The following is a 56,179-nucleotide window of genomic DNA, read 5'->3' as shown; positions in this document are numbered from 1 at the left end:
CCTCGGGCATGCGCCGCCTGCTGAAGGACGCGCGCCCCGACCGTTTCGAAGACCTGATCGCACTGGTGTCGCTGTACCGCCCCGGCCCGATGGACCTGATTCCTTCGTTCAACGCGCGTAAGCACGGCCAGGAAGAAATCATCTATCCCGACCCGCGCACCGAAGCCATCCTGAAGGACACCTACGGCATCATGGTGTACCAGGAGCAGGTGATGCAGATGGCGCAGATCGTCGGCGGCTACTCGCTGGGCGGCGCCGACCTGCTGCGCCGCGCGATGGGCAAGAAGGTGCCGGCCGAAATGGCCAAGCACCGCGAGATCTTCCGCGAAGGCGCGGCCAAGGACGGCGTGGACGAGGCCAAGGCCGACGCGATCTTCGACCTGATGGAGAAGTTCGCCGGCTACGGCTTCAACAAGTCGCACGCCGCCGCCTACGCGCTGGTCAGCTACCAGACCGCGTGGTTGAAGCGCCATTACCCGGCCGAGTTCATGGCGGCCACGCTGTCCTCGGACCTGGACAACACCGAGAAGGTGGTCGGCTTCCTGGATGAGGTGCGCAACCTCGGCCTGACCGTGCTGCCGCCCAAGGTGAACCACTCCGCCTTCATGTTCGAAGCGGTGACGCCGGACACCATCCAGTACGGCCTCGGTGCGATCAAGGGCGTTGGCCAGGGGGCCTGCGAGGCGGTGGTCGAAGAGCGGTTGAAGGGCGGCCCGTTCAAGGACCTGCTCGACTTCTGCACCCGCGTCGGCTCGGCCAAGCTCAACCGGCGCACGCTGGAAGCGATGATCAACTGTGGTGCGCTGGACGAGCTCGGCCGCAACCGTGCCTCGCTGATGCTGCAGCTGCCGGAGGTGATCAAGGCTACCGACCAGATGGCGCGCGAACGTGCGTCGGGCCAGAACTCGCTGTTCGGCGGCCCCGATCCGAGCACCGTTTCGATCCAGCTGGACCTGCCCGAAGCCGAGGAATGGCCGCTGCTGCAGCGCCTGAACGGCGAGCGCGACACACTGGGCTTCTACCTCAGCGGACACCCGTTCGATCCCTGGCGCGACGATGTGCGCGACCTGGTCGGCAACGACCTGGGCTCGGTGGAGAAGATCTGGAGCGCCAACAGCGGTGGCGGCGGTGGTGGTGGCGAGAAGCGCTGGCGCCCGGAAGTGCAGACCGTGCTGGCCGGCCAGGTGGTCGGCGTGCGCCGCAAGGGCGAGAGCCAGATCTTCATCCAGCTCGAGGACGGCCGTGGTCGCGTCGAGTGCAGCGCGTTTTCCGACGCGATGGCCGAGTTCGGCCACCTCATGACCAAGGACCGCATCCTGGTGGTCAAGGGTGGCCTGCGTGAGGACGAATTCAACGGCGGCTTCGCGCTGCGCATCCGCCAGTGCTGGGACTTCGACGAAGTCTGCGCCAACTACGCCACGCGCCTGTCGCTGCGCCTGGACCTGCGCCAGCAGCGCCCGGTCTGGGAGCGCATCGATGCCCTGCTTGACCGCCATCGCCCGGGGCGCACGCCGCTGCGCCTGGACCTGCTGCTGAAGGGTCCGCACGGCGGCGTCGCCGGCATGCTCGATGTGTCCGGGCAGAGCGCGGTGCGCATCGATTCCAAGCTGATGGAGGCACTGCGCGCCGATCCCGCCGTGCGCACACTGAAGGTGCGCTACAGCCCGCCGTGGGCCAGCTGAGGTCGGCTCCTCCGTATTCCTGTATTTCCCGTTCCAGTCATCAAGGACGATTGCCAATGAAGACCCTGCTGTTCCCGTTCGCCGCCGCGCTGGCCCTGGCCGCCTGCTCGCCCTCGAAGGTCGAGTTCCAGATCGACAACCCGACCGATGCGCCGCTGGCCCTGAGCATCGATGGCAAGGACCTGCCGGTCGCCGCACAGGGCTCGCGCCCGATCTCGCTGGCCGTGGGCGAGCATCGCCTGCACACCGACAAGCTCGGCGACGTGCGCTTCATCGTCTACGTGGACGGTCGTGGCGGCCTGATCAACCCGACCCTGAGCGAGTACGTGATCGCCCGCGAGATCTATGTCACCGACGAGAGCAAGCTGAAGAACTTCGGCACCGGCAAGGCCGGCATCGAGCTGGGCGGTGTCGACTTCGAAGGCCCGTTCGAGAAGAGCCACGAACTGTTCATCGACAAGACCTGGACCTACGGCGTGCGCGAACCCTTCCCGAAGGAAAAGGTGGTGGCCCACGTCGACGCCAGCGGTGGCCAGATCGTGGCCAAGGTGTTCACCGCGCCGGACTTCATCGCTTACGTGGAAGAAGGCATGGGCGAGCCCGGCGCGTTCAAGCGCGAGCAGCCGGCCGGCTACGTGGCCCCGGCGTTCAGCCTGGAACCGGCCCCGGCCAGCCTGCCGGCGCTGGTGCCGGCCTTCGAGGCGCATGCCGCGCCGCTGCGCGAGGTCTATGCGCGCTGGCTGAAGGCGACCACCGCCGATGAACAGAAGGCTCTGCGCAAGCAGGACTTCGCCGCGCAGATGGCCTTCACCTCGGCCACCGCCACCCTGGGCAGCGGGCTGGGACGTGAAGCCAACGAAGCCTACAACGACTTCGTTTCCCAGCGCAGCCAGCTGATGGGCCGCAGCGCGCTGGTGGTGCCCTGAGCTGACTGGCACGCCCCGCCCGGCTGCGCTACCGTCGCCTTCCAGACGAAGGCGTACGGGTGGTTTGCACGCATTCGGCTAGAATTCCCCTCTTCTTTACACGACGGCTTCCTATGAATCCGAACTACCTCGACTTCGAGCAACCCATCGCCGACCTGGAAGCCAAGATCCAGGAACTGCGCAACGCCAGTGCCGGGCCGGCGGTCAATGTCGAGGCGGAAGTGCACGCGCTGCAGGACAAGCTGCGCATGCGCACCGCGCAGATCTTCCGCAACCTGACCTCGTGGCAGGTGCTGCAGCTGGCCCGTCACCCGTCGCGTCCGTACACCGCCGACTACCTCCGCGTCATGTTCGATGAGTTCCAGGAGCTGGCCGGCGACCGTGCCTTCGCCGACGACAAGGCGATCATGGGTGGCCTGGCCCGCATCAACGGCCGTGCAGTGATGGTGATCGGCCACCAGAAGGGCCGCGACACCAAGGAAAAGATCAAGCGCAACTTCGGCATGCCCAAGCCGGAGGGCTACCGCAAGGCGCTGCGCCTGATGAAGATGGCCGAGCGCTTCGGCCTGCCGGTGCTGACCCTGATCGACACCGCCGGCGCCTGGCCGGGCATCGACGCCGAATCGCGCGGCCAGTCCGAAGCGATCGCGCGCAACCTGATCGAGATGGCCGAGCTGAAGGTGCCGATCATCTGCACCGTGATCGGTGAGGGCGGCTCCGGCGGCGCGTTGGCGCTGGGCGTGGGCGACCGCACCGTGATGCTGGAGTACTCGGTGTATTCGACCATCACCCCGGAAGGCTGCGCCTCGATCCTGTGGAAGGACGCCGGCAAGGCCAAGGACGCCGCCGAACAGCTGGGCCTGACCGCCCCGCGCCTGAAGAGCCTGGGCCTGGTCGACAAGGTCGTGCGCGAGCCGACCGGCGGCGCCCACCGCAACCCGACGCAGATGGCCAAGCGCCTGAAAGCGGTGCTGCTGAACGAACTGGACGCGCTGGACAAGCTGTCCACCGAACAGCTGCTGGAACAGCGCTATACCCGCCTGCGCAGCTACGGCACGTACGAAGCGGCCTGATTCATCGGCTTGTTACTTTCTTGCTCGTGCAAGAAAGTAACCAAAGAACACGCCGCCGAACGCGAGCCGGTGCCATGCACCGGTTCCCTGCGCTTCTCGGTGAATCAGGGGACGCGCCGAACTCGCTGCGCTCAGACATCGGCGCCTCTTCGCCCCTGTTTCACCTGCGATGCTCGGCTCGCTCATGGCGGACCTGAACATCAAAAGCCACAGCTGCCCCCAGTAGATCCTCGCCACGCGTGGATGCCTCTGCTTTGGCGAAGAATCACGCGAACCCGTAGAGCCAAGCATGGCTCTACGGATAGCGGGATCTCAGAACGGCTTGGCCAGCACCAGCCACACGATCGGAATGAAGGCCAGCAGCGGGATCTCGTTGATCCAGCGCAGCGCGCGCGACGACGGCAGCGCCCTGCCCTTGGCCACGCCCTTGAGCAGGCGGCCGATCCAGCCGAAGTACACCAACAGCAGCATCACCAGCCCCAGCTTGGCGTGCAGCCAGCCGGCGCCGCCGGGCGCGACCATGGTCGGGAAATCGGGGATGACCCTGTAGCCCAGCCACAGCACCAGACCGAGCAGGAATGCCAGCCCGAACATCGAGTGGCCGAAGCGGTACAGGCGCAGGCCCATCAGCTGCAGGCGCTCGGTCACCGCCGGCTGGCCTGCAGTCTCGGCCAGGTTCACCAGGATACGCGGCAGATAGAACACCGTGGCCATCCACGCCACCACGAACACGATGTGGAAGGTCTTGACCCAGTAGTAGCTCTGCATGCGCTCGCTCCGGCGGCTGGCGTAGGTTGGCGGCCATTCTCGCATGCCGTGGCGAAGCCGCTGCAGGCACGCACGCCGCGACACATCGACGCATGGCGCGTCGCAACACCGTACGATAGGCGCCGTTTTCCCGATCGCGCACCGCCCATGGACAAGACCTACGACGCCGCCTACTTCCAACGCTGGTACCGCCGTGCCGACATCGGCGGCAGCGCCCGCCTGGCGCGAAAGGTCGCCTTGGCCGTGGCCAGTGCCGAGTACTACCTGGAGCGGCCGATCCGCAGTGTGCTGGACATCGGCTGCGGTGAAGGCGCCTGGCGCGCGCCCCTGCTGAAGCTGCGTCCGAAGGTCGAATACCTCGGCTTCGACAGCAGCGAGTACGCTGTGCGCCGCTACGGCAGGACCCGCAACCTGCACATGGCCCGCTTCGGCGATTTCGCCTGGCTGCGGCCCTGTGCCCCGGTCGACCTGCTGATCTGCTCGGACGTGATGCACTACGTGCCCGACCGCGAGCTGCGTGCAGGACTGGCCGGCGTGGCCGAGCTGACCGGCGGCGTGGCCTTCCTGGAGACCTTCGCCGCCGAGGATGCGTTCGAGGGCGACCACGACGGCTTCCAGGCCCGCCCAGCGCGCTGGTACCGCCGCACGCTGGCCCGGCAGGGCCTGCAGCCGGTAGGGTCACACTGCTGGCTCGGCCCCGCTCTGGCAGGCGATACGGCGGCTCTGGAACGGATGTGAATCCGGATTCATTATTTTCAGCGAACTTAACCTGCGGGACACCCGGATGGGATATGCTGCGCGGCAACATATGACCATACATATTCGGTCGTCATGCTCTATCAACTGCACGAACTGACCCGCAACCTGCTCGCCCCCTGGGTGCACCAGGCCCAGGCCAACGCCAGGTTCTTCGCCAACCAGGGCCACTGGTGGTCGCAGATGCCCGGCGCTGATCGCCTGGCGGCGGTCAATGAACTCTTCCACCGCATCGGCAAGGATTACGAGAAGCCCGAGTGGGGCATCAACGAAATCGACGTCGATGGCGAACGCGTGCCGATCGTCGTGCACGAGGAAGTAAGCAAGCCGTTCTGCAAGCTGCTGCGCTTCAAGCGCCACAGCAATGAAGCCGACCAGCTGCACACCATGCTCAACCAGCCGTTCGTGCTGGTGGTGGCGCCGCTGTCCGGCCACCACGCCACGCTGCTGCGCGATACCGTGCGCACGCTGCTGCGCGACCACCGCGTGTACGTCACCGACTGGGTGGATGCGCGCATGGTGCCGGCCAGCGAAGGCGAATTCGGCCTGGACGACTACATCGCCTACATCCAGGAATTCATCCGCCACCTCGGCGTGGAGCGCCTGCACGTGGTAAGCGTGTGCCAGCCGACCGTACCGGTACTGGCTGCGGTTTCGCTGATGGCCAGCCGTGGCGAGCCGACGCCGCGCACGCTGGTGATGATGGGTGGCCCGATCGATGCGCGCTGCAGCCCGACCGCAGTGAACAACCTGGCCACGCAGAACCCGCTGTCGTGGTTCGAGAACAACGTCATCCACACTGTGCCGGCCAGCTATCCCGGCGCCGGCCGTCGCGTGTATCCGGGCTTCCTGCAGCACGCCGGCTTCCTGTCGATGAACCCCAGCCGCCACTTCAGCTCGCACTGGGATTTCTACACCGACCTGGTCAAGGGCGACCTGGAAGACGCCGACGCGCACCGTCGTTTCTACGACGAGTACAACGCGGTGCTGGACATGCCGGCCAAGTACTACCTGGATACGATTTCCGTGGTGTTCCAGGACTTCCTGCTGCCGCGTGGCGAGTGGGTGGTCAACGGCGAGAAGGTCGATCCGTCGGCGATCCGCGATACCGCGCTGCTCAGCATCGAAGGCGAGCTGGACGATATCGCCGGCCTCGGCCAGACCGAAGCCGCGCAGGCGCTGTGCACCGGCATCGACGCTGACCGCCGCGAGCATTTCATCGTCGAAGGCGCGGGCCACTACGGCATCTTCAGCGGCCGTCGCTGGCGCGAAGTGGTGTACCCGAAGGTGCGCGACTTCTTCGCCGCGCATGCCGAAGCACCGGCGGCGAAGGCCGCGAAGAAGAAGAGCAACGTCACCCCGTTGCGCCGAAAGGCGGGGTAACTCGCCTCTGGTGGGTGCCGACCTTGGTTGGCGCTCTACCATGAATCCCGGTATCTGATGGATGGTGCCAACCAAGGTTGGCACCTGCCAAAGCGAAGCCCACCAAAGCGTGGATTTCCGCTTACAACCGCACCAGCAGGTTCTTGGCGATCAGCCCATGCAGCTTGCCGATGCCGCGTGCCAGATGCATCGTCAGCAGCAGCAACAACGCGCCGACAGCAGCAACCACGATCGCCACCAGCGGCGAGGCCGCCATCGGCAGCACATTCACGTCGTTGATGTAGATGCCGGGGATGTCGCCACTGAAGATGGCCGCAACCGGTGCCCAGATCAGGCTCAGCGACAGCGACAGCAACGTCACCGCGAGGGTGAAGTAGATGACGCCCAGCGGCAGCATCAGCACGAAGTACAGCAGGGTCAGCCAGGTGCGGCCATCGGTGAACATGTCGCCGATGCGCTGCAGCCACGTGCGGCTGCGGTCGGTGTAACGCGGGCGGCGCGGCATGCGTTCACCCAGCAGCGCTTCCACCAGCCGTCCTTCCAGCAGCGCCAGCCCGCGCACCGAGCCGAAGAACAGCACGGTCAAGGGAATGCCGACGATCAGGATCAGCAGGCCCAGTGACAGCGACAGGCCGGTGACCACCCAGGTGAAGAAGAAGATGCCGGTGGCCAGCGACAGCAGCATGTAGAACAGCGCGCCATAGGTGTGCGGATCGGTCACCACGCCGAAGAAGCGCGCCAGCAGCGAGCGCTGCACCGGCACCGGCAGCGGTGCAGCTGGCTCGACGCCACTGGCTTCGGCCGCCGCACGCAGCACCGGTGCGGTATCCGCACGCGGCGTACGCAGCGCGCGGTTCACCGTCACTTCGGTCTCGCGGTAGATCTCGGCCACTTCGTCCGGCGCGCCATAGCTGCCGGCAACGTCGGCGATCACCTCGGCCTCGCTGCGGCCGGGCTGCGCCGCCAGCTCCGAACGCAGGTACTCCTCGGCGTCGTACAGCGCGTCCTGCACCATCGCCGGGTCGGCACCTTCCAGCGCCGCGCGCAGCTGCGCCAGGTACTGCGGGATGGTCGTGGGCAGGGCTCGGCCTGCCAGGCTCGGGTCGTTCATTGCGGTACCCCCTCCAACACGGAATCGACGGAATCGCGGGTGGCCTGCCAGGCCTGGCGCCACTGCGCCAGCACCTCGCGGCCACGTTCATTGATGCGGTAGTAGCGCCGCGGCGGCCCGCTGCTGGACGGCTCCACATGGCTTTCCAGCAGCCCAGCGCCCTCCAGGTTGCGCAGCACCGGGTACAGCGCGCTCTGCTTGCCGCTCAGCACGCCCTCGCCCACCCGCTCCAGCTCCTTGGCAATGAGGTAGCCGTACAGCGGCTCCCCGGCCCGGGCCAGCACCGCCAGCAGGGCCAGCGACACCGTTCCGGCGCTGAGCTCCTTCTGGAACTTCTTCAGGTGGACATCGTCCTCGGACATGACCGGCCCTCCACTACGTTGAAGTCCACAGTAGTGCGAAGTTCGGTATAGCGAATGTGTCGTTAGTCATCGTGCCGGTTGGCGAGACCAGGCCGCTCGCGCAGAATCGAAGCCTCGTTCATGTTCCGGGGTTCCCATGCCGCACCGTCGTCGCCTTGCCCTGACCGCCCTCGCCCTGGCCTGCCTGTTGCCCGCCATGGCCAGCGCGGCCTCGCCTTACCGCAGCCCGCAGCAGATCCTGGACGCTTCGGCCGCCAGCGACTGGCGCACCCCGGACCCGGCCACCCTGCTGTACATGGACCTGCCGGCGGGGCGGGTGATCATCGAGCTGGCGCCGCAGTTCGCCCCGCGCCATGTCGCCAACATCCAGACCTTCGCCCACGAGCACTTCTGGGACGGCACCAGCATCTACCGTTCGCAGGACAACTTCGTGGTGCAGTTCGGCGATGCCGACGCCGATGACGCAGCCAAGGCCAAGCCGTTCGGCAGTGCCGCGCGCAAGCTGCCGGCCGAGTTCGAACGTGCCAGCGCCGGCCTGAAGGTGAGCGTGCTGCCGGATCGCGACGGCTGGGCGGCACAGACCGGTTTCGTCGACGGCTTCCCGGTCGGCCAGGACCCGCAGGCCGGCAAGGCCTGGCTGGCGCACTGCTACGGCATGCTCGGCGCCGGCCGCAGCAACGAGGAAGACAGCAGCATCGGCGCCGAACTCTATGTGGTGACCGGCCAGTCACCGCGCCAGCTGGACCGCAACATCACCCTGGTCGGCCGCGTGCTGAAGGGCATGGAACTGCTCAGCGCGACGCCGCGCGGCCCGGCGCCGATGGGCTTCTACACCGACCCGAAGCTGCGTACGCCGATCGTGTCGATCCGCCGTGCCAGTGATGTGCCGGTGGCCGAGCGCACGCCGATCCAGGTACTGCGTACCGACTCGAAGACCTTTGCCGATACGGTGGAGGCACGTCGCAATCGCGTGGATGATTTCTACAAGCGCCCGGCGGGGCATATCGATCTCTGCAATATTCCGGTGCCGGTGCGGTGATGGTTTCCTGCGCGTGGCACGTGCTGAAGGCGCTTCATTGTTCATGGGCGTCACTTTTCTTTTCGCGCGAAAAGAAAAGTAACCAAAAGAAACGCGCCGCCAGGTCGCGAGCCGATGCTGCGCATCGGTGTCCTGTGCTCCCCGGCCCGTCGAGGGACGGTGTGCAGAAGGCAGCCGACTAACAGTCGGCTCTACAGGACATCGGCGCCTCTTCGCCCCTGATTCCCCTATGGTGCTCGGCTCGCTCAAGGCGGACTGGAAGGTCAAGATCAACAGCAAGAGCATCCACGCATGGTGTGGATCTACTGGGTGCAGCTGTGGCATTTGATCTGGGTCCGCCTTGAGCGAGCCGAGCACCGCAGGTCCGGCGAGGGCGAAGAGGCGCGGGTGTCTGAGCGCAGCGAGTTCCCGCGCCGTCCCTCGACGGGCCGAGGAGCGCAGGGTACCGGTGCGCAGCACCGGCTCGCGACCTGGCGGCGTGTTTCTTTGGTTACTTTCTTTGCACGAGCAAAGAAAGTGACGCCCATGAACAATGAAGCACCTTCAGCACGCGCCACGCGCAAAACGCCAACGCCTCAGCCCTTCTGACTCACCGCCACGCTACCCAGAATCAACGCACCGGCAATCAGCATCTGCAGCGTCACCGGCTCGCCCAGGAACAACCACGCGAACGCCGCGCCGAACAGCGGAATCAGGTACGTCACCGTCGACGCACGTGACGGGCCGATGCGGCCGATCAGGCGGTAGAACATCAGGAACGCCAACCCAGTGCAGGCCACGCCCAGGGCAATCGCCGCGCCCCACGCCTTGCCCGGAATCGCCGCCTGCGGCCAGTGACTCACCGCCATCGGCAGCATCCACAGCGAGGCACACGACAGCGTTGCCGCAGCCGCAGCCGCCGAGGGCAGGCCGGTCATGTGCCGCTTCACCAGGTTCACGCCCAGGCCGTACAGCAGCGAAGCCGCCGCACCAGCCAGCACCGCGGTGCCGATGCTCAGGCCGGAGACCTTGGCCGTGGCCAGCACCACCACGCCGGCAAAGCCGACCAGCAGCGCACCGGCTCGGCGCATGCCGATCTTTTCACCGAAGAACAGGAACGCGATCAGCGCGGCGAACAGCACGGTCATCGCATTGCAGATCGCACCGATCGCGGCCGGCGCCTGTTCGGCGGCATAAGCAAACAGCACGAACGGCAACGCCGAGTTGATCAGGCCGATCGGTGCCAGCCACAGCCAGCGCCGCGGCGGGAACTGCGCGCGGGCGCGCCACAGGAACGGCAGCAACACCAGCGCGCCCAGCACCAGTCGCACCTCGACCAGCGCGAACGGGCCGAACGACGGCACCGCCACCCGCATGAACAGGAACGAGCAGCCCCAGATGGCGCCCAGCAGGGTCAATTCCAGCGGTGTGCGCCAGTCGCGCTCGGCCGCCTGTGGGACCGCATTCATGCCTTGCCTCCGTACATCGTCAATTCCTCGCCAAGACGGATAGGATCAGGCGCAGACGCCCGCCGCACAAGCGCGTAGTATCGCTGCCAGCCACAAATATGGTTTGAGGCTCGACATGCTGCTACGCCCTTCCCTGCTACCCGCACTGGCCGTGTTCGCGGTCGCGGCGCGCCACCAGAATTTCGCCCAGGCCGCGCAGGAGCTGCACCTGACCGCCAGCGCGGTCAGCCACCATGTGCGCCGTCTGGAAGAAGTGCTGGAAGTTCGCCTGTTCCTGCGCCACGCCCGTGGCGTGCGCCTGACCGCCGAGGGCCGGCAGCTGGCCGATGCCGCCAGCGCTGCCTTCACCGATGTCGCGGCCGTCGCCCATCACCTGCAGCCTGATGCCGACAGCGTGCCGTTGCGGGTCACTACGCTACGCTCGCTCTCATACTGCTGGCTGCTGCCACGGCTGCCGCGCTTCACCCAGGCCTACCCGCACATCCGCATCGAGCTGCATACCGGCAGCGGGCTGGATCGCTATGACGACAACGGCCCGGAAGTGGGAATCCGCTATGGCCTGGGCCAATGGCCCGGCCTGCGTGCGCAGCACCTGATGGATGACTACCTGTTCCCGGTCGCCTCGCCGGCACTGGCCGGGGTCGAAACGCTGGTCGATCCGGCGCGCATCGCCGACCTGCCGCTGCTGACCGATCTGTCACCGCAGGGCTGGCGCGACTGGTTCCGCCACGCGGGCGTGCGCCCGCCGTCGCCGCTGCCACCGATGCACACCTTCGCCGACAGCACCGATGCGATGCGTGCAGCGGTGTATGGCATGGGCGCGGTGCTGGCGCGCACCCACATCGCCCAGCCCTATATGCAACGCTACGAAGTGGTGCGCCTGCCCGGCCCGGCGCTGAAGGCGCGCTATGCGTATCACGTGGTGCATGCCGAAGGACAACCGCCCAGCCCCGCCGCACGCCTGTTCATCGACTGGCTGCTGGAGCAGGCGCAGGACGAACGCACACCGATTCCCGCATTGCCGGACAGCCTGCTCGGGCGCCCGGCCACACGCGCCTGACTGCACCCTCACCCGTTCTTTGCCCGGCGCTGGCTAGGCTGAAGGCAACTCCACAACGTACCTACGCCATGGCCATGCTGCGACTGCGCATCACCGGAACTGAAGACGACGCCCGTGCCATCAGCGACCTGCTGCTCGGCCTGGAGGGCATCGAGCATGTCGAGGAAACCGACGACCTGATGCCGCACATGGACGACGACGATTCCAGCTCGGCTGGGCTGTCCGATGACATCGGCCCGGGCATCCATGAGCTGGAAGTGGAAGTGGGCAATGAAAGCACCGCGCAGAAGGTGCGCGACGCGGTGCAGGAACTCGCGCTGGAGTTGGACGTGTTCGTCGAGTACGAGACTGACGAGGGCTGATGCCGGCAGGCTACCGGCATCAGCCTTCACCTCAGAGGTTGGGCGGTAGCTTGCGACGGCGGCGACGCCACCACGCCCGCACACCCCAGGCCGCGAACAAGGCCAGCACCGCCACCGGCAGCAGCGCGGCAACCGCGCGGATCAGGAACGCCACGCTGGTGCTGAGGATGCTGCCCGACTCGCTCAGCGCCTCACCGATTTCGCTGCGGCTGCGTTGGCCCGAGGTGGTGTCGAAATGGATCGTCACCAGCTGGGTATCGATGCGTCGACGTTGCTGCGCTGAATCCTTGTTGGCCTGTTCGACGCCGGCTTCGATCTCGGACAGGCGCGTGGTGATCGCCATCAGGTCCTCGATCTTCAGGTCCTTGCGATCCTGGTAGGACAGCAGCCGCGCGTGCTCCTTCTCCAGCCGTGCCTTGGTCAGTGCCGTATCGGCCACCGCCTGAGCGAGGTCCTCGGCGCGCGTATTGCGTGACTGCAGCTTGCCCCCTTCACCGGCCAACGCGATCAACGGCTCGGTGCCCTTCGGTGCAATCCGCACCTTGACCTCGCCACTGGGCTGCTCGCCACTGCGCTGGTCGACCTGCAGCACCGCACAGTCACCGAACTTCGCGCTCTGGCAGGCCTGTGCCACCTGCTGGATGCGCGGTGCGATCTCTCCCGCTTCCAGCTGCACCTGCACGTCGTGTTCGTAGGCGAGGAATGCGCCTTCCGGTGAAGCAACAGCAGCTTCGGCGGCAGTGGCGCCCGCATCGGCCGCGCGCTCACCATTTTTTGCACAGGCTGCCAGCGCCAGCAGCAATACCGGCATCGCTGCCACGCGCGCCCACGTACGCACCGGCCTCACAGTGCGGCTCCGTCGTAGGAGGTCACTGCCAGCGTGGCCAGATTCACTGCAGGCACGCAGCGCACGTTCACCGCCACCATCGGCGTACCGCTGCGCGGATCCACCGCCTCGCTGTAGGGGGCAATGCCGCACTCGCGGCAATGGTGATGATTGATGTGCGCCTTGTTGAAGTGATAGGTCGCCACGTCCGCCGGGTCGGTGCTCAGCTGGAACGCCGCGCGCGGGGCGAACCACAGCAGGCCGCCCCGGCGGCGGCACATTGAGCAGTTGCAGTCGATGACGTCGCTGATCGGCGCCTCGGCCTGTACGGTGAATGCGATCCTGCCGCAATGGCAGCTTCCCTGGTATTGCATGTCCTGCGCTCCGCTGGAGGGTCCTTGTCTGCGCCCATGGTAATCCTATGGCACGGGGACAAAGCAGCCCCGGGGCCCTATGCTCGGGGTTTGACCCTGTACAGGAACGCCGATGCGCCCGCATCTTCTTGCCCTCGCCCTGGTCGCCGCCCTGGCCGGTTGCCAGCCGGCCGACGCCCCGACCAACGCTTCCACTCCGGCCGCCAGCCAGCAGGCCGGTGACGCGGCGGTCGATGCCGCCTTCGCCGATCTGTCCAAGCGCGCCCTGGACACCTGGATGCAGCTGTCGCCGGTCAGCGCCACCCAGATCGGTGACCACCGCTACGACAGCGAGCTGGACGACCTGAGTGCCGCCGGCCAGCAGAAGACCCTGGCCGCCTACAAGGCGCTGCTGGGAGAGCTGGACAAGATCGACGTGGCCAAGCTGGGCCGCGAGAACCAGGTGGACGCGGCGATCCTGCGCAACCAGCTGCAGTCGGAAATCTGGAATGCCGAAGTGCTGCAGTCCGGCAAGTGGGACCCGCAGCTGTACAACGGCATCGCCGGCAGCGCGATCTACGGCCTGATGGCGCGCGAGTTCGCGCCGCTGCCGGAGCGCCTGAAGTCGGCCACCGCGCGCATGGAAAAGCTGCCGGCGATCTTCGCCCAGGCCCGCGAGAACCTGGATCCGGCGCGCGTGCCGAAGGTCCATGCCGAGACCGTGGCCAAGCAGAACAAGGGCATCCTCAGCATCGTCGATACCTTCATCACCCCGCACATCGGCGAACTGCCGCAAGCTGACCAGCAGCGCCTGCAGGCCGCCATCGACGGCCTGAAGAAGGCCGTGGACGAGCAGCAGACCTGGCTGGACAAGACCCTGGTGCCGAATGCCAAGGGCGACTTCCGCATCGGTGCGGAAAAGTACGACCAGAAGCTGAAGTTCGCACTGAGTTCCTCGCTGTCGCGCCAGGAAATCGGTGAGCGTGCACGCGCCGAACTCAAGCGCGTGCGCGAAGACATGTACGGCATCGCGCAGACCGTGCTGAAGGACAAGCCGGGCGCGCCGGAGATGCCGGCACAGCCGACCGACGAGCAGCAGCAAAAGGCGATCGAGGCCGCACTGGAACTGGCCTACGCCGACAAGCCGGCACGCGACAAAGTGGTCGACGATGCCAAGGCCGCGCTGGAGCAGTCCACCGCGTTCGTGCGCGAGCACGACCTGATGACGCTGCCCGACGCACCGGTGGACATCATCCTGATGCCGGAATTCCAGCGCGGCGTGGCCGTGGCCTACTGCGATTCGCCGGGCCCGCTGGACAAGAACCTGAAGACCTTCTACGCCGTCTCGCCGATTCCGGACGACTGGAACGACAAGCAGGTCGACTCGTTCCTGCGTGAGTACAACTCGCGCATGATCCACCTGCTGAGCATCCACGAAGGCACCCCGGGCCACTACCTGGAAGGCTGGCACTCGGCCAAGTTCCCCTCCACCCTGCGTGCGGTACTGCGTTCGGGCCTGTTCGCCGAAGGCTGGGCGGTCTATACCGAACGCATGATGCAGGAGCAGGGCTACCTCAACAACGACCCGCTGTTCCACCTGGTGCAGCTGAAGTTCTACCTGCGCACGATCTCCAACGCGATCCTCGACCAGGGCGTGCACGTGGACAACTGGGATCGCGAGAAGGCGATGCACCTGATGACCCACGACGCATTCCAGCAGGAAAGCGAAGCCTCGGGCAAGTGGGTGCGCGCGCAGCTGACCTCGGCGCAGCTGCCGACCTACTTCGTCGGTGCGCAGGAGCACTTCGACACCCGCAAGGCGATGCAGGACAAGCTGGGCGACAAGTTCAACCTGAAGGCCTACCACGACCAGATGCTGTCCTACGGCGCGCCGCCGGTGCGCTTCGCACGCAGCTGATGCTGGACCAGCCGATCGAGTGATCGGGACGGTGTGAGATGAAGCGGAGCGGCCCGGGGAAACCCGGGCCGCTTTTTTTTGTTCGCCCTGCTTGGGCTGCTGCCGGGTCAGAGCAGATGGATGTACATTTTCTTTAAGCTCAGCCGCAGATCTACGAAGTACTCGGCACCACAGCCACGACAGGCGGCAGGACAATCCTCATCACTGCCACGCTCGTTTTCCAATGAGCCAGCCACTACCGGGTATCCGCACTCGAAACAGTTGAAAGCCACATGGTTACCATGCGGATCAGCAGGGATCTCGTCACCCTCGCCGTCCATCACGAGAAAATCCGTGATTCTCATCGCCACTCCATCCCGCTGAATTGATGACGACAGACTAGCCAACTCTTGAGCTTCAGGCGCCGCTCCGGCCCTGAATACTTGCAAACCGGGCCTGTGCGGCCTCACAGCTGGCAAACGACTCCGGGCGCATCGTCCGCATCGCCTCCCCGTCCCTGCAGGTTCCCATGCCCTCCCCGGTGCTACGCCTTGGTCTCCTCTCCGCTGCCTTGGCGGCCGCTCCTGCCTTCGCCGCCTGCCCCCCGCCGCCGCCCGGCCAGCCGGACATCCGCGCTCTTGGCTACTACACCGACAAGGTGGGCTCGGTCATCGACCCGGCACTGCAGCAGCAGAACAAGGATGCCACCGCGCCACTGGACCGCTATGCCGCCGACGTGGCGCGCATGAGCGATGACTACCTGCGCAACGGCGACCCGGCGGCGGCGAAATGCACGCTGGCGTGGCTGGGTGCATGGGCCGACGATGGCGCCATGCTCGGGCAGATGATCCGGGTCAACAACGACCAGTCGTTCTACATGCGGCAATGGATGCTCGATGCAGTGGCCATGGCCTACCTGAAAGTGCACGACCAGGCCGATGCCCGGCAGCGAGCACGCATCGACCCATGGCTGCAGAAGCTGGCACGGGCCAACCTGGCGTACTGGGACAGCCCGAAACGGCGCCGCAACAACCACTACTACTGGGGCGGCCTGGGCGTACTGGCCACCGGCCTGGCCACCGACGACGATGCGCTGTGGCAGGCCGGCCACGCGGCATTCCAGAAAGGCATCGATGACATCCAGGACGATGGCAGCCTGCCGCTGGAGATGGCCCGAGGGCAACGTGCCCTGCACTACCACGACTACGCATTGGCGCCGCTGGTGATGATGGCCGAGCTGGCACGACTGCGCGGCCAGGACTGGTATGCCAGCAAGGGCCATGCCATTGACCGGCTTGCCCGCAGGGTCATCGGGGGCAGCAACGACCCGGTGTGGTTCAACCAACACACCGGTGTGGCACAGCTGCCACTGCATGCCAGCGGCTGGGTCGAGTTCTACCGGCTGCGCTCACCCGATGGCGGGCTGTTTGATGCCGCGCATGCACGCGGACCGTTCCATTCCCCACGGCTGGGTGGCGACCTTACGTTGATGGCCACCCATGGCATCGTACGCACACCGCTGCGATAGACCCTTGTTTTCAGCGATGGGCGCGCTGCAGCAGCTGCTGGAACTGCACGCTGCTGCAACCCACTGGATCGCAGCCTCGCAATGGCAGCACGACACGGCCCGGCGGCTGCGCTTCCGTCAACGGCAGCGCATCGCGCAACTGCGCAGTGGTCGGGTAGACGTAGGCCAGGCGGAAACGCCCGCCACCGCTTCGGCGATCACGCCAACGCTCGAACTGCAGCAGGCCGCCGATCGGCGTCTTCTCGTACTGCCCTGGCAGGGTGTAGTCGCTGATTCCCAGCGCGGCGAGCACGGACCCGATGTTGGAGTCATGGCCGACCAGCAGGGTCACCCTCGGCGTTGCCGGGTCTTCGAACAGCGCGCCCAATCGTTCCAGCAGCGGTCCGGCCACATCCCGCGCCACCTCGGGCGTTCCGAACAGGATGTCCTGGTAGCGGTTGCGGATCTGCGCAAGCGCCTGCCATTGCGCCTCGGTGGTCAGCCGACCCCAACCTTCGCGCGGGATGCCACTGCCCTGGTAGTGCTCCATCAACAAGGCATCGACCAGCCCGCTGGCCAGGGCCAGTGAGCCGGAAGCGCGTGGCTCCCTGCCCGGCTCCGCACTGAAGGTCGTGTCGGCCGGCATCAGATGGCAATCCCTGCGCCCCGCACAGGCCGCCGACTGCGGATAGCGGGTGATCTCCTCCACCACGGACAGTGCCGGTGCCAGATCGGATGTGGACAACGCCTGCTGCATCGCCGACACCGCACGTGCGCGGAACGCCGCGTCATCGCGGTGGATCACCGGATTGAACAGCGGGTCCATCGTACCCAGTGGCATGCGTTGCTCGACCGCAACATGGCAGCCCGGGAAGGCACCGGCAACGAAGAACTGTGCGGTGGCCTGGGTACGCTGCAAGCTGTTGGCATGGGCGTGGAAGTCAGACGGCTGTGGGCAATCCGAGCCCGGCAACAGCTGCGCCTGACGCAGCCACTGGCCCATGTAGCGGCCCATGTAGACCTCCAGCACGCCGCCCTTGGTGGTCAGCTCGCCTGCCGCCACTTCCCAGCCTGGCCAGCGTTCCGGAGTGGCGTTGGCCAAGGCACCCGACGCCACCACCGGCGCACGCAGGTTATGGCGGCTGAGCAGGACCACCTGCTCGAGCTGGTCGCCTTCCGCGGGTGCCGGTGCGGTGGCTGCGGCCGTGGTCGCCAGACTGAGGGCCAGCAGCAGAGCAATCAATGATCGGCAGCCACGAAACCCCCGGTCTGCCGCGCCCACAACCGCGCGTACAGGCCACCGGCCGCAATCAGCTCGGCATGGGTGCCGGTCTCGACAATGCGGCCCTGATCCATCACCACCAGCCGGTCCATGCGTGCGATGGTCGACAGCCGGTGCGCGATCGCGATCACCGTCTTGCCGCCCATCAGCTGATCCAGGCTGTCCTGGATCGCCGCTTCCACCTCCGAGTCCAGCGCCGAGGTCGCTTCATCCAGTACCAGGATCGGCGCATCCTTCAGCAGCACGCGGGCAATGGCGATGCGCTGGCGCTGGCCACCGGACAGCTTCACGCCGCGCTCGCCCACGTGCGCGTCGTAGCCACGACGCCCCTGCCCGTCCACCAGCGAATCGATGAAGGCTTCGGCACGCGCCTTGGCAACGGCTGCGCGCAGCTGCTCATCGGTTGCGTCAGGACGGCCGTACAGCAGGTTGTCGCGGATCGAGCGATGCAGCAGCGAGGTGTCCTGGGTGACCACGCCGATCTGCTGGCGCAGGCTTTCCTGGGTGACGTACGCAATGTCCTGGTCGTCGATCAGGATGCGGCCGCTTTCCAGGTCGTACAGGCGCAGCAGCACGTTGACCAGGGTCGACTTGCCGGCACCGGAGGGACCGACCAGGCCGATCTTCTCGCCCGGCCTCACCACCAGGTCGAGGCCGGCGATCACACCGCCCTTCTTGCCGTAGTGGAAGTGGATGTCCTGGAAGTGCACGCCGCCACGGGTCACCTGCAACGGCACCGCATCCTCGCGGTCCTGCACGGTCAGCGGCTGGGCGATGGTGGTGATGCCGTCCTGCACCGTGCCGATGTCCTCGAAGATGCCGTTGATGGTCCACATGATCCAGCCGGACATGTTGTGAATGCGGATCACCAGGCCGGTGGCCAGCGTTATCGCACCGACGGTGATGTGGCCGCCATTCCACAGCCACAGTGCCAGCCCGCAGGTGCCGGCGATCAGGAAGCCGTTGACGATGGCGATGGTCAGGTCCATGCCGGTGGTGATGCGGGTCTGCGCGCGGTGCTTGACCGCCAGTTCCTGGATCGACTCGGCCACGTACGCCTGCTCGCGGCCACCATGGGCGAACAGCTTCAACGTGGGAATGTTGGTGTAGCCATCGACGATGCGGCCCATCGCCTTGGAACGCGCTTCGGACGCAATCCAGGCCCGTTCCTTCGCGCGCGGCACGAAGTAGGCCAGGATCACCGCGTAGGCCAGCAGCCACAGGATCAGCGGCACCATCAGCCGCCAGTCGGCCTGCGCGAACAGATACAGCGCGGTGCCGGTGTAGACCACGATGTACCAGAGCGAATCGACCATCTGCACCGCCGATTCGCGCAGCGAAGTACCGGTCTGCATCACCCGGTTGGCGACACTGCCGGCGAAGTCGTTCTGGAAGAAGCTCAGGCTCTGCCGCACCACGTAGTTGTGCATCAACCAGCGCGAGCGGTTGCTCAGGCCGGGCACGATGGCCTGGTTGACCAGCAGGTTGTGCAGGCCGACCAGGATCGGCCGCGCGATGACCGTGATGAACAGCATCCAGCCCAGTTCATTGGCGTGGCGCTTGAAGAAATCCGCACCGGGCTGCTCGGCGACCATGTCGACGATGCGGCCCAGGTAATCGAACATCGCCACTTCCACCAGCGCCAGCAGCAGGCCGGCGATGAGCGTGGCCAGCAGCACCGGCCACACCGGGCGCAGGTAGTGCAGGTAGAAGGGCAGCACCTTGCGCGGCGGCATGCGCCCGTCCACGGGCGGGAACACCGGAATCAGGGATTCAAACCAACGGAACATTGCACTCCCTCGCCTCTTGCAAGCGGCGAAGTATCCCACGCCGGATGTGTACGCCAGCCGATGATCACCGCTCCGCCCCTGGTAGTCGCCCACCTTGGTGGGCGCCGTACCGCATGCCGACCAAGGTCGGCATCTACCGTTCAGTCGGGGTGAACAACAGGTCCTGGAAATCGAAGCTGAAATCGGTCAGGTCGGAGATCGACTGCATGCGCACCTCGCGTACCTTGCCGTCCGGGTCCAGGCTGAAGTTCACGAACGCGTCGGCGTTGAGCGAACGGTCGTCCCAGCGCACGATGAAGGTGTCGTGCTGCCAATGCTCCAGCCGGCCGCTCAGCTGCGCGGTCTTCATGAAGCGCAGGCGCAGGCCCTTGCCCTCGGCACTGATCTGCATGTCGCCATACCAGCGGTCACGGAAGGTACCGGTGTAGCCGGCCAGTGCCAGCGACGGCTTGCTGCCCTTGTCGCGCGCGCTCTGGTGCTTGGCCCAGGCCTCGTCGGCCTTGTCCTGGCCCTTGGCCACGGCCTTGGCATAGGCGTCCACCCAGTCGTGCTTTTCGCCGCCCAGATAGGCATCCAGCACGCTCAGGGTGATCGCGTTGAACGCCGCGCCCACTTCCTGGTTGGTCAGTACCACCACGCCCAGCTTCTCGCCCGGCACCAGGGTCAGCCGCGAAACCATGCCCGGCCAGCCACCGGTGTGCCAGACCAGCTTCTGCCCGCGGAAATCGCTCAGGCTCCAGCCTTCGCCGTAGCCGGCAAAGTTGGCCCGCGCCGGCGCCAGCTCCGGCACGCTTGGCGCCGGGATCGACTGCGGCGTGATCATCCGCCACATCTGCTGCTGGCTCTTCTCGCTGAACAGCGCGGTGCCATCGGCCAGCTTGCCCTCAGCCAGCTGCACCTGCATCCAGCGCGCCATGTCGTGCGCACTGGAATAGATGCCACCGGCGCCGGCATTGTTCGACCAGGTCAATGGTGCAACGGTGCGCAGGTCCTTGAAATCGTATTTGGCGTGGCCGACCGCAGCCTTGTCGCCCGGCTTCAGATGATCGGCGTTGTAGCGTGTGCCGGCCATGCCCACCTTGTCGAAGATGCGGGTCTGCAGGAACTGCTGGTAGCTCATGCCGGAGACATGCTCGATCACCTGCTGGGCGACTGCGTACAGGATGTTGTCGTACGCATAGCTCTCGCGGAAACCGCCCTTCAGCGGCACCTTGCCCAGCCGCTCCACCACTTCGGCGTTGCTGTAGGAGGTGGTCGGCCAGAACAGCAGGTCACCGGCGCCCAGGCTCAGCCCGCTGCGATGCGACAGCAGGTCGCGGATCGTCATCTGGCCGGTCACGAACGGGTCGGACATGCGGAACGACGGCAGGTGGTCGATCACCTTGTCGTCCATCTTCAGCTTGCCATCCTCGGCCAGCAGGTTCAGCGAAGTGGCGGTGAAGGCCTTGGTGTTGGAAGCGATGGCAAACAGCGTATCGGCCTGCACCGGCTCCGGTTTGCCCTGCTCACGCACGCCCCAGCCACGCTCCAGCACCACCTCGCCATCCTTGACTACCGCCACGGCAATGCCGGGCACGTCGAACTGCGCGCGCACGCGCTCGACAGTCGCATCCAGCTCCTGCAGCTGCGCCGGGGTGGCAGCGCTCGCCATGGTCGTGCACGCCAGCAGCACGGCTCCTCCAATCCAGGGTTTCATCCAGCACGATCTCCGAACAGGGGTGGCGGCCATGTGCAGGCCGTCACCGGGGTTTCGCGGGATGGTAACGGTCTGCGGCGCACCCTGCCCTGTGCCATAGGAGGGGTGTCATGGGCGGGAACGGCCAACCGAGCAACGGCTCCACCATCATTCCGTGCCTGCGCTATCGCGACGCGCAGGCCGCCATCGACTGGCTGCAACGCGCCTTCGGCTTCCATGCCCAGGCCGTGTATGCCGACGGCGATACGGTATTCCACGCGCAGCTGACCTTCGGCAGCGGCATGATCATGCTCGGCTCGGCCAGCAATCAGAGCGCATGGAGCGAACACGCGGCGATGCCCGATGAGGTCGACGGCCGCCAGACCCAGAGCGCCTGTGTGATCGTCACCGATGCCGATGCCCACTATGCACGGGCGAAGGCCGCCGGTGCCCGCATCGTCATCGACATCGCCGACCAGGACTATGGCGGGCGCGGCTACGCCTGCGCCGACCCGGAAGGCTATCTGTGGTGGTTCGGCAGCTACGACCCGTGGCGCGCGGACCACGGCCAGTGACCACGGCCTCCCGACAGGCCGCGATCCGCTGCGGCATCGGTGGCTGGGTGTTTCCCGAATGGCGTGGCGGCGTTTTCTACCCCGTGGGCCTGCCGCAGCGTGAAGAACTGGCCCATGCCAGCCGTGCCCTGCGTTGCATCGAAATCAACGGCACCTTCTACCGCACGCCCACCGCGGCGCAGTGCGCGCAGTGGGCCGCACAGACGCCGGAAGGCTTTCGGTTTTCGATGAAGGCGCCACGCTACCTGGTGCAGCGCCGCGACCTGTCCAGCACCGTAGAGGCTGCCGCGCCCTTCCTGCAGGCGGCGATTGCGCTCGGTGACCGGCTTGGCCCGTTGCTGTGGCAGTTCGATCCACGCCACCCGGCCGACGCCGATGCATTGGGCGCCCTGATGGCGCAGCTGCCGAAGCAGCTGCAAGGAGTGCCGCTGCAGCATGCGCTGGAGGTCCGCAACGCGGAGGCACATGGCCCGGCACTGGTCGACGCCGCGCGCCGCCACGGCGTGGCGCTGGTGATCGAAGACAGTGACGAGGCGCCATTGCATGGCGATGTCAGTGCCGGCCTCGTCTATGCGCGGATCAAGCGCAGCCAGGCCCGCTTGAACGAGGGCCTGCCGGCGCCCGTGCAGCAGCGCTGGGCCGAACGCGCGCAGCGTTGGGCGCGCGGCGAACCGGTGGACGATCTGCCCTGCCTGGCCGGACCGGCACCGTCAGAGCCGCGCGAGGTGTACCTGCTGTGCATCGGCGCGGGCAAGGCACGCAATCCCGCGGCGGCGATGGCCCTGCAGCGGCGGGCGGACGCCCCCGGGTAATTCCCCACGCGGATAGCGCTACGGTCATCGGCTTGCTTCACAATAGGCGGATGAGCACACCCGACACCCGCAAAGCGCTGTGGCAGATCCACTTCTGTGTCCTGCTGTGGGGCGTCACCGCCATCCTCGGCAAGCTGATCACCCTGCCCGCGCTGCCGCTGGTGTGGTGGCGCATGCTGCTGGTGACGGCGATGCTGGCCCTGCTGCCGCGGGTCTGGCGCGGGTTGCGCACGCTGCCCTTGCGCCTGGTGGCAGGCTACGCCGGCATCGGCGCGCTGGTCGCCCTGCACTGGCTGACGTTCTACGGCGCGGTGAAGCTGGCCAACGCCTCGGTGGCCGCCACCTGCATCGCGCTGGCGCCGGTGTTCACGTCAATCATCGAGCCGTGGGTGGCCAAGCGGCCGTTCCAGCTGCGTGAACTGGCGTTCGGCCTGGCGGTGCTGCCCGGTGTTGCACTGGTAGTCGGTGGCGTGCCCGATGGCATGCGCCTGGGTGTACTGATCGGCGCGATATCGGCGCTGCTGGTGGCGGTGTTCGGCTCGCTCAACAAGCGCATGGTCAGCCACGCCGATCCCCTTACGGTCACTGCGCTGGAGCTCGGTGCCGGCACCCTCACCCTGACCCTGCTGGCACCGCTGATGCCCTACCTGCTGCCTGCGCTGGCCAGCCCATTGTGGGTGGTCCCGGACCTGCACGACGGCATCCTGCTGCTGGTGCTAGCCGGGTTCTGCACGCTGTTGCCGTTCGCCCTGGCCCTGGTTGCGCTGCGCCACCTGAGCGCCTACACGGTGCAGCTGGTGACCAACCTGGAACCGGTCTACGCGGTGGTGCTGGCGGTGGTGCTGCTGCGCGAGCAGCACGAGGTCACCCCATGGTTCTACCTGGGCGTGGCGATCATCGTCGGCGCAGTGTTCCTGCATCCGCTGCTCAATCGCCGCAGGCCGGTGCAGCATCCGGAAATCCTTGGCACGGCCGAGGCGCGCAACATCGCTGATTGAGCGCGTCCACCCCGAGCGTGGATGGCTGTATCAACGCTGCGGCCAGTGCCATGCCGGGGCATCCAGCAGGCCCTGCCCACTCAACAGCGTGCGGCCCTGTTCCTTGTGCAGGTGCAGCGAATGACAGCCGGGCGCCTGCTCCAGTGCTGCGATCAGGCGGCTCGCGTGTGAGACCACCCACACCTGGCTGCGCGCACTGGCCGCGATGATCAGCCGCGCCAGCGCCGGCAGCAGGTCCGGATGCAGGCTGGTCTCCGGCTCGTTGAGCACCAGCAGCGGCGGCGGGCGTGGCGTACGCAGTGCCGCGGCCAGCAGCAGGAAGCGCAGCGTGCCGTCGGACAGTTCGGCCATCGACAACGGCCGCAGCAACCCCGGCTGGTGGAAGCGCAGGGCCAGTCGACCGTCCAGCTCTTCGAAGCCGACCGTGGCGCCGGGGAACGCATCATCGACGCTGCGAGCCAACGCGACCGGATCCCCGACCTCGAGAATGGTCACCCAGGCCGCCGCCAGATCCCGGCCGTCGTGATGCAGCACCGGCGTGCGCGTGGCCATCGCCGGTTGTCGCGCCGGGGCATGGGCGTCGCTGCGGAAATGGTCGTAGAAGCGCCAGCGACGGATGTACTCGCGCAAGGCGATGGTTTTCGGCATGCGCTGCGGATCGCCGACCTGGGTGAACAGGCTGTCGAACAGCGACAACCGGTCATCGACCAGATCCCAGCCGCGCGAATGGCGCTGCCGCACCATCGCCCCACGACGATCAACCAGCAGGTTGGCGCTGCGCAGGAACGGCCCGGCCCAGATCGCCTCGGCCTTGATCTGCGGATCCAGCGCAAACGCGGAACGGCTGGGGGGGTACCCCAGGTCGATGGCATAGCCGAACTCGTCGGTGGTGAAGCCCAGCTTCAGCCCCACCGACGCCTGCCGGGGCCCGCCCTGCAGCGGGATCTCGCCGGCCGCAACCCGGCGATCGATGGATTCGGGGCCGGCCCACAGCGCCGAACCAAGCCCCCCTTCGCGGGCCAGCACCGCCGCCACCCCGCCCTGGGCGGTTTCCGCCAACAGGCGCAGCGCACGGTACAGGCTGGATTTGCCACTGCCGTTGTCGCCGGTAACCACATTCAACGGCTTCAGCGGCAGCACCAGTCCATGCAGTGAACGATAGTGGGCGATGGCGAGGGTCTGCAGCATGGTCGGCATCCGTGGGAACAGATGCGCCATGCTGGCTGGCCAAGGTCGCAGGGGGTGCGACGCGACGGTATTGAATCGGCCACAGCGTCCACGCGTGGCGTGGATCTACCGGGCGGGATGTTTCAGCCCGCCAGCTCCACCCGGTTGCGGCCGTTGCCCTTGGCCCGGTACAGCGCCTTGTCGGCGCGTGCCAGCGTGTCATCCACGCTTTCACCGGGCTGGTGCTGGGCCACACCAATACTGATCGTGATCGGGAATCCCAGCGGAAGGTCTGCCACCGCCAGGCGCAGGAACTCGCATTGCAGTTCGGCCGTGCGCAGATCAGTGCCCGGCATCACCGCCACGAACTCTTCGCCGCCATAGCGCGCCGCCATGCCACGGCCAGCGAAGTGCGAGCGCAGCAGCACGCCCAGCTCGGCCAGCACCCGGTCGCCGGTGGCGTGTCCCTGGAAATCGTTGATGTGCTTGAAGTGATCGATGTCCAGCAGGGCCACGCAGGCCACTCCCGGTTGCCCATCGATCTCCGCCACCGCCTCTTCCAGTGCCACCGCCATCGCGCGACGGTTCGGCAGACCGGTCAGCGCATCGGTGCGGCTCTGCTCGGCCAGGTCGGCATTCTGCGCCAGCAGCACGTCCTGGTACTCCGACAGCAGGCGCTCGTAGTCATCGCGTTCCAGCATGTGCTTCTGGATGTCGAGCGCGAAACGGCGCAGCTCCATCACCAGCATCACCTGCCGTGACAGAGCGGCCAGTGCCTCGGCCTTGTCGCTGGGCAGCTGCTGCGGATGTGCATCGAACACGCACAACGTACCCAGTGGCAGGCCATCGGAACTGATCAGTGGCGCACCGGCGTAGAAACGGATGTGCGGGTCACCGGTCACCACCGGGTTGTCGTGGAAGCGGATGTCCTGCAGCGCATCCTCGACCACCATGATTTCCTGCGGCTGCAGGATGGCGTGGCCACACATCGATTCGCTGCGCAGGTTCTCTGCCGCGTCGATGCCCTGGATCGACTTGAACCACTGCCGTTCGACATCGATCAGGGTCACCGCCGCCATCGAGGTACCGCAGACCGCCTTGGCGATCGCCACCAGGTCGTCGAATGACTTCTCGCGCTGCGAATCAAGGATCCGGTAGCGGTACAGCGCCTCGAGCCGAAGGGCTTCGTTGGCAGGCTTGTCGGGCTTGATCATGCAGCGTCACATTCCGGCAGGTCACTGCGGAGTCTAGCCGATGTAGAGCCGAGCCCATGCTCGGCTGCACCCGGACAAAAGGGCAGCCGAGCATGGGCTCGGCGCTACAGATGCCGTTTACCAGTCCAGCTGCTTCGGCAGCAGGCCCTGCAGTTCCTGCTCGGTCAGGTTGCGCCACTGGCCCGGCTTCAGCGCGCCGATCTTGATGTTGTCGATGCGCACGCGGCGCAGCTGGGTTACGCGATAGCCGAATTCGGCGGCCATCAGGCGGATCTGCCGGTTCAGGCCCTGCTGCAGGATCATGCGGAAACCGAACTTGGCGATGCGCGAGGTCTTGCACGGCAGCGTCATCTGGTCGTGGATGCGCACGCCGCGCGCCATGCCACGCAGGAACTCATCGGTCACCGGCTTGTTCACCGCCACCAGGTACTCCTTCTGGTGGCCGTTCTCGGCACGCAGGATCTGGTTGACGATGTCGCCGTTGCTGGTCATCAGGATCAGGCCTTCGGATTCCTTGTCCAGGCGCCCGATCGGGAAGATGCGCTGTTCGTGGCCAACGAAGTCGACGATGTTGCCCTTGACCGAGGTTTCGGTCGTGCAGGTGACGCCCACCGGCTTGTTCAGCGCGATGTAGACGTGGCGGCGGGCGCCGGGCTTGCGTGCCACGCGCGCGCGCAGCGGTTGGCCGTCAACCAGCACCTGGTCTTCCTCGCCCACCACCGCACCGGTGCCGGCCGGGTGACCGTTGACGGTGACGCGGCGGGCGGCGATCAGGCGATCGGCCTCGCGGCGGGAGCAGAAGCCGGTGTCGGCGATGTGTTTGTTGAGTCGGGTGGTCATCGCCCTATTATCCGGCATCGCCGCCCGCTGCGCCTCATGCCGGGCCGGGCGGATCGAGCTCTTCACCGTCGAACACACGGTTGCGACCCGCGCGCTTGGCCACGTACATGGCGTGGTCGGCCCGCCGCAGCAGTGCCGCCAGGTCATCCTCGCCCGGCCGCCACTGTGCCAGGCCGATGCTGGCGGTCACCTCCAGCCCCGCTACCTGCAGCGCCAGGCCGGCCTCGGTGATGCGCTGGCGAAGGCGGTCCAGCCGCGCCGATGCCGCCTCACGCGGCATGCCCGGCATCAGCAGCAGGAACTCCTCGCCGCCCATCCGCACCACCTCGTCCTGGCTGCGCACCGCCGTGCGCAGAGCCCGCGCGACGGCCACCAGCACCTGGTCGCCGACCGCGTGCCCATGGCGGTCGTTGATGTCCTTGAACAAGTCGATGTCGAGGAAGCCGATCACCAGCGGCCCTCCCTCGCGGTTGACACGCTCCAGATGCCGCCCCAGCTGCTGCAGGCCGGCACGACGGTTGGGCAGGCCGGTCAGGCCATCGGTCTCGGCCAGCTGGCGCAACTCGTCACGTTGCTGGCGCAGGCGGCCAAGCCGCTGGTTCAGGGCGTAGGCCGCCATCATCAACAACCAGGTCACCGCCAGCTGCAGCGCCTCCACCCGGTACTCCAACAGCCACTGCGCACCGCAGGCATCGGCGATGATCAGTGCCAGCATCGGTGCCAGCGCGGCTAGACCCGCCTGCGACCAACGGTCGCCGCGCCAGCGTGCCCATATGCCGACCAGCAGCGCCAGGCCGCACCCGGACAGATAGGACACCTGCAGGCCCTGTGCGACCCAGGCCAGATGCTCCCAGCGCAGCCACGGCACCAGCGCGGCCAGCGCCATCAGGGTCCACAACACCAGCAGCTGGGCCGGGCGCGATCGGGGCAGCACGCGGTCGCCTCCGTTCAGCCGCCACAGCGCCGGTAGTACCAGCGCCTGCGAGGCCGCGGTCAACGACAGCAGCCACCTCGCGCCATGTTCCCCCACCGGCAGCCAGGGTTCCGGGTAACCACTGAGCCCACCGAGGATGGCCTGCCACAGCACCATCACTGTGGTGCCGGCGACATAGACCAGGAAGCTGCGATCGCGCGTGGTCAGGAAGGCCATCAACGCCGACAGCGCCAGTGCGATCGCCACGGCGATGCAGGCGGCACGCATCAGCAGTCGGGCGGTGTCGTTCTGCTGCACCGGGCTGGGCGCGCCCAGCCGCAGGGTCGGTACCCAACGTGCCTTCAGCGGTGTCTGCCAAGAGACCAGGAACGGCTCATGGCTGCCGGCCGGTGGTACCGCCACCAGGCCGATGCCGGCCCGGAAACGTGAATCGCGGGTGCGCGCGTCGTGCATGTTGCCGCAGATCTCGCGGTCACCGTGCTGCACCCGGACTTCACCGGCAAACACGTTGAACACGTCCAGCGCCTGTGGCTGGCCCGACCAGCCTTCCGGCGGAGCCGGTACCAGCACGTGCTGGCGGGAGCCGGACAGCATCTGCGGCGTGCATGCCCGATGTGGCGTTGGTTCGTCGGTGGCGCCTCCCACCAGCAGATAATCGCGGCCCGACACGGCCACGGCGCCCTGAAGCGGCCACGGCATCGCCAACCACGCCAGCAGTACGACCAGCACCGCCCGTGTTCCGTACTGCCACTGCCTGCCGCCCACGCCACATCCTGTTGTCGCTTACGCCCGCGCCCACTGCACGTCGCCCCTGGCGCGCATTATCGCAGCCGGACGTGCGCCGCAGGTGTAGACCAAAGTCGCCGCCGCGCCGTTCAGCCCGCCGCCGGCGGCCCCTTCACCGCGACCAGCCGCACGGGGCGCAGATCGGCCAGGGTCATCCGCTCCAGCGGCTGCGGGCGCTCGATCGCATAGCCCTGCAGGCCCTGTACGCCGAGGCGGGTCAGTGCCCCGGCCACCTCCGTGGTCTCCACCCACTCGGCCACCACTTCCATCTGCAGCTCGCGCCCGAGCTCGCTGATCGCACGCACCGTGGCGTGGCTGACAGGGTCGGTATCCATGTCGCGCACGAAGGCACCGTCGATCTTCAGGATGTCCGCCGGCAGCTGGCGCAGGTAGCCGAAGGAAGACAGACCAGAGCCGAAGTCATCCAGCGCCATCCGGCACCCCCGTGCCTTCACCGCATCGATGAAAGCGCGGGCCTGGCTGAGGTTGCTGATCGCCGCGGTCTCGGTGATCTCGAAGCACAACTTGGAGGCCAGCGCGCGGTTGCGCTCGAGCAGGTCGCAGACGAAGGCGAGGAATCCCGGCTCGGCGATCGACTGCGCGGACACGTTGACATTGCACAGGCCCAGCTGCCGCACGTGTGCCGGACACACCTGCAGGTGGCGGAACAGCAGCCCGAGCACATGACGATCCAGCGCCACCGCCATGCCATAGCGCTCCACCGCGGGCATGAACTGGCCGGGCAGATGCAGGCTGCCATCGGTACCACGCATGCGAACCAGCACCTCGTAATGCAGGTAGGACGGATCACCCACGCGGGCGATGCGTTGTGCATACAGCACCATGCGGTTCTCGGCCATTGCCAGGCTGACGCCCTGCAGGCGCTCGGCCTCCTGCCGCCGTTCTTCCAGCGCCATGCGGTTTTCGTTGAAGCAGTGCACACGGTTGCGCCCGGCCTGCTTGGCTGCATAACAGGCGCTGTCGGCGGCACTCATCAACCAGTTCACGTCCGGCGCATCGGCACTGACTTCCACCACGCCGATGCTGCAGCTCAGCTGTGGACTGCCCTCGCTGATCGGGAAGGTGGCCTGGCCCAGGTTGCGGATCACCCGCTGCAGCACGCGCTTGGCCTCGTCCTGCCCGGCATGGGCGAGAAACACCGCGAACTCGTCGGCGCCAAGCCGGCCGACCCAGTCACCGTCACGTACCGCAGCCACCAGATAGTCGGCGAAACTGCGCAGCATCTGGTCACCGGCGGCGTGGCCGAAGCTGTCGTTGACCAGCTTGAAGTGGTCCAGGTTGATGTAGCACAGCGAATGCGTGCCGCCCTCGCTGCGCACCTGCAGCAGCGAACGTTCCAGCAGCCGCTCGATCTCGCGACGGTTGATCAGGCCGGTCAGCGGATCGTGGCTGGCGTGATGCTCGATCTCACGTGCCAATGCATGGTTCTGGCTGACATCCTCGATGATCGCAAACACCGACAGGCTACCTCCCGCGCTGCGCACGCCGGTGCCACTCCAGCGCCCCCACACCAGGCTGCCATCGCGGCGGCAGAAGCGCAGTTCACTCGGCCGCAGCTGCCGGTCCCAGTCGATGCGGCCGACGCCATCGATGACCAGTTCGCCTTCCATCAAAAGATCACCGAGCGACATCTGCAGCAGCACGTCGCGTCGGTAGTCGAGGATATCGGCCATCGCCTGGTTGGCTTCGATCACCTTGCCTTCGGTGTCGAGCTTGAGCATGCCGACGTTGGCCTGGTAGAAGGCGGCGCGGAAGCGGCTTTCGTGCTCGGTCAGATCCTTGCCGACGCGACGCGCGAGGGCCACCGCCATCAGGCTGATCGCCAACACCGACAGGCCACCGACCACCAGCGTCGCGATCCGCACCATCGTGGCCATGCGCAGCAACGCTTGCGAAAATGCCTGCGCCTGCACCTGCAGCCGCCGGTCCAGATCACGCAGCTGTTGCAGGTAGCGATCACGGACAGGCGCAGGCAAAGCGCCTTCGCCATGCCGCAGCTGCAGCTCGTCGACCAGGCGCTGCACCGCCATCAGGTCACCATCGGTCTGCCGCCACAAGGCGGTCGCCTCGCGGAACGCACCGATGTCACGTGCATGGCGGAAGGAGAACACCAGCCGTGGAATGTCGGCGCGTGCGTTGCCGCCCTGCAGGAACCCCTGCCTGGCTTTGGCTTCATCCGGCTCGGCCTGTTCCAGCGCCAACCGCGCCTGCAGATCGCCCAATGGCACCTGCAGGGCCTGGCGTGCGTCGTCCAGGTCCTGGGCATCCCGCCGCGCCAGGTAGCGGCTGAGCGCAGCGGTGGCTTCCTGCTGACCACGCGACCAGTAGCCCTGGCCGGCGATCCAGGCGGTGGAGGCCGCCTGCAGTTCCTGGATCAGGGCGGACAGTGCGACCAGTCCGATCGCCATGCCCGTCAACAACGCGAATCGCAGTCCCAGCCCACGGGTCATCGGTACCCGCCGGCCCTGCTGGTCCGTGCCACTTCTACCCATCCCGGATCCCCCCGAATGTGCTGCGGTGACAACCTACCTTGGAACCCGGCCAGCCTAGGACCGGCCATGTGTGGGCCATGCGAAAAAGGGGACGGAGGGGATTAAGTCGTTTTCGGCATAAGCGCGTGGCCTGCCATTTACGACTTAATCCCCTCCGTCCCCTTTATCTGTACGCCAGCCCGGAGGCTGGCGTTGTTGCGGACGGCTGCGGGTGCGGCTTAGAAGCTACGCGGGCCGCGCGGCTTGAAGCCGTCACGACGCGGCGGGCGGCTGTCGCGATCACCGCCGCGGTCGCCACCATGGCCACCCGGACCACCCGGGCCGCCACGACGCGGGCCACCCGGGCCACCCGGACCGCGCTTGTCAAAGCGCGGCTTGAACGGACGCGGGGCCGGGTTGGTGTCTTCACCCGGGGCCAGCGCACGCATCTGCAGCTGCTGGCCCGACACCCAGACCTTCTGCAGGTGCGACAGCACGTCCGACGGCATCTGCGCCGGCAGGTCCAGCAGCGAGAAGTCGTCGTGGATGTCGATGCGGCCGATGAAGCGGCTTTCCAGGCCGGCTTCGTTGGCGATGGCGCCGACGATGTTGGCCGGCTTCACGCCATGCTGGTGGCCCACCGAAATACGGTAGGTCTCCATGCCCTGCTCCGGCGCACCGCGCGGCGGAACCTCACGGCGCGGACGCTGCTCGAAACCACCTTCGGCGTCATCGCGACGCGGGCCACGCTCGAAGCGCGGCCCCCGCTCGTTGCGGTCGAAGCGATCACCACGCTCAGGACGGTCACCACGGTCGAAGCGTTCGCGCGGCGCGCGCTCTTCACGCGGGGCACGCACCGGCGGCTGCAGCAGGAACGGGGTATCACCCTGCAGCATCTTGGCCAGCGCGGCGGCCACTTCGATGGCCGGCACGTTCTGCTCGCTCTCGAAGCGCTCCAGCAGCTGGCGGTAGAAGTCCAGGCCACCGGCGCCGAGGGTCTCGGTGATGCGCGTGGTGAACTTGTTGATGCGGTTGTCGTTGACCGCTTCCACGCTCGGCAGCTGCATCTCTTCGATCGGCTGGCGGGTGGCGCGTTCGATCTGGCGCAGCATGCCCTTCTCGCGCGGGGTGGCGAACAGGATCGCCTCGCCGCTGCGGCCGGCACGGCCGGTACGGCCGATGCGGTGCACGTAGCTTTCAGTGTCGTACGGGATGTCGTAGTTCAGCACGTGGCTGATGCGCTCCACGTCCAGGCCGCGGGCAGCCACGTCGGTGGCGACCAGGATGTCCAGCTTGCCTTCCTTCAGCATGGCGATGGTGCGCTCACGCTGGGCCTGCTGCATGTCACCGTTGATGGCGGCAGCGGCCAGGCCACGGGCCTGCAGCTTGCTGGCCAGTTCTTCGGTGCCGGCCTTGGTACGCGCGAAGATGATCATCGCGTCGAACGGCTCGACTTCCAGGATGCGGGTCAGCGCGTCCAGCTTGTGCATGCCGCTCACCCACCAGTAGCGCTGGCGGATGTTGGCCGAAGTGGTGGTCTTGGCCTGGATGGTGACCTCGACCGGATCCTGCAGGTAGGTCTGCGCGATGCGACGGATCTGCGGCGGCATGGTGGCCGAGAACAGGGCCACCTGGCGCTGCTCCGGCAGCTTCTTCAACACGGCTTCGACGTCGTCGATGAAGCCCATGCGCAGCATTTCATCGGCTTCGTCCAGCACCAGCGTCTTCAGCTCGGACAGGTCCAGGGTGCTGCGGTCCAGGTGATCGATCACGCGGCCGGGGGTACCGACCACGATGTGCACGCCACGGCGCAGGGCCGACAGCTGCTGGCCGTACGGCTGGCCGCCGTACACCGGCAGCACACGGAAGCCCGGGATCTTCGACGAATAGGACTGGAACGCCTCGGCGACCTGGATGGCCAGCTCGCGGGTCGGTGCCAGGATCAGGGCCTGCGGCTTGATCTGCTGCAGGTCGATGTTGGACAGTACCGGCAGCGCGAACGCTGCGGTCTTGCCGGTGCCGGTCTGGGCCTGGCCCAGCACATCGCGGCCTTCCAGCATCGCCGGGATGGTGGCGGCCTGGATCGGCGACGGAGTTTCGTAGCCGATGGCGGTGACTGCCTGCATGACAGGCTCGGACAGGCCGAGCTGCGCGAACTGCAGCGGCGCTTGGGATTCTTGGGACATGGGGAACTCCAAAGACACTGCCGTCTTCCTGGCAGTGCGATAAAAAAGGTGATGGTCCGCGCTTTGGGCGCCCTTCTTATCGCGTGCCCTGGCGCTGCTCGGTCGGAGGAGATTTCACTCACTCAGAGCGGAATCATACCGCATTGATCCTGAACGAGGCATACAGCTTTCCGGGCGCGTGCTGTCAGGCCCCGCGCTGGCGCACAATACGCGGCCTCTTCCGGCACGGCCACTGGCCTGCGCCCCCTCTCCCAGGAACCCCGCTCCATGCAGATTCTCGAATTCGACCTCGACGGCGACTATGTCGAACTCAAGCAGTTGCTCAAGCTGGCCGACCTGGTCACCAGTGGCGGCGAGGCCAAGATGGTCATCAGTGACGGCCAGGTGCGGGTCGACGGCGAAGTCGAACTGCGCAAGGCCTGCAAGATCCGCGCGGGCCAGGTAGTCGAATTCGCCGACAGCCAGATCCGCGTGCTGGCCGCCGTCTGATCTGAATCTGTTCAGGCCACGCGCTGGGTCAGGTGCGAGGCAATCAGCTGCCTGAACGGTGCCACGCCCTGCGCCAGGCGCAGGCCGGCCGCCCGCAGCAGCCGCGCCGGACCGCGATCGTCGGTGTACAGGCTGGCGATCGCATTGGTGGCTTCGTACAAAGGACGCGATGCCAGCCGATGACCGCGCTGATAGCTGGCCAGCATGCCGGCCGCGGCGATGTCGGCACCGCGGCGCTGCTGCTCGACGATGCCCTGCGCCAGCCGCTGTGCGCTGGCCAGTCCCAGGTTGAAGCCATGCGCGGTGACCGGGTGCATGCCGACGGCGGCATCGCCGATCAGCGCCGAACGCTCGCCGACAAAACGGTGCGCATACACACCCACCAGCGGATACGCCTGTGGCGTGGCCACTGGCTGCATGCGGCCCAAGCGGTGTTCGAAGCAACCGCTGATGGCTTCACCGAAGGCCACCTCATCCATCGCCAGCAGTTCTTCAATCTGCCGCGGCGGCAGCGTGATCACTGCTGATGCCTGGCCCTCGTTGAGCGGCAGCAACGCCATGGTGCGGCCGTAGCCGAACCATTCCCAGGCAGTGTGGTGATGGTCGCGCTCGACCTGCATGCGGCACACCAGCATGGACTTGCCGAAGTCACGCATCTGCGCACCGATGCCAAGCATGCGGCGGGTGGCGGAGAAGCGACTGTCAGCGGCCACCAGCAGCCGCGCATGAAGTTGGCTGCCGTCATCAAGTTGGACCAAGTGGCCCTGCGCATCGGCCTGCACGCCCTGCACCTTGCGCCCGTCGAACAATTCCAGGCCGTCCTGGTCCCGCACGGCATCCCATGCAGCACGGCGGATCAGATGGTTGGGTACCAGCCAGCCCAGCGGCTCGCCATCGACCTGGCTGCTGGCGAAGGTCAGCGCGAACGGCGAGCCGCCGTTCATCACCTTGGCATCGCGCAGCTCAGCGACTTCGGCCTGCGGCAGGCGCTGCCACAACCCCAGTTGCTCCATGCTCTGCCGCGAAGCATGGGTCAGCGCGATCTCGCGGCCATCGAAGGCGGCTTCGGCCAGGGCCTGGCGCGGCTGCACTTCCACCAGCCCGACCTGCAGGCCGCTGCCGGCCAGCGCGCGCGCGAAGCACAGACCCGCCGGTCCGGCGCCGACCACCACCACGTCCATCCTGCGCATGCGCGCCTCCCGCCGTTGATTCAGTCCGGACCAGCATAGCGCCGCGCACCTGACCGGCCTTGATCTGGATCAGGCCCGGGTCACAACAGCGCGAACACCAGCGCCAGGATCGACAGCAGCGAGACCAGCCACACCAGGCTGCGCACGTAAGGCACGCCCGCGGCATACAGCGGCAGATAGACCACGCGCGCCCAGAAGTAGGCCTGCGCGGCCAGCGCCGTGGCGTCGTTGCCGCGACCGGCCACCACCACTGCGATGGCGGCGGCGGCGAAGAACGGGAACGTCTCCAGGAAGTTGGCCTGCGCACGCTGCAGGCGACCGGCCAGCGCGCTGACCGGCTTCGCATCGCCATCGCGTGCCGAGGCATTCCACTTCATCCCGCGCTCGCGGGTGACCACGGTGGAGGTGGCGAAGATGTAGACGAAGCCCAGCAATACCGACCAGGCCAGCATCGTCAGTTCAGTTGCCATCGTTCATCTCCTCAGGGTGCCGACGCACGCAGGCTGTAGCCGGCCAGGCGCCACACCTTGTCCTCGTCGAATCGGAACGAGACCAGCTCGCGCACCGGCTGTGCGCTGTTGGCGAAACGGGTCGGGAAACTGACGTTGATGTACAGCCCTTCCGGCACCGCGGCACCAGCGCTGTACTTGACCCGGGTGATGGTCGGCTGGCCGCGGCCGGCCAGCGCACCCAGGCGCGTGCGCTCGGTGGTCAACTGGCTGACGAAGGCGGCCTTTGGTACTGCGCGGCGCGCGACGGCCGAAGCGCCATCCCACAATTCGCCGGCGCGGTTGGCATCAACCAGCTGCGCCGCCTTCACTGCAGCCGCGCCCATTTCCGCATCCTGTTTCTGCACCTGTGCCTGCTGCGCGGCGGTCAACGCCGGAGCGCCGGCCGTGGCCGGTTTCGCAGCCGCCGGCGAGGCCGGGGCCGGTCGCGCGGGTGCCGGGGCGGGCGTGGCCGGCGCAGGTGCCTGCGCCAATGCGGTCAGGGGCAGCAGGGACAGCAGCAGGAGCACGCGCTTCATGGACACCACCGGTCTTCTGGAGAGAACTGCAGTCTACGCCAGCACGGTGACTACGCTGTCAGCGTGCCGGAGCGTTGCCCTCCACCGCTGCCGCATCGGCCTGCGCGGCGGGCGCGGCGGTGTTCACTGGCGCCTGCTCGGCCACCGGCGGCGGCTCCGACGGTGCCGGTGGCAGCGTTGCCACATCGATCTCCGAAAGCGGGCTTTCTTCCGGGCATACCGCATCCGGGAAGCCGAAGCGCTGCTTCAACGCCTGGCCGCAGCTGTTGATCGATTCCATGTCGGCGCCTTCGCGCTTGCACTGCTGGTCGAAGGCAATCAGGAATGCGTCCTTGCGCTGCACGAAGTCATCGCCACAGGCGCGCATCTGCTTGATCCGTTCCAGATCGTCCTGCACCGCATTGGTGCCATCCAGGCCGTACTGACGCAGCTCGTCCGGGGTGAGCAGGCGCAGGCTGCGGTTGGGCACGGTCATCATCAGGTCGGCCACGCCCACCGCAACGCCGTTGCGCTGCAGATAGTCCTTCACGTTGTCGTAGACCTCGTGCAGCTCGCGGTTGAGTTCCGCGCGTGAGGTGGCCTTGGAGCTGATGCGCATCATGCGGTGGATGCCGACCTTGCCCGACAGCAGGCGGTTGTCGCCGGCGGCCAGCACGAACACGCAGGCGCTGTGGCAGATCGAGCCTTCGCGCACCCAGATGGTCCAGCCGGATTCACCGATGCTGTCACCGGCGACGATCGCCGATTCCACCTGGCCGCCGCTGGAATCCAGATCGAGGATGCGCTTGTGGATCTTCTGCTGGTCGGCGACCACCGCCAACCGCCACATCATCTCGGCGAAGCCCGGATTGATCTTGCCGGCGTAGCGCACGCGCATCAGGCCGCGCTCGGCGCACGGCGCCAGCGCCTGGGTGATCTGCTCGCGCTGCAGGCCTTCCAGTTCGACACCGTCGCCGGCATCGCCCGCATATTCCGTGCTGCAGCTGACCCAGGCGCGGCCATTCTCCAGCTGCGCCTGCGGCCACGGCCGATCCGCCCGGCTGCGCGGCGGCACCGGTGGTGGCGGTGCGTCGGCGGCATTGATCGACACCATGTTCTCGCCATCGCTGGCTGGCGCCCGCGCCGCCTTGTCGGCAGCCGTCACATTGCCCGGATTCTCCAGCTGACTGCAGCCCGCCAGGGCCAGGCACAACAAGGGCAACCAGCGGAGTTTGGCGGACATCGGGCAACCAGTCTTCACGTGAGCAAGAACCACAGTCTACCCGTCCGAGGCGCGCATTCAGCGCGCGGCACTGAACCCCTTCTGACCCTTGGGAAAGCGTGTCGACCAAGGTCGACACCTACCAGAGCGGGATGCCCTTCCGACAGATCGCAGGAACCTGTCGAAGGCGGGGTGGGTCCGGTTGCAGGGGCGTGAGCGCCATGGATGGCGCGACCGAGTTTACAAGGACGTACTTGCAGCGTCCCCTGCAACCGGACCCGCCCCGCCCTCCCGCGGGAAGCCGCTGTTGCTGTTGCTCTGGCCTCGGCGGGTGCAGGGCGCGGCCCTGCCAGAACCCCCTTCAGCATCCATGTCCGAATGTGGCGAGTATCCCCACCCGCACACGCCTAGACTGGCGCCATGGACACCGCCCTCGCCCTCGACACCGCCGCCTGCGACCGCGCCCGCCTCGCCCGCGACGCACGCTTCGACGGCGTGTTCTTCACCGCCGTGCGCAGCACCGGCATCTATTGCCGCCCGGTGTGCCCGGCACCGCCACCGAAGCCGCGCAACATCACCTACTACCCGACCGCCGCTGCGGCCGCCGCCGCCGGCTACCGCCCGTGCCTGCGCTGCCGCCCCGAGCTGGCACCGCAGGCGCAGCAGGCATTGGCCGGGCAGACCGTGCAGCGCGCCCTCGCGCTGATCCATGGCGGTTTCCTGCAGGACCAGCCGGTGGCCGATCTCGCAGAGAAGATCGGCCTCAGCGCGCGCCAACTGCAGCGCCTGTTCGTTGAACATCTGGGCGCGACGCCGGGACAGATCCACGCCACCCATCGCCTGCTGCTGGCCAAGCAGCTGCTGACCGAGACCACGCTGCCGGTGACCGATGTTGCGCTGGCCGCCGGCTACAACAGCCTGCGTCGTTTCAATACCGCGTTCCTGCAGGGCTGCGGCATGGCACCAACCGCGCTGCGTCGCCAGCACCAGCCGCTGGCCGCCGATGACGGCTGCCTGGTACTGCGTCTGGTGTACCGCCCACCGTTGGATTTCCCGCGCATGCTGGCCTTCCTGCGCAAGCGCAGCCTGCCCGGCATCGAACTGATCGGCGAAGACAGCTACCAGCGCGTGCTCGGCACGCCGGAGCGCCCCACCCTGCTGCGCGTCACTGCCGACCCGAAGCGCCCGGAGCTACGCCTGCAGCTGGGCGTGGTGGATCCGCGCCTGATTCCGGACATCGTGCGCCGCGTGCGTCGCGTATTCGATCTGGACGCCGACCTGCAGCAGGTGCACGCCGCGCTGGGCGAAGAACCCTTGCTGGCGCGTGGCATCGCCGAACGCCCCGGGCTGCGCGTGCCTGGCGGCTGGGATGGTTTCGAGGTCGGCGTACGCGCCGTGCTCGGACAGCAGGTCAGCGTGGCCGCGGCCACCACCTTCGCGCGGCGCCTGGTCGATGCCTATGGCGCACACTTGCCGGGCATGCCATCGGAATTCGATCGCCAGTTCCCCGCGCCCGAGGTGCTGGCTGAGGCGCCGCTGGAATCGATCGGCCTGCCGCGCAGCCGCGCCGCCACCGTGCGTGCGCTGGCCGCTGCCTGTGCCAGTGGCGAGCTCGACTTCGGTCCCGGCCAGGCGCTGGAAGAATTCGTAGCGCGCTGCGTGGCACTGCCCGGCATCGGCCCGTGGACCGCGCAGTACATCGCCCTGCGCGGACTCGGCCAGCCCGATGCCTTCCCCGCCGGCGATCTTGTGCTGCAGCAGGTGCTCGGCCACGCGCAAGGCCAGCGCCTGAGCGAACGCGCGACCGAAGCACGCTCGCAGCCCTGGCGGCCGTGGCGCGCGTATGCCGTGCTGCACCTGTGGCACTTGTCCGGCACTTTCGTTGGAGAACCGACATGACCCTGTTGTTCGATCGTTTCGACAGCCCGATCGGCGTACTGACCATCGCCGGTGACGAACGTGGCCTGTCACACGTGCTTTTCCCCGAAAACCGCCATCCGGCACGCGGACGCGATGAATGGCACTACGCACCGGATGCGCTGCCGGAAGCGCGCGAACAGCTGCTGCAGTTCCTGCACGGCGAACGCAGCAGCTTCGACCTTGAACTGGCGCCACGCGGCACGCCGTTCCAGCTGCGGGTGTGGCAGGCGCTGGCACTGATTCCGTTCGGCCAGACCTGGAGTTACCTGCAGCTGGCGCAGCACCTCGGCCAGCCCAGTGCGACCCGCGCGGTCGGTGCGGCCAACGGACGCAATCCGCTGCCGATCATCCTGCCCTGCCATCGCGTGATCGGCAGCAATGGAGCGCTGACCGGATTCGGCGGTGGACTGGAAACAAAGGCCGCGCTGCTGCGACTGGAACAACGCCAGGCCCCGCTGTTCGCTTGAGAGGGCTGGCCGGGCTGCGCCCGGCACCCGCAGAGGCAACCGCAACGGCCGAAACAACAGCAGCATTCCGAGGCATGGCGTGGTGGGTCCGGTTGCGGGGGACGCCGTAAACCCGTCCATGGGGGCTTGGCCGCGGCATCCGTGCCGCGGACACCCCCGCAACCGGACCCACCACGCCTTCGACAGATTCCTGCGATCTGTCGGGACGGCGCACTGCGCGGCTGCTGGTAGGTGTCGACCTTGGTCGACACGGTGGATCCACGCCATGCGTGGATGGAAGCAGCAGGGACATGAAAAGCCCCCGTCTTGTTGAAGGGTGCGCACCGACAGGTGCGGGGATAAGGAAAAATGCGCGGACTCGGCGCGCGATAGCGCGTCGTGTCTTGGGCGCGTCATTGCACGGGCTTATCATGCGCGGATGACTTCCGTACGCCTGACCTGCGCGCTGGCAATGCTGCTGCCATTGGCCGCCTGCACCACCGCGCCCGCCCCTTCCGCCTCCGTTCCCACACCCGTCGCTGCGGCCACGCCGCAGAAGCTGCTGCTGATCTCCATCGACGGCCTGCGTGCCGACGCGCTGGACCGCGGCCTGACCCCGAACCTGCAGCGACTGATCGACGGCGGCGTGCGTGCACGCTGGATGACCCCGTCCTATCCATCACTGACCTTCCCCAACCATTACACCATCGTCACCGGCCTGCGCCCGGACCACCACGGCATCGTCAACAACAGCATGGACGACGAAGCACTGGGCCGGTTCGAGCTGAGCAACCGCGACGCGGTCACTACCAGCGGCTGGTGGGGCGGCGAACCGATCTGGGTCGGCGCCGAGAATGCCGGCGTGCGTTCGGCTACCACGTCATGGCCGGGCAGTGAATCGGAAATCCGCGGCGTACGCCCCAGCCAGTGGCGCGTTTACGACGGCAAGGAGCCGCTGGAGCAGCGCGCCGGCATCGTGCTCGACTGGCTTGCACAGACCGACGCCGATGCACCGCGTCTCACCACCCTGTACATGGAACACGTGGACAAGGCCGGCCACAACTACGGGCCCGAGTCGAAGCAGTATGCCGACGCCATCGTGCGCGCCGACCAGATCGTCGGCCAGGTGCTCGATGGGCTGCAGCAGCGCGGCCTGGCCGCGACCACCAACGTGATCGTGGTCTCTGACCATGGCATGGCCAGCGTCCCGGTCGGCCAAGTGATCTCCACTGAATCGATGGCCGATCCGGCCATCGCGCGCAATGTCAGCCAGGGCCAGTCGGTGGGTTTTGCGCCGGTCGCCGGCCGCGAGGCGGAAGCCGAACGCGCCCTGCTCGGACGCCACGGGCACTACGAGTGCTGGAAGAAGGAGAACCTGCCGGCGCGCTGGCACTACGGCACGCATCCGCGGGTTCCGGCCATCGTCTGCGCCATGGACGAAGGCTGGGATGCCCTGCATCAGGAGAAAATCGCCAAACGCGACCATCAGGACCGCGGCTCGCATGGCTACGACAATGCCCTGCCCTCCATGCGCGCGGTGTTTGTGGCCGGCGGCCCGTCGTTCCGCCAGGGCCTGGTGATCGATGGCTTCGACAATGTCGACGTCTACCCGCTGCTGGCGCACCTGCTGCAGGTGCCGGCCGCGCCGAACGACGGCAATCCGGAAACGCTGAAGAAGACCCTGCGCTGACTTCCCTGTAGAGCCGAGCCCATGCTCGGCTGCATTGCGCCAGCCGAGCATGGGCTCGGCTCTACAACAACGTGCATAAAAAAAACGCGGCGCCAGGCGCCGCGTTTTTCGTTGAACCGGTCTGGGCCGGATCAGGCCTTGGCGACAGCCTTCTTCGCCACAGCCTTCTTCGCCGGAGCCTTGGCCACGGTCTTCTTGGCAACCGGAGCGGCGGCGCCTACGGCGACCTTGCTGGCGGTGTGCGAACGGGCGTTGCCGTAGCTGGCGTTGTAGCGCTTGCCCTTGGCGGTCTTGCGGTCACCCTTACCCATGTCTTCAACTCCTCAAATGTGAAATCTGGTTACCCCGTACTGACACGGGTTCGACGGGGCCGCCTTGCTGGGCGCCCCCGCGCACGATCGAAAATCCTATCACGGAGCGCCTAGTGCGCGCAGCTGGCGTCGTGCACGTGACCGTGGTTGAGGCGCAGGTTGACCAGGTGGGCCACTCCCACCAGCAGGCCGCCGACGGTCATCACCACCGCGTGCGGCACCGCATTGTGGTGCAACGGGTCGTACAGCACGCCGGCCCACAACGCGACCAGGCCGGGAATCAGGAAGCCCAGCGCACGCAGCGCACCGTGCCGGCGGTAGCCCCAGACCAGGCTGAACAGCCCCAGCAGGGTGACGAACACCACCAGCGCCTGTTCCACCCCATCGCTCAGCCAGAACGACAGCCCCAACGAAGGCGCTGCGGCCAGCAGTACCGGGATCACCGCGCAGTGCACCGCGCACAGCATCGAACCAGTAGCGCCGAAACGGTCGAGCAGGTGGCGCAGGCGTGAGGACAGGGACATGACTTCCAGCAGGGTCGGCGAATCGTTATGGAATAATATAACATCCCTCTCCGACCCGCACGGTTTCCCTCCCCCTGTCCCATCGACGGGATTCGTGCGCCCTGTGATTGATACATTGTAACAAAGGACCCGTCCATGCCCGCCCACACCCCACGGCTCAAGCCGCATTCCCTGGCCCTGGCCCTCGCTGCCCTGCTGCCGTCCGTCGCCTTTGCAGCCGGCCAGGACACCTCCCATCGTGACCGCCACCTGACCGAGCTGTCGTCGGTGCAGGTCACCGCGTCGCCGCTGCAGGGTGATGCCGAATCGCTGGCACGCCCGGTGGAGGTTCTGGCCGGTGAACGCCTGGACGAGCAGAAGGCCGGCACCCTCGGCGATACCGTGGCCAAGCTGCCCGGCGTGCAGAGCACCTTCTTCGGTCCCGGCGTCGGCCGCCCGATCATCCGCGGCCAGGAAGGCCCACGCGTGGCCGTGCTGTCCAACGGCATGGGCAACATGGATGCCTCCACGGTCAGCGCCGACCACGCCACCAGCATCGAGCCGTTCCTGGCCGACCAGATCGAAGTGCTGAAGGGCCCGGCCACGCTGCTGTTCGGCAGCGGCGCCATCGGTGGCGCGGTCAACGTGGTGGATGGCCGCATCGCCCGCGAACTGCCGGAGCGTCCGCTCAGCGGCCGCGCCGAACTGCGCGGCAACTCGGTGAACAACGAACGCAGCGGCATGTTCCGCCTCGACGGCGTCAGCGGCAATGTCGTGCTGCACGTGGATGGCCTGGTCCGCAATGGCGATGACTACCGCATCCCCGGCTATGCAGTGATCGACAGCCTTGAAGATCATCATGACCACGATCATGACCATGATGCGGCCGAGGGCGAAGAACCGCGCCGCGGCCGCCTGGACAACAGCTCGATCCGCACCCGCGCCGGCGGCGCAGGCGCAACCTGGCTGGGCGACGGCGGCTACTTCGGCGTATCGGCCAGCACCTACCGCACCAACTACGGCATTCCCAATGGCGCGCACGTGCACGCCGATGGTGATGATCATGGCCATGACCACGGTCACGACCATGGCGATGAAGAAGAAGGCGGCGACGAACATGACGTGCGCATCGACATGGTGCAGAACCGCTTCGAGACCAAGGCCGGCATCTACGACCCGGTCTCGTTCCTGAAGAACATCAACGCGCGCGTGGCCTACACCGACTACGAACACGTGGAGCTGGAAGCAGGCACACCGTCCACCCGCTTCACCAACCGCGGCATCGAGGCACGCCTGGAAGCGGTGCAGCAGCAGATCGGCGGCTGGGACGGCGCGTTCGGCCTGCAGTTCGGCAACAGTGATTTCGGTGCCAAGGGCGAAGAGGCGTTCGTTCCGGATACCGGCACCAGGAACATCGGCCTGTTCGTGCTGCAGGAAAAGCAGTTCGGTCCGTTCAAGCTGGAACTGGGCGGCCGCCACGACCAGGTCAAGCTGGACCCGACCGGTGACTATCGCCGCCGCACGTTTGGTGCCACCAACCTGTCTGCTGCCGGCATCTGGAAGCTCAACGATGCCGTTGACCTGCGCATCGGCGTGGACAGCTCCGAGCGTGCACCGACCAACGAAGAGCTGTATGCCGCCGGCGCGCACATCGCTACCCGCTCGCTGGAAATCGGCGACGCCAACCTGAAGACCGAGCGCGGCCAGCGCGTGGAACTGGGTATCCACACCCACAGCGAGCGTCTGGACTTCTCCGCGTCGGTCTACCAGACCAAGTTCAAGGACTTCATCTACCTGGCCGACACCGGCATCACCGAGGGCCTTCCGGTGCGCACCTGGACGCAGCAGGACGCGGTGTTCCGCGGCGCCGAAGCCGAAGCGCTGGTGCACCTGTTCGAAGGCGGCGCCGGCGACTGGGATCTGCGCCTGTTCGGCGACTACGTGAAGGCCAAGCTGGATGGCAGCGGCAGCCGCAACCTGGACATCGCCGTGCCGCATGGCGACCACAACCACAACTACAGCGTGGAGCTGGCCAATACCGGCTACCTGCCGCGCATCGCCCCGGCCCGCGTCGGCGCCGACCTGCGCTGGTCGAAGGACGGCTGGCGCGCCTCGGTCGGTGCGGTGCGTTACAGCCGCCAGAAGGACGTCGCCCAGAACGAAGCACCAAGCGACGGCTACACCCTGGTCGACGCGCACCTGGCCTACCGCTGGGACCGCAACGCGAGCAACAGCTACGAGGTGTTCCTGGATGGCAGCAACCTGACCAACCGCGAAGTGCGCCCGCATACCTCGCTGCTGCGCGACTACTCGCCGCTGCCGGGCCGTGGTGTCGCATTCGGCATCCGCGCGTTCTTCTGATCGCGCACCGGTGCCGGATTCCATTCCGCAGTAAAGGGGTCCGATCCCACACCACCCCACGGGGGCCTTCGGGCCCCCGTTTTCGTTTTGGCCGATTCCATCACGCATTCGTCACAAAGATGTGCGTACCACAACAAGCGGACAATCCCGTCACTCAACGTCTCGCTAATCGGACACTTTTGTCCGACAATAATTCCATGACTGCCCAACGTGCCGATGCTGCTGCCCGCCGTGCCCTCATCCTCGATGCCGCCGATCATGTATTCGGCCAACATGGCGTCACCGCCCCGCTGGACCTGGTGGTCGAACGCGCCCAGGTGGGCCGCGCCACCCTGTACCGCAACTTCCCCGACCGCACTGCGCTGATCCAGGCGCTGCTGCAACGTACGGTTGATCGCATCCGGCGCCAGGTTGAACAGCTCGGCGACCGTGACGACGCGCTGTTCGAGGTGTTCGAAGGCATGGCCCAGCGCATCATCGATTCACCGGCGCTGGCCGATTACTGGCGTGCGGTCGACTCGGACGTGCCGGCCATGCGTGCCGCACGCGAGACCGTGCGCGACCTGCTGGAGGAGCCGATCGCGCGCGCCAAGGCGGCCGGCCTGTGCCGTGCCGACCTTGAGAAGACGGATATTTCACTGATCTCGGGCATGCTGGGCGCAGCCCTGCGCGGCAAGACCCGCGACGAGCGCGCCCAGTTGGCCGGGCGCGCCCTGCAGCTGCTGCGCGGGGGTCTCCAGGGAGCAACCAGCGAGGCCCGCTGATGGTCCAGCCGTATCTGAAGCCGGTTCCGGATTGGGAGGAGCACGAGAAGCCGACCATGCCCGGTTCGGCATCGATGCCCTGGCACCCACCGTACCGTCGCTTGGCCTATGCCCTGGTATCGCTGCTGGTGGCGATCACCGGTGGCCTCGGCAATGCGCTGGTCACCGCCAACCTGCCGTTCCTGCAGGGCCAGCTGGCACTGACCCCGACCCAGGGCAGCTGGCTGGTGGCCGCCTATGCCATGGTGAATGTCACTGCCAACCTGCTGGCCTTCAAGTTCCGCCAGCAGTACGGCATCCGACTGTTCGCAGAGATCGGGCTGGGCCTGTACGCGGCACTGGCGGTGCTGCACCTGTTCGTCGGCAGCTTCGAGACCACGATGCTGACCCGCGCCGCCAGCGGCTTCGCGGGTGCGGCCTGTTCGACACTGGGCACGCTGTACATGCTGCAGGCGCTGCCGCGCCGCTTTACCGGAAATCTGCTGGTGGTCGGCGTCGGCCTTTCGCAGCTGGCGGTGCCGATCGCCTGGATCGTTTCACCAGGCCTGGTGGATACCGGCCAATGGCATCAGCTCTACTCATTCGAAGCCGGGCTGGCACTGTGCGCGTTCGCGGCAGTGGTGGTGCTGAAGCTGCCGCCCGGCATCCAGGTGAAAGCCTTCGAGCCACTGGACTTCCTCACGTTCGCCCTGCTTGCGCCGGCTGTCGCGCTGCTGGTGATCGTACTGGCGCAGGGCTACACGCGCTGGTGGCTCAACACACCGTGGCTGGGCTGGGCGCTGGTCGCCTCGATCGTGCTGTCCACCACCGCCTTCATCATCGAACACTACCGGCGCAATCCGCTGCTGCAGATCCGCTGGCTGTCGAAGCTGCCGGTGCTGCACTTCATCGTCGGCGCGTTCCTGATCCGCTTCCTCACCACTGAGCAGTCCTACGGCGTGGTCAACCTGATGCGCACGCTGGGCATGGGGCCTGACCAGATGCGCCCGCTGTTCGTGGTGATCCTGGCCGGCGTGATCGTGGGCATTGCCGGCGCCTCGCTGACCTTCGGCCCGAAGCGGCTGATTGCCCAGCTGCTGATGGCGATCCTGCTGCTGGGCGCCGCCGCGTTCTTCGACCAGCACCGCACCAGCATGGATCGGCCGCACGACTTCTACGCCAGCCAGTTCCTGGCCTCGGTCGGTGCCGGCATGTTCATGGGCCCGTTGATCATGCTCGGCATTTCCGCCGCGCTGAAACAGGGCGTGGATCACATGATCACCTTCCTGGTGACGCTGTCGATCACGCAGACGCTGGGTGGGCTGGCCGGTTCGGCGGTGCTGGGTACCTTCCAGCTGCATCGCGAGCAGTTGTACTCCAGCGCATTGACCAGCCAGCTCGATCCAGCCGATCCGGTGGTGGCGCAGCGCCTGCGCATCCAGCAGCAGCTGTACGCCGCCCAGATCACCGACCCGGTGCTGCGCAGTGCCCAGGGCAGCGCACAGCTGGCGCAGACCACGCGCCGCGAAGCCAACGTGCGCGGCTTCAATGATGTCTTCACCCTGAGCGGTTGGCTGGCAATCGGCTTCCTGTGCTGGTTGCTGCTGCTGTCGCTGCGCACCGCCGTGCTCAAGCAATGGCGCAAGCGCCACCCCACTCCCCCCACTGCGGCCACGCCAGCCGCGCCCCGCTGAGTTCTCGACCATGCCCCCCGTCCCGCCCCGACCCGACGACGCCGACAACGTGACCCCACCGCCGCCGACCGACGCGGCGCCTGCCCCCACGCCGGTAGAACCCGCGGTCGCGCCGAAGTACCTCAAGCCCAGCGCGCGCAGCGTGGTGGTGATGGTGGTGGTGGCCCTGCTGGGCATTGCGCTGATCCTGCGCGCCTGGCACCTGTGGCCGTTCACCAGCAGCGTGATGGTGACCGACAACGCGTATGTACGCGGACAGATCACGGTGATGGCGCCACAGGTGAACGGCTACGTGACCGAAGTGCTGGTGAAGGATTTCCAGCACGTGAAGGAGGGCGAGCCACTGCTGCGCATCGATGACCGCATCTATGCGCAGCGGGTCGCCCAGGCGCAGGCGACGCTGGACAGCGCACGCGCGGCACTGGCCAACTCGGACCAGTCGCAGGCGCAGAACCGTGCGCAGATCGCCTCTGCACGCGCCACGTTGTCGGCCGGGCAGGCGGAGCTGCAACGCTCACGCAACGAGACCAAGCGCTACGAGGAGCTGGCCGCGCAGCAACTGGTATCGATCAACGACCGCGACAAGTTCCGCACCACCCAGGCCTCGGCACAGGCCAGCGTGCAGCAGTCACAGGCGCAGATCCGCATCGCCGAGGAAACGCTGGTGTCGACCCAGGTGGCGCGGAAGAGCCTGGAGGCCCATGTGGAAAGTGCGCAGGCGCAGCTGGAACTGGCGCGCATCGATCTGGCCAACACGGTGATCCACGCGCCGCGCGACGGCCAGATCAGCGAAGCCAGCGTGCGCGTGGGCCAGTACGTCGCCGCCGGTTCGCAGCTGCTGTTCCTGGTCCCTGACACGCTGTGGGTGGTGGCCAACTACAAGGAAGGCCAGACCTGGGGCATGGCGATCGGCCAGCCGGCCACATTCTCGGTGGACGCGTTCCAGGGGCAGGTGCTGCGGGGCCGCGTGCAGGAGATCGCGCCGGCTACCGGGTCGGAGTTCAGCGTGCTGCGCCCGGACAATGCCAGCGGCAACTTCACCAAGGTGGTGCAGCGGCTGCCGGTTCGGATTTCAATCAATGGGAATCAGGAGCTGGCAAAGCAGCTGCGTCCCGGCATGTCGGTGATCGTGCGGGTGGATACCCGTTCCAAGCCGATGGACTAGCCTGCGGCCTGGTGGACTCGGCTGGGTAGAGTCGACTGTTAGTCGACTGCACTTCCATGAACCCCATGAACACCCCGCGCTACGCGCGGTAGTCGACTAACAGTCGACTCTACCCAGTCGACTCTACCGCCGACACGATCAACCTGCGCAGCGCGCGCAGAGCCCGTGCACTTCCAGGGTCTGCGCCTGCGGCTGGAAACCCAGCTCCTTGGCGCGCTTCTCCAGCTGGGTGACGATCTCGCGGTCTTCCAGTTCCACCGCGCTGTGGCAGCTGTTGCAGATCAGGAACGGCACTGAATGGGCTGCACTGCTGGGATGGTGGCAGGCCACGAAGGCATTCACCGACTCCAGCTTGTGCACAAAGCCATTGGCCATCAGGAAGTCCAGCGCGCGGTACACGGTGGGCGGGGCATCAGCGCCCACGCCCTTGCCGTTGCGCACCCATTCCAGCAGCTCGTAGGCCTTGACCGGCTTGCCGGCCTCGGCGATCAGCTTCAGCACATTGGCGCGGATCGGGGTCAGGCGCAGCCCGCGTTCGCGCGAGACGCGCTCGACCACCGCCACGAAATCCGATGCGTCGTGGACGTGGTGGTGCGGGGCGGTACAGGCGGTGGCGGTCTTGGCGGGCATGCGTGTTCTCCGGTTCGGGCCTGGCAAGGATGCCTCAGGCCGTTGCTACCTTGGTGATGGCCACATCAATGCGTTTCAAGGCCTGCTCGCGGCCGGCCAGGTAAACGGTATGGGAAATGTCAGGGCTGACCTGGGTGCCGGTGATGGCCACGCGCAGCGGCTGGGCGACCTTGCCCATGCCGATTTCCAGCGCGGCGGCCGCATCGTGCAGGGCTACGCCTACCGATTCGGCGGTCCATTCCGGCAGGGCGGCCAGCAGCTCGCGGGCCTTGCCCAGCGCCACCTCGGCACCGGCCTTGAAGTGCTTGGCCACCGCCGCTTCGTCGTACTCGGTCAGCGGCTGGTACCAGACCACGGCCTTCTCGGCCATTTCCTTCAGGGTCTGCACGCGTTCACGCAGGGCGATCACCACGTCCCCCGGGGCCGGGCCAGCGGCCACGTCCAGGCCCAGCTTCTGCAGCTGGTACACCAGGTGCGGCACGATGGCGGCCACGTCCTCGGTCTTCAGGAAGTGCTGGTTGACCCAGCCCAGCTTGGCCATGTCCAGGCGCGAGGCCTTGGAATTGCAGTCCTTCACGTCGAACAGGTCGATCAGTTCCTGGCGGCTGAACAGCTCCTGGTCACCGTGCGACCAGCCCAGGCGGGCCAGGTAGCTCAGCAGCGCATCAGGCAGGTAGCCAGCGTCCTTGTACTGCATCACGTCGGCCGCGCCGGTGCGCTTGGACAGCTTGGCGCCCTGCTCGTCCAGGATCATCGGCATGTGGCCGAACTTCGGCACCGGTGCGCCGATGCCTTCGTACAGGTTGATCTGGCGCGGGGTGTTGTTGATGTGGTCGTCGCCGCGGATGACCTCGGTGATGCCCATGTCCCAGTCGTCCACCACCACCGCGAAGTTGTAGGTGGGGAAACCGTCCGGGCGGAAGATGACCATGTCATCCAGCTCGCTGTTGGCGATCTCGATGCGGCCCTTGATCAGGTCGTCGAACACCACCGTGCCTTCCAGCGGGTTCTTGAAGCGGATGACGCGGTTCGGGTCATCCTTGCGCGGCAGGCCCAGGTCACGCGCGGCACCGTTGTAGCGCGGCTTCTCCTGCTTGGCCATGGCGGCCTCGCGCATGGCGTCCAGCTCTTCGCGGGTCTCGTAGGCGTAGTACGCCTTGCCGTCGGCCACCAGCTGCTCGGCCACTTCCAGGTAACGGGCGACGCGGTCGGTCTGGTAGATCGGGCCCTCGTCGTAATCCAGGCCCAGCCACTCCATCGCCTCCAGGATGGCGTCGATCGCGCCCTGAGTGCTGCGCTCACGGTCGGTGTCCTCGATGCGCAGCACGAACTCGCCGCCACGGTGACGGGCCTCCAGCCAGCAGTACAGCGCAGTGCGGGCACCACCGATGTGCAGGTAGCCGGTGGGACTGGGGGCGAAGCGGGTGCGGCAGGTCATGGACGGCTCGAGGAACGGGAATCCCCCGATTTTACCAGCCCTCCGCCCCCGACGGAAAAAGGGGACGGAGGGGATTAAGTCGCGATTGCCCAGCCTCTGGGCGTGGCGACCGGGAAACGGAGGGGAGAAACGACTTAATCCCCTCCGTCCCCTTTTACGGTTCCACCTTGCGCGGGAAGGGCTGCTCACGCGTTGCGGCGTTGTAGGCAAACGACGCGACGATGGCTGCGGCCTGCTTCAGGTCTTCCGGCTCGGCGTGGTCCCAGGTGTCCAGGTGGCTGTGGTGGACGTTGGTGAAGTAGTCCAGACGGTCCTGGATGAACTGGAAGCCCGGCAGGCCGATGCGATCGAAGCTGATGTGGTCGGTGCTGCCGGTGTTGCGGGTGGCCACGGTGGTGGCGCCCACGTCATGGAACGGCGCAAGCCAGGCTTCGAAGATCGGCATGGCGGCCAGGTTTTCCTGCGCGTAGATGCCACGGAAGCGGCCCGAGCCGTTGTCCATGTTGAAGTAGACCTGGAACTTGCCGTAATCGCGGGTCTTCTGCAGCGCGCCGGTGGGCTCGCGCAGCGAAGCCGGCAGCGCCTTCTGCGCCGGGTCGGTGGGTTCCGGGAAACGACCGAAGTGCTTGGCCACATAAGCCTGCGAGCCGATCAGGCCCTGTTCCTCACCGCTCCACAGCGCCACGCGGATGGTGCGCTTGGGCTTGGCGCCGGTCGCCTTGAGGATGCGCATCGCCTCCATCATCACCGCCACGCCGGCCGCGTTGTCGGCCGCACCGGTACCGCTGTGCCAGGAATCCAGGTGCGCGCCGATCATCACCACTTCATCGGGCTTGCTGCTGCCACGGATCTCGGCGAGCGTGTTGTAACCGGGCTGGTCGGCCTCGTCGGTGAAGCGCGCGGCCACATCCACGCGCAGGCGCACGGTCTGCTTGGCCTCCAGCGCGCGCACCAGTGGATTGAAGTGCTCGCTGATCATCGCCAGCTCGGGAATGCCCACCGATTCACCGGCCTTGCGCGAACCGCCACCGGCAACCCGGATGATGCCGTTGTCCCAGCTGCTGATGCTGATCGAGGCCAGCGCGCCTTCTTCGACGAAGAACGCATTGACCCTGGTCGCCAGTTGCTGGCGCTCCTGGTATTCCTTGACCCGCTTGGCACGCTCGGCGGTGGCGTCCTTGTCCTTGGGCAGGGTGAATTCCTGCAGGCCCTCCAGCGAGGTGGCGTCGTGGCGATGCGAATCGGGCTCGGTGCCGCGCTTGTACTCGCGTGCCTCGCCCAGCAGCAGGATCTTGCCGCGCAGCTTGCCGCGGTACTTCTCGATGTCTTCGGGCTTCTTGATCTCGACCTGGACGAGTTCGCCTTCGACCGGGCCCTTGGTGCCCGGCGTCCAGGCCTTGGGCAGTGCATGCAGCGGCTGCACGCGATCACCCAGCATTTCCACACTGGCCGAGGTGAACTCCCAGCCACGCCCGAAGTCGTCGAAGGCTTCGTCGTGGACGTTGTCCAGCTTCCATTCGTTGAACTTGCCACGCGTCCACGCGTTGGCGCGGCCCATCGCCGGCGAGTTGGTCAGGCGCGGTCCGATGCGCTCGGTGAGATAGCTGAAGGTGTCCATCACCTGCGAGCGGTGGAAGGCCTCCTGGCGGATGCGGCTGACCATGTCCAGGTCCACCGTCTCGCGCTGCTGCGCGCCTGCATTGCCACCCATCGCCAGCGCTGCGGCCAGCATGCCCCACTTCAACACATCGCACCCCTGCCCTTCGGCTCGATCATCAACCCATCGAGTCTAGCCAGCAGGGGCGCGCCGATACCGTCCCATCGGTCATGGGCGGCGACAGTAGATCCACACCATGTGTGGATGAACAGCCGAGTCACCCATTCCAGCCCAACCACAACTGCGCCCGCTCCGGCAGCAGCAGCAACCAGTGCCGCCGATCGATGCTGCTGCAGCCGTACACCGCCGCATGCGTGGGCCAGTCCTCGGGCAGGCCACCGATGCCGATCTCGGCCAGCGCCTCCGCCCCGGCCTTCCATGACCGGTAGCGCGGCACCCGCCCAGCCACCGCGCCGCGTCCTTGCCGTGCGCCCTGCAGCCAATCCAGCCCCTGCCCCCGCAATCCCTCGCAGGTCACTGCTGCCAGCTGGAAGCGGACCAGGCCGGGGGCGATCCGTGCCCCCGGCAGGGCCGCCAGCACGCCATGTGCCTGCAGCAGTGCATCCACTTCCAGCAGGGCCGGAATGCCCTGCCGTGCCCGTTGCCGCAATCCCTGGCGCCAGCTCATGGCGTGCTCCTTACTTCAGTTCCGCGCCAAGCGCGTACCAGTCGACCCGGCGGGTCACCCACATCGCCAGCGCCAGGATCACGAACAGCAGCAGCGACCCCATCAGCAGCGCGTTGTTCTCCGACACCAGCAGGCCATACAACGCGCCGTACAGCACGGTCAGCAGCGCCGCGAAGCCGAGGCCGCGCTTCCAGTGGCCCAGCACATTGGCCAGGTACACCGCCTGCAGCCCGATGCAGGCCACGGCCGAGACCAGGTAGGCCTTCCAGAACGCAATGTGCTCGGACAGGCTGATCAGCAGCAGGAAGAAGATCGCCAGCGCCAGGCCCACCATCAGGTACTGCAGTGGGTGGATGCGCAGCGACTTGATCAGCTCGAACAGAATGAAGCCGACGAAGGTGAGTACCACGAACAGCACGCCGTATTTCGAGGCGCGGTCGGCCTGGGTGTAGGTATCGACCGGATCGACCAGCGACACCGTCACCGCCTGCGAGTCGACCGAACCGTCATTGCGCAGCTGGCGCTGCGCATCGGAGGCCAGCGAGGACACCGCCCAGCGCGCATCGAAGCCCTGCGCATCGACGCGTCGCTCATTGGGCAGGAACGCACCGCTGAACGACGGATGCGGCCAGCTCGAACGCAGCGCGATGTGGGTGTCATCGCCCACCGGCACCACCGACAGCATGCGGCTGCCATCCAGGCGCAGCTCCAGTTCAACGGTGCTGGCAGCCAGCGTGCCGCCCTGATCCGCAGCGAAACCGGCCACCGGTGCATGCAGGCCGCGTCCGACCTCGCTGGCAGCGCCAACGCCCGGCAGCAACCGGAACTGCTTGCCATCCACACGCAGGTTCGGCGTACCGACCAGGCCGCGCACATCGGAAATGCCCACCGCCACATACGGCTTTCCGTAGCTGCGACCGGCCTTCACCGGGTAGTCGTCTGCGGCGAAGGTCGCCTTCATCTGGCCGTTCCAGCTGTACACCGGCACCTTGAACAGGCCGACTTCGCGCTGGCTCGGCAGCATCTCGCCGCCCACCTCCAGCGACGCCGGCATCTGCAGCCAGTGCCCCTCGGTGACCTGCACCTCGGTCTTCTTGACGCCCAGCGGGTCGACCAGTTCAACCTGCTTGCGTTCCACCCATGGCACCACCCGTACCGGGCCCACCAGCTGCTGTGCACCGGCGCGGCTGTCGGCCACCCGCGAGAAGGCCTCGTCGCGGTACGCACTGCGTTCGTTGATGACCCCGCGGATCATCGTCAGCGGCACCAGCAGCAGCAGGATCAGCCCGCCGACAATGGCGAACCTCAGCAGCATCTTCAGGGATTTCATGGTCCATCCTCGTTGGAGAGGGCTGCAGGATGGACCGCCGTGGTGAGCAGGGTTTGTGGCGAATTTGAAGCGAGTGTGAAGTCAGCGGCGCGGGCGCTGGCCCGGCGCGCCCAACGGCAGCCACAGGCTGGCCACGGTGCCGCCGCCCTCGCGGACGTCGACACTGGCGCGCCCATCGTGCAGGCGCGCGACTTCCTGCACGAACGGCAGGCCCAGGCCGGAACTGCGCCGCCCGCTGCCGGGGCGGGCCAGCGAATAGAAGCGCTCGAACACCCGTTCGCGCGCATAGTCCGGGATGCCGGCGCCGCGGTCGGCCACCTGCAGGCGCACGCCCTGCCCGTCCACCTCGGCCTGCAACGCGATTTCCGCGCCGGACGGAGAGAACGCAATCGCGTTGTCGATCAGGTTGTGCAGTGCCTGCCGCAGCAGATAGCCGTCGCCCTGCACCTGCAGGTCGGGCACGCTGCCGATGCGGACCTGCACGCCCGCCGCCTGTGCGCGCACCTGCGCGGCAGCGGCCGCGTCGGCCAGCAGCACTGGCAATGCAATCGGGTCGCGGGTCTGCAGCCAACCGTGCTGTTCCACTTCGGCCAGCGCCAGCAGCTTGTCGATGGTCTCGGTCAGCCGCTCCTGCTGGTCGACAATGCTGCGCGCGAAATGCACGCGATCGGCCTCCGGCAATGGTTCCTGCAGCAGCTCGGCGGCGCCGCGGATGGCCGCCAGCGGGCTCTTCATCTCATGCGTCAGCGACTGCACGTACTGCTCGACGTAGGCCTTGCCTTCCAGCTTGCGGCGCATCGTTTCCAGTGCCTGCCCAAGATCGCCGATCTCGTCACGACGACGCCGTGGCGGCGGCACCGGTTCGCCGGCGCTGACCGCGCGTGCATAGCGGCTGAGCTGGCCGAGGCCGGTGGTCAGCCACATCGTCACCAGCACGCCGACCAGCGCCGACAATCCGATCAGCCAGGCCCCGCGCTCGATGATGGCGCGTTGGCTGGCAGCGATGAACGGATCGATGCTGCGGTTGGGTTGCGCCAGGCTGAGCACGCCAATCAGGGTGCGCCCATCGGCCGGGTCATATACCGGCGCCGCCACGTGCATCACCGTATCGCCCTCTTCGCCGGCAATCTCGGGGCTGGAACGCGCGCCGTACTCACCACGCAGGGTACGGTAGACATCATTCCAGCGCGAGTTGTCGCGCCCCAGGTCGCGGCCCAGCGAGTCGTAGATGACGATGCCCCTGGCGTCGGTGATGGTCACCCGGTAGTCCAGTGAACGCTTCGGGAAACGCCAGACCATCGCCTTCAGGTCGCGCTGGCGCGCCTTGGCCAGGTTGCGGGTGAAGCTGCCGCTGCGGATGGTGCCCGCCTTGACGTCGGCGGCGGCCATCTCGGCCAGCACGTTGGCGGCATCGACCAGGGTCGATTCCATCGCCTGGCGCACACCCGGCTTCACTTCGTTGACGAACACGCGCATCACGAAGAACGCCGCGATGCCGGTGATCAGGAAGAAGCCCAGGAACAGCTTCAGCACCAGGCGCATCGGCTAGACCTCCAGCGCGTAGCCAAGGCCACGGTGGGTGCGGATCGGGTCGTCGCTGGCACCGGCTGCACGCAGCTTGGCGCGCAGCGTCTTTACATGGGTATCGACGGTGCGGTCGGCACTGTCGGCGCTGCTGTCCCAGCCACGGTCCATCAGCTGGGCACGGCTGAGGATGGCTCCGGGGCGCTGCAGCAGCGCCTCCAGCAGCGCGTACTCGTAGCGGGTCAGGTCCAGTGCCTGGCCACGGAAGCGGATGCGCCGGCCTTCGCGGTCGATGGCGAAGGCGCCATGTTCCTGCCAGCCTGCATCGGCGCCGGGCGCTGCGATGACCGGTGCCGCACGGCGCAGGCGTGCCCGCACCCGTGCCACCAGCTCGCGCGGCGAGAACGGCTTGGTCATGTAGTCGTCGGCGCCCAGTTCCAGGCCGAGCACCCGGTCCACCTCATCGTTGCGGGCAGTCAGGAAGATCACCGGCAGCTGCGCCACCGGCCCGGGCTGCGCGCGCAGCCGCCTGCACACCTCGAAGCCGCCCAGGTCGGGCAATCCCACGTCCAGCACCACCACGTCGATATCCCCGGCCTGCAGCCGCTGCAGCGCCTCCCCGCCCAACAGGCAGTGGCTGGCGGCATAGCCCTCGCTGCGCAGCGCATAGAGCACGGTTTCGGCGATGGCGGCTTCGTCCTCGACTACCAGGACATGGGCAACGGGAGCTGTCATGGCGCGCAGCATAGCCGCTGCGGCCGCCGCCCCGTACACTGCCGCCCATGAACTATCGCCACGCCTTCCATGCCGGCAACCACGCCGATGTGCTCAAGCACATCGTGCAGCTGGCCCTGATCGACAGCTTCAAGCGCAAGGACAGCCCGTTCTTCGTGCTCGACACCCACGGCGGCGCCGGCCGCTACCTGCT

51 protein-coding genes and 1 pseudogene (2 of these 52 cut by a window edge) are annotated in these 56,179 nt (G+C 67.0%); 23 read left to right on the top strand and 29 right to left on the bottom strand.

The window, feature by feature from the left end; genetic code table 11:
- From dnaE to FQS62_RS07155, 3 genes are all read left to right on the top strand, one after another.
- Positions 1–1,682, top strand: partial view of a DNA polymerase III subunit alpha gene (gene dnaE, locus FQS62_RS07165; protein WP_088480706.1) — the 3' portion only. The gene continues 1,912 nt to the left of window position 1, outside the view; only the last 1,682 of its 3,594 coding nucleotides appear in the window; the start codon falls outside the window, past its left edge; it ends in the stop codon at positions 1,680–1,682.
- 56 nt (positions 1,683–1,738) lie between these two features.
- Positions 1,739–2,608, top strand: coding sequence for a hypothetical protein (locus tag FQS62_RS07160; RefSeq protein WP_049445357.1), 870 nt, complete (start codon positions 1,739–1,741; stop codon positions 2,606–2,608).
- Positions 2,609–2,721: 113 nt separating this feature from the next.
- Positions 2,722–3,681 (top strand): acetyl-CoA carboxylase carboxyltransferase subunit alpha, encoded by a 960-nt coding sequence (locus tag FQS62_RS07155; RefSeq protein WP_054171326.1) that lies wholly within the window; start codon positions 2,722–2,724, stop codon positions 3,679–3,681.
- A gap of 312 nt (positions 3,682–3,993) precedes the next feature.
- Here FQS62_RS07155 and FQS62_RS07150 read toward each other — a convergent pair whose 3' ends face one another.
- Positions 3,994–4,449: a CopD family protein gene (locus FQS62_RS07150; protein WP_208043609.1), complete on the bottom strand. Its 456-nt coding sequence runs from the start codon at positions 4,447–4,449 to the stop codon at positions 3,994–3,996.
- Positions 4,450–4,596: 147 nt separating this feature from the next.
- On the opposite strand from FQS62_RS07150, the gene FQS62_RS07145 reads away from it, so the two are divergent.
- Together FQS62_RS07145 and phaZ are read left to right on the top strand one after the other, a co-directional pair.
- Positions 4,597–5,187 (top strand): class I SAM-dependent DNA methyltransferase, encoded by a 591-nt coding sequence (locus FQS62_RS07145; protein WP_049445359.1) that lies wholly within the window; start codon positions 4,597–4,599, stop codon positions 5,185–5,187.
- Between the two features lie 93 nt (positions 5,188–5,280).
- Entirely contained in the window at positions 5,281–6,588 is a 1,308-nt protein-coding gene (gene phaZ, locus FQS62_RS07140) for a polyhydroxyalkanoate depolymerase (RefSeq protein ID WP_049445361.1), read from the top strand.
- A gap of 121 nt (positions 6,589–6,709) precedes the next feature.
- Here phaZ and FQS62_RS07135 read toward each other — a convergent pair whose 3' ends face one another.
- Entirely contained in the window at positions 6,710–7,699 is a 990-nt protein-coding gene (locus FQS62_RS07135; protein WP_088480704.1) for a sensor domain-containing protein, read from the bottom strand.
- Positions 7,696–8,061, bottom strand: coding sequence for a PadR family transcriptional regulator (locus tag FQS62_RS07130; RefSeq protein WP_004150914.1), 366 nt, complete (start codon positions 8,059–8,061; stop codon positions 7,696–7,698). The genes FQS62_RS07135 and FQS62_RS07130 overlap by 4 nt, the downstream gene beginning before the upstream one ends.
- A 136-nt stretch (positions 8,062–8,197) precedes the next feature.
- On the opposite strand from FQS62_RS07130, the gene FQS62_RS07125 reads away from it, so the two are divergent.
- On the top strand, positions 8,198–9,100 hold the full coding sequence (locus FQS62_RS07125) for a peptidylprolyl isomerase (RefSeq protein ID WP_208043608.1): 903 nt from the start codon (positions 8,198–8,200) through the stop codon (positions 9,098–9,100).
- A gap of 291 nt (positions 9,101–9,391) precedes the next feature.
- Complete coding sequence (locus FQS62_RS07120) at positions 9,392–9,688, top strand: hypothetical protein (protein ID WP_208043607.1); 297 nt, start codon at positions 9,392–9,394, stop codon at positions 9,686–9,688.
- Here FQS62_RS07120 and FQS62_RS07115 read toward each other — a convergent pair.
- Positions 9,676–10,548 carry a DMT family transporter gene (locus tag FQS62_RS07115; protein ID WP_049446635.1) on the bottom strand — a complete coding sequence of 291 codons (873 nt, stop codon included), beginning with the start codon at positions 10,546–10,548 and terminating at the stop codon, positions 9,676–9,678. The two genes, FQS62_RS07120 and FQS62_RS07115, sit on opposite strands and share 13 nt — an antisense overlap.
- 115 nt (positions 10,549–10,663) lie before the next feature.
- On the opposite strand from FQS62_RS07115, the gene FQS62_RS07110 reads away from it, so the two are divergent.
- Positions 10,664–11,608, top strand: a complete 945-nt coding sequence (locus tag FQS62_RS07110; RefSeq protein WP_049446637.1) for a LysR substrate-binding domain-containing protein — start codon at positions 10,664–10,666, stop codon at positions 11,606–11,608.
- A 68-nt stretch (positions 11,609–11,676) separates the two neighbouring features.
- On the top strand, positions 11,677–11,970 hold the full coding sequence (locus FQS62_RS07105) for a hypothetical protein (protein ID WP_005408721.1): 294 nt from the start codon (positions 11,677–11,679) through the stop codon (positions 11,968–11,970).
- 31 nt (positions 11,971–12,001) lie between these two features.
- Here FQS62_RS07105 and FQS62_RS07100 read toward each other — a convergent pair whose 3' ends face one another.
- Entirely contained in the window at positions 12,002–12,781 is a 780-nt protein-coding gene (locus FQS62_RS07100) for a DUF4349 domain-containing protein (protein ID WP_180839121.1), read from the bottom strand.
- Positions 12,782–12,813: 32 nt separating this feature from the next.
- Positions 12,814–13,170, bottom strand: coding sequence for a GFA family protein (locus FQS62_RS07095; protein WP_049446638.1), 357 nt, complete (start codon positions 13,168–13,170; stop codon positions 12,814–12,816).
- Positions 13,171–13,282: 112 nt separating this feature from the next.
- On the opposite strand from FQS62_RS07095, the pseudogene FQS62_RS07090 reads away from it, so the two are divergent.
- Positions 13,283–15,090, top strand: a pseudogene (locus tag FQS62_RS07090) (DUF885 domain-containing protein).
- An 84-nt stretch (positions 15,091–15,174) separates the two neighbouring features.
- On the opposite strand, the gene FQS62_RS07085 reads toward FQS62_RS07090, so the two are convergent.
- Positions 15,175–15,411, bottom strand: coding sequence for a hypothetical protein (locus FQS62_RS07085; RefSeq protein ID WP_049446642.1), 237 nt, complete (start codon positions 15,409–15,411; stop codon positions 15,175–15,177).
- A gap of 164 nt (positions 15,412–15,575) precedes the next feature.
- Here FQS62_RS07085 and FQS62_RS07080 point away from each other — a divergent pair, with 164 nt between their 5' ends.
- Positions 15,576–16,574 (top strand): polysaccharide lyase, encoded by a 999-nt coding sequence (locus tag FQS62_RS07080; protein WP_049446644.1) that lies wholly within the window; start codon positions 15,576–15,578, stop codon positions 16,572–16,574.
- Positions 16,575–16,584: 10 nt separating this feature from the next.
- Here FQS62_RS07080 and agp read toward each other — a convergent pair whose 3' ends face one another.
- The 3 genes from agp to FQS62_RS07065 form a co-directional block, all read right to left on the bottom strand.
- Positions 16,585–17,796 carry a bifunctional glucose-1-phosphatase/inositol phosphatase gene (agp, locus tag FQS62_RS07075; protein WP_088480702.1) on the bottom strand — a complete coding sequence of 404 codons (1,212 nt, stop codon included), beginning with the start codon at positions 17,794–17,796 and terminating at the stop codon, positions 16,585–16,587.
- A complete protein-coding gene (gene smrA / locus FQS62_RS07070; protein ID WP_099589643.1) occupies positions 17,793–19,625 on the bottom strand; it encodes a multidrug efflux ABC transporter SmrA in 1,833 nt (610 codons plus the stop codon). Before smrA ends, agp begins: the two co-directional genes overlap by 4 nt.
- A gap of 133 nt (positions 19,626–19,758) precedes the next feature.
- A complete protein-coding gene (locus FQS62_RS07065) occupies positions 19,759–21,321 on the bottom strand; it encodes a serine hydrolase (protein WP_164078506.1) in 1,563 nt (520 codons plus the stop codon).
- Positions 21,322–21,431: 110 nt separating this feature from the next.
- Between FQS62_RS07065 and FQS62_RS07060 the strand changes: the two genes are divergently transcribed.
- From FQS62_RS07060 to FQS62_RS07050, 3 genes are read left to right on the top strand one after another with little or no spacing between them, the layout of a single operon-like run.
- Positions 21,432–21,875, top strand: a complete 444-nt coding sequence (locus FQS62_RS07060; RefSeq protein WP_057500157.1) for a VOC family protein — start codon at positions 21,432–21,434, stop codon at positions 21,873–21,875.
- On the top strand, positions 21,872–22,687 hold the full coding sequence (locus FQS62_RS07055; protein ID WP_049446653.1) for a DUF72 domain-containing protein: 816 nt from the start codon (positions 21,872–21,874) through the stop codon (positions 22,685–22,687). Before FQS62_RS07060 ends, FQS62_RS07055 begins: the two co-directional genes overlap by 4 nt.
- Before the next feature lie 50 nt (positions 22,688–22,737).
- Positions 22,738–23,685, top strand: a complete 948-nt coding sequence (locus FQS62_RS07050) for a DMT family transporter (protein ID WP_057500159.1) — start codon at positions 22,738–22,740, stop codon at positions 23,683–23,685.
- Between the two features lie 30 nt (positions 23,686–23,715).
- Here the strand turns inward: FQS62_RS07050 and FQS62_RS07045 are convergent, their stop codons facing one another.
- The 6 genes from FQS62_RS07045 to FQS62_RS07020 all read right to left on the bottom strand — a co-directional run bounded on the left by FQS62_RS07045 (position 23,716) and on the right by FQS62_RS07020 (position 33,304).
- A complete protein-coding gene (locus FQS62_RS07045; RefSeq protein ID WP_208043606.1) occupies positions 23,716–24,873 on the bottom strand; it encodes an AAA family ATPase in 1,158 nt (385 codons plus the stop codon).
- 122 nt (positions 24,874–24,995) lie between these two features.
- Positions 24,996–26,066: a sensor domain-containing diguanylate cyclase gene (locus tag FQS62_RS07040; RefSeq protein ID WP_049445040.1), complete on the bottom strand. Its 1,071-nt coding sequence runs from the start codon at positions 26,064–26,066 to the stop codon at positions 24,996–24,998.
- Between the two features lie 117 nt (positions 26,067–26,183).
- Entirely contained in the window at positions 26,184–26,906 is a 723-nt protein-coding gene (locus FQS62_RS07035) for a pseudouridine synthase (protein WP_208043605.1), read from the bottom strand.
- A gap of 34 nt (positions 26,907–26,940) precedes the next feature.
- Positions 26,941–28,605, bottom strand: coding sequence for a sensor domain-containing diguanylate cyclase (locus FQS62_RS07030; RefSeq protein ID WP_208043604.1), 1,665 nt, complete (start codon positions 28,603–28,605; stop codon positions 26,941–26,943).
- A 110-nt stretch (positions 28,606–28,715) separates the two neighbouring features.
- Positions 28,716–31,139, bottom strand: a complete 2,424-nt coding sequence (locus FQS62_RS07025; protein WP_088480694.1) for a putative bifunctional diguanylate cyclase/phosphodiesterase — start codon at positions 31,137–31,139, stop codon at positions 28,716–28,718.
- Positions 31,140–31,357: 218 nt separating this feature from the next.
- Entirely contained in the window at positions 31,358–33,304 is a 1,947-nt protein-coding gene (locus FQS62_RS07020; protein WP_049445032.1) for a DEAD/DEAH box helicase, read from the bottom strand.
- A 267-nt stretch (positions 33,305–33,571) separates the two neighbouring features.
- Between FQS62_RS07020 and FQS62_RS07015 the strand changes: the two genes are divergently transcribed.
- Positions 33,572–33,793, top strand: a complete 222-nt coding sequence (locus tag FQS62_RS07015; RefSeq protein ID WP_088480693.1) for an RNA-binding S4 domain-containing protein — start codon at positions 33,572–33,574, stop codon at positions 33,791–33,793.
- 11 nt (positions 33,794–33,804) lie between these two features.
- Here the strand turns inward: FQS62_RS07015 and ubiM are convergent, their stop codons facing one another.
- From ubiM to FQS62_RS06995, 4 genes are all read right to left on the bottom strand, one after another.
- On the bottom strand, positions 33,805–34,983 hold the full coding sequence (gene ubiM / locus FQS62_RS07010; protein ID WP_208043603.1) for a 5-demethoxyubiquinol-8 5-hydroxylase UbiM: 1,179 nt from the start codon (positions 34,981–34,983) through the stop codon (positions 33,805–33,807).
- An 80-nt stretch (positions 34,984–35,063) separates the two neighbouring features.
- The gene (locus tag FQS62_RS07005; RefSeq protein ID WP_049445026.1) at positions 35,064–35,453 is read right to left on the bottom strand and encodes an MAPEG family protein; all 390 of its coding nucleotides are present in this window, start codon (positions 35,451–35,453) and stop codon (positions 35,064–35,066) included.
- Between the two features lie 11 nt (positions 35,454–35,464).
- Positions 35,465–36,010 (bottom strand): DUF4019 domain-containing protein, encoded by a 546-nt coding sequence (locus FQS62_RS07000; RefSeq protein WP_049445024.1) that lies wholly within the window; start codon positions 36,008–36,010, stop codon positions 35,465–35,467.
- A 58-nt stretch (positions 36,011–36,068) separates the two neighbouring features.
- On the bottom strand, positions 36,069–37,232 hold the full coding sequence (locus FQS62_RS06995) for a COG3904 family protein (RefSeq protein WP_049445022.1): 1,164 nt from the start codon (positions 37,230–37,232) through the stop codon (positions 36,069–36,071).
- A gap of 399 nt (positions 37,233–37,631) precedes the next feature.
- On the opposite strand from FQS62_RS06995, the gene FQS62_RS06990 reads away from it, so the two are divergent.
- The 3 genes from FQS62_RS06990 (at position 37,632) to FQS62_RS06980 (ending at position 41,267) form a co-directional block, all read left to right on the top strand.
- Entirely contained in the window at positions 37,632–39,110 is a 1,479-nt protein-coding gene (locus tag FQS62_RS06990) for a DNA-3-methyladenine glycosylase 2 family protein (protein ID WP_088481088.1), read from the top strand.
- A complete protein-coding gene (locus FQS62_RS06985) occupies positions 39,107–39,598 on the top strand; it encodes a methylated-DNA--[protein]-cysteine S-methyltransferase (protein ID WP_099588490.1) in 492 nt (163 codons plus the stop codon). Before FQS62_RS06990 ends, FQS62_RS06985 begins: the two co-directional genes overlap by 4 nt.
- Positions 39,599–40,016: 418 nt before the next feature.
- Positions 40,017–41,267 carry an alkaline phosphatase family protein gene (locus FQS62_RS06980; RefSeq protein WP_049446771.1) on the top strand — a complete coding sequence of 417 codons (1,251 nt, stop codon included), beginning with the start codon at positions 40,017–40,019 and terminating at the stop codon, positions 41,265–41,267.
- A gap of 131 nt (positions 41,268–41,398) precedes the next feature.
- Here FQS62_RS06980 and FQS62_RS06975 read toward each other — a convergent pair whose 3' ends face one another.
- A complete protein-coding gene (locus FQS62_RS06975; protein WP_004150462.1) occupies positions 41,399–41,578 on the bottom strand; it encodes a 30S ribosomal protein THX in 180 nt (59 codons plus the stop codon).
- A 110-nt stretch (positions 41,579–41,688) separates the two neighbouring features.
- A complete protein-coding gene (locus FQS62_RS06970; protein ID WP_019338435.1) occupies positions 41,689–42,102 on the bottom strand; it encodes a MerC domain-containing protein in 414 nt (137 codons plus the stop codon).
- Between the two features lie 135 nt (positions 42,103–42,237).
- Here FQS62_RS06970 and FQS62_RS06965 point away from each other — a divergent pair, with 135 nt between their 5' ends.
- The 4 genes from FQS62_RS06965 to FQS62_RS06950 all read left to right on the top strand — a co-directional run bounded on the left by FQS62_RS06965 (position 42,238) and on the right by FQS62_RS06950 (position 48,044).
- Positions 42,238–44,442: a TonB-dependent receptor gene (locus tag FQS62_RS06965; RefSeq protein ID WP_208043041.1), complete on the top strand. Its 2,205-nt coding sequence runs from the start codon at positions 42,238–42,240 to the stop codon at positions 44,440–44,442.
- Positions 44,443–44,639: 197 nt separating this feature from the next.
- Positions 44,640–45,206, top strand: a complete 567-nt coding sequence (locus tag FQS62_RS06960; RefSeq protein WP_049446774.1) for a TetR/AcrR family transcriptional regulator — start codon at positions 44,640–44,642, stop codon at positions 45,204–45,206.
- On the top strand, positions 45,206–46,879 hold the full coding sequence (locus FQS62_RS06955; RefSeq protein WP_049446776.1) for an MFS transporter: 1,674 nt from the start codon (positions 45,206–45,208) through the stop codon (positions 46,877–46,879). The genes FQS62_RS06960 and FQS62_RS06955 overlap by 1 nt, the downstream gene beginning before the upstream one ends.
- A 10-nt stretch (positions 46,880–46,889) precedes the next feature.
- Positions 46,890–48,044, top strand: a complete 1,155-nt coding sequence (locus FQS62_RS06950; RefSeq protein ID WP_208043042.1) for an HlyD family secretion protein — start codon at positions 46,890–46,892, stop codon at positions 48,042–48,044.
- A 138-nt stretch (positions 48,045–48,182) separates the two neighbouring features.
- On the opposite strand, the gene FQS62_RS06945 is transcribed toward FQS62_RS06950, so the two are convergent.
- The 7 genes from FQS62_RS06945 to creB all read right to left on the bottom strand — a co-directional run bounded on the left by FQS62_RS06945 (position 48,183) and on the right by creB (position 55,998).
- Positions 48,183–48,674 carry a Fur family transcriptional regulator gene (locus FQS62_RS06945; protein WP_004150412.1) on the bottom strand — a complete coding sequence of 164 codons (492 nt, stop codon included), beginning with the start codon at positions 48,672–48,674 and terminating at the stop codon, positions 48,183–48,185.
- 34 nt (positions 48,675–48,708) lie between these two features.
- Positions 48,709–50,112, bottom strand: a complete 1,404-nt coding sequence (gene gltX / locus FQS62_RS06940; RefSeq protein WP_088481117.1) for a glutamate--tRNA ligase — start codon at positions 50,110–50,112, stop codon at positions 48,709–48,711.
- Positions 50,113–50,266: 154 nt separating this feature from the next.
- Positions 50,267–51,844, bottom strand: coding sequence for a M20/M25/M40 family metallo-hydrolase (locus FQS62_RS06935; RefSeq protein ID WP_099589826.1), 1,578 nt, complete (start codon positions 51,842–51,844; stop codon positions 50,267–50,269).
- A 142-nt stretch (positions 51,845–51,986) separates the two neighbouring features.
- Positions 51,987–52,397 (bottom strand): hypothetical protein, encoded by a 411-nt coding sequence (locus FQS62_RS06930; RefSeq protein WP_049446784.1) that lies wholly within the window; start codon positions 52,395–52,397, stop codon positions 51,987–51,989.
- Between the two features lie 10 nt (positions 52,398–52,407).
- Positions 52,408–53,727, bottom strand: a complete 1,320-nt coding sequence (gene creD / locus FQS62_RS06925) for a cell envelope integrity protein CreD (RefSeq protein ID WP_049446785.1) — start codon at positions 53,725–53,727, stop codon at positions 52,408–52,410.
- An 81-nt stretch (positions 53,728–53,808) separates the two neighbouring features.
- Positions 53,809–55,269, bottom strand: coding sequence for a two-component system sensor histidine kinase CreC (gene creC / locus FQS62_RS06920; RefSeq protein WP_208043043.1), 1,461 nt, complete (start codon positions 55,267–55,269; stop codon positions 53,809–53,811).
- Positions 55,270–55,272: 3 nt separating this feature from the next.
- Positions 55,273–55,998, bottom strand: coding sequence for a two-component system response regulator CreB (creB, locus tag FQS62_RS06915; RefSeq protein WP_080354850.1), 726 nt, complete (start codon positions 55,996–55,998; stop codon positions 55,273–55,275).
- 35 nt (positions 55,999–56,033) lie between these two features.
- Here creB and rlmJ point away from each other — a divergent pair, with 35 nt between their 5' ends.
- On the top strand, positions 56,034–56,179 hold the start of the coding sequence (gene rlmJ / locus FQS62_RS06910; protein ID WP_049446789.1) for a 23S rRNA (adenine(2030)-N(6))-methyltransferase RlmJ. The gene runs 712 nt beyond the window's last position; only the first 146 of its 858 coding nucleotides appear in the window; the start codon lies at positions 56,034–56,036; its stop codon lies off the right edge, out of view.

Source organism: Stenotrophomonas sp. SBJS02 (assembly GCF_020428325.2).
Classification (GTDB): domain Bacteria; phylum Pseudomonadota; class Gammaproteobacteria; order Xanthomonadales; family Xanthomonadaceae; genus Stenotrophomonas; species Stenotrophomonas africana.
Note: the sequence above shows the minus strand (reverse complement) of the source record. Positions and strands in the feature narration are given on the sequence as shown.

Coding starts and splice junctions, on each gene's coding strand:
- FQS62_RS06985 (WP_099588490.1), top strand. CDS start 39,107: ATGACCCTGTTGTTCGATCGTTTCGACAGCCCGATCGGCGTACTGACC.
- FQS62_RS07050 (WP_057500159.1), top strand. CDS start 22,738: ATGAGCACACCCGACACCCGCAAAGCGCTGTGGCAGATCCACTTCTGT.
- FQS62_RS07135 (WP_088480704.1), bottom strand. CDS start 7,699: ATGAACGACCCGAGCCTGGCAGGCCGAGCCCTGCCCACGACCATCCCG.
- FQS62_RS07105 (WP_005408721.1), top strand. CDS start 11,677: ATGGCCATGCTGCGACTGCGCATCACCGGAACTGAAGACGACGCCCGT.
- FQS62_RS06970 (WP_019338435.1), bottom strand. CDS start 42,102: ATGTCCCTGTCCTCACGCCTGCGCCACCTGCTCGACCGTTTCGGCGCT.
- FQS62_RS07155 (WP_054171326.1), top strand. CDS start 2,722: ATGAATCCGAACTACCTCGACTTCGAGCAACCCATCGCCGACCTGGAA.
- FQS62_RS06950 (WP_208043042.1), top strand. CDS start 46,890: ATGCCCCCCGTCCCGCCCCGACCCGACGACGCCGACAACGTGACCCCA.
- FQS62_RS07080 (WP_049446644.1), top strand. CDS start 15,576: ATGCCCTCCCCGGTGCTACGCCTTGGTCTCCTCTCCGCTGCCTTGGCG.
- creD (WP_049446785.1), bottom strand. CDS start 53,727: ATGAAATCCCTGAAGATGCTGCTGAGGTTCGCCATTGTCGGCGGGCTG.
- ubiM (WP_208043603.1), bottom strand. CDS start 34,983: ATGCGCAGGATGGACGTGGTGGTGGTCGGCGCCGGACCGGCGGGTCTG.
- FQS62_RS06955 (WP_049446776.1), top strand. CDS start 45,206: ATGGTCCAGCCGTATCTGAAGCCGGTTCCGGATTGGGAGGAGCACGAG.
- FQS62_RS07015 (WP_088480693.1), top strand. CDS start 33,572: ATGCAGATTCTCGAATTCGACCTCGACGGCGACTATGTCGAACTCAAG.
- FQS62_RS07065 (WP_164078506.1), bottom strand. CDS start 21,321: ATGAAACCCTGGATTGGAGGAGCCGTGCTGCTGGCGTGCACGACCATG.
- creC (WP_208043043.1), bottom strand. CDS start 55,269: ATGCGCCTGGTGCTGAAGCTGTTCCTGGGCTTCTTCCTGATCACCGGC.
- FQS62_RS07095 (WP_049446638.1), bottom strand. CDS start 13,170: ATGCAATACCAGGGAAGCTGCCATTGCGGCAGGATCGCATTCACCGTA.
- FQS62_RS07110 (WP_049446637.1), top strand. CDS start 10,664: ATGCTGCTACGCCCTTCCCTGCTACCCGCACTGGCCGTGTTCGCGGTC.
- FQS62_RS06935 (WP_099589826.1), bottom strand. CDS start 51,844: ATGCTGGCCGCAGCGCTGGCGATGGGTGGCAATGCAGGCGCGCAGCAG.
- FQS62_RS06975 (WP_004150462.1), bottom strand. CDS start 41,578: ATGGGTAAGGGTGACCGCAAGACCGCCAAGGGCAAGCGCTACAACGCC.
- smrA (WP_099589643.1), bottom strand. CDS start 19,625: ATGTTCCGTTGGTTTGAATCCCTGATTCCGGTGTTCCCGCCCGTGGAC.
- FQS62_RS07160 (WP_049445357.1), top strand. CDS start 1,739: ATGAAGACCCTGCTGTTCCCGTTCGCCGCCGCGCTGGCCCTGGCCGCC.
- FQS62_RS06995 (WP_049445022.1), bottom strand. CDS start 37,232: ATGTCCGCCAAACTCCGCTGGTTGCCCTTGTTGTGCCTGGCCCTGGCG.
- FQS62_RS06980 (WP_049446771.1), top strand. CDS start 40,017: ATGACTTCCGTACGCCTGACCTGCGCGCTGGCAATGCTGCTGCCATTG.
- FQS62_RS07025 (WP_088480694.1), bottom strand. CDS start 31,139: ATGGGTAGAAGTGGCACGGACCAGCAGGGCCGGCGGGTACCGATGACC.
- FQS62_RS06965 (WP_208043041.1), top strand. CDS start 42,238: ATGCCCGCCCACACCCCACGGCTCAAGCCGCATTCCCTGGCCCTGGCC.
- FQS62_RS06960 (WP_049446774.1), top strand. CDS start 44,640: ATGACTGCCCAACGTGCCGATGCTGCTGCCCGCCGTGCCCTCATCCTC.
- FQS62_RS07150 (WP_208043609.1), bottom strand. CDS start 4,449: ATGCAGAGCTACTACTGGGTCAAGACCTTCCACATCGTGTTCGTGGTG.
- FQS62_RS07085 (WP_049446642.1), bottom strand. CDS start 15,411: ATGAGAATCACGGATTTTCTCGTGATGGACGGCGAGGGTGACGAGATC.
- FQS62_RS07100 (WP_180839121.1), bottom strand. CDS start 12,781: ATGCCGGTATTGCTGCTGGCGCTGGCAGCCTGTGCAAAAAATGGTGAG.
- FQS62_RS07145 (WP_049445359.1), top strand. CDS start 4,597: ATGGACAAGACCTACGACGCCGCCTACTTCCAACGCTGGTACCGCCGT.
- FQS62_RS06945 (WP_004150412.1), bottom strand. CDS start 48,674: ATGCCCGCCAAGACCGCCACCGCCTGTACCGCCCCGCACCACCACGTC.
- FQS62_RS07005 (WP_049445026.1), bottom strand. CDS start 35,453: ATGGCAACTGAACTGACGATGCTGGCCTGGTCGGTATTGCTGGGCTTC.
- FQS62_RS07040 (WP_049445040.1), bottom strand. CDS start 26,066: ATGATCAAGCCCGACAAGCCTGCCAACGAAGCCCTTCGGCTCGAGGCG.
- FQS62_RS07125 (WP_208043608.1), top strand. CDS start 8,198: ATGCCGCACCGTCGTCGCCTTGCCCTGACCGCCCTCGCCCTGGCCTGC.
- FQS62_RS06930 (WP_049446784.1), bottom strand. CDS start 52,397: ATGAGCTGGCGCCAGGGATTGCGGCAACGGGCACGGCAGGGCATTCCG.
- FQS62_RS07130 (WP_004150914.1), bottom strand. CDS start 8,061: ATGTCCGAGGACGATGTCCACCTGAAGAAGTTCCAGAAGGAGCTCAGC.
- FQS62_RS07020 (WP_049445032.1), bottom strand. CDS start 33,304: ATGTCCCAAGAATCCCAAGCGCCGCTGCAGTTCGCGCAGCTCGGCCTG.
- FQS62_RS07035 (WP_208043605.1), bottom strand. CDS start 26,906: ATGACCACCCGACTCAACAAACACATCGCCGACACCGGCTTCTGCTCC.
- gltX (WP_088481117.1), bottom strand. CDS start 50,112: ATGACCTGCCGCACCCGCTTCGCCCCCAGTCCCACCGGCTACCTGCAC.
- creB (WP_080354850.1), bottom strand. CDS start 55,998: ATGCTGCGCGCCATGACAGCTCCCGTTGCCCATGTCCTGGTAGTCGAG.
- phaZ (WP_049445361.1), top strand. CDS start 5,281: ATGCTCTATCAACTGCACGAACTGACCCGCAACCTGCTCGCCCCCTGG.
- FQS62_RS07060 (WP_057500157.1), top strand. CDS start 21,432: ATGGGCGGGAACGGCCAACCGAGCAACGGCTCCACCATCATTCCGTGC.
- FQS62_RS07045 (WP_208043606.1), bottom strand. CDS start 24,873: ATGCTGCAGACCCTCGCCATCGCCCACTATCGTTCACTGCATGGACTG.
- FQS62_RS06990 (WP_088481088.1), top strand. CDS start 37,632: ATGGACACCGCCCTCGCCCTCGACACCGCCGCCTGCGACCGCGCCCGC.
- FQS62_RS07115 (WP_049446635.1), bottom strand. CDS start 10,548: ATGAATGCGGTCCCACAGGCGGCCGAGCGCGACTGGCGCACACCGCTG.
- FQS62_RS07000 (WP_049445024.1), bottom strand. CDS start 36,010: ATGAAGCGCGTGCTCCTGCTGCTGTCCCTGCTGCCCCTGACCGCATTG.
- FQS62_RS07120 (WP_208043607.1), top strand. CDS start 9,392: ATGGTGTGGATCTACTGGGTGCAGCTGTGGCATTTGATCTGGGTCCGC.